Origin of the sequence: Arenibacter hampyeongensis, assembly GCF_002909255.1 — a bacterium.
GTDB lineage: Bacteria > Bacteroidota > Bacteroidia > Flavobacteriales > Flavobacteriaceae > Arenibacter > Arenibacter hampyeongensis.
In genome coordinates, this window is the sequence record NZ_PIOB01000001.1 from 173,015 (window position 1) to 230,685 (window position 57,671).

Sequence of the window (57,671 nt, forward strand, 5' to 3'; positions counted from 1 at the left end):
TACCCCGATCAAATTCTCATCAGCCAATTGGGTCAGGATATCCAGATCCCTTAATACCAGCGAATTCTTAGTAATTATGCCTACTGGATGACGATATCTCAGGAAAACTTCCAAACAAGCCCTAGTAATTTTAAATTGATGCTCTGCAGGTTGATAACAATCCGTATTTCCGGAAAGTACTATGGTAGCTGCTTTCCAATTTTTACTTTTCAATTTGGCCTCCAATAAGACCGGAGCATCCTTTTTTATCAGAATTTTTCGTTCAAAATCGAGCCCCGCGCTATAACCCCAGTATTCATGACTATTCCTCGCATAACAATAAATGCAACCGTGCTCACAACCTTGGTAAGGATTCAAGGAAAAGTTCATGCCCACATCCGGGCTATTGACCTTGTTGACTATAGATTTTGGAAAGATGGGAAGATACTGCGTCTTATTATGGTCCGCAGTTTCCCCTTCCAAACGACAGAACTCCAAAAAATCGTCCCTTACTTCATTGGAGAATTGAGCAAACCTATTGTTGGAATTCTGTTGGGCACCACGACCTTTGATATAATCATTTGGTTTCAAAATAAATGGATTTAATCCAAAATTATGGAATAAATCCAAATATAGTGTACCTAAATATGTTAATTAACTAAAAAGTCTAGAAGACCCTATTAATTATTTTGGAGGGAAACCAACATAAAAAGTTATGGATTATGGAGTGTTAATTTCAACACTCACCAATTGCTTTTTGGAACCTCTTTTGGCATAGTAGAGCATTCGGCTATTCTCCCTATCAATTAACGGCATGGAAACCATTAACGGAAGGCGTGCTTCATGGTCATCAATGACCTTTTCATAACTGATCTTCCCATCCTTGTCCAACCTAATCATAAAAACATTTCTGTTACGGCTAAGGCCCTGCCTAAAAATTAACCTTTCACCACTTAACAATTGTGGGTTTTCCGAAGCCGTGCTAATTACATAATAAGTATTGTCACCCTTTGCGCAGGAACTATAGGAAGCATAAGCCCCGTCACCCTGGGTGACCTCCGACTTATTAATATTCCTAGCCCAGATGATATCTCCTGCCTCATTTAATTTGGCACTGACAATGTCATTGTGGTGAAACCTTTCAATTTTCACCCTGGACCCAGTTGGATCTTGCTGTATACTGGAGGTAACAAAATATTCCTCAGCATTGAACAGAATGGAATTATCCTTGGTGACACTAACATCCTTAAATACTAAATTCTTAATCTCTATATCGTCTTCCCTACCAAACTTATCCGCCATAAATTGCTGTGAAAAGGGATTGTATTTTTTGGCATTAAGGGCCAAGGTGTTTCTATCAAGCTCAAAATAGGCCAAGCCATTATATCTATTATCCTTTCGATCTGCATAAAATCCGACACAGATTAGTTTATTATTAACAATGATCGGTTTTAAAGCTTCCGAAAATTTACCAGGATCGTCAAAAGTTTGGATCACGGCCCCGTTTTTGGCCACCTTAAGCAATTCATATTGGAATTTGCGATCTGTGGCAGCAAATCGTTTCTTTTTATAATAGGCCTTGCCTACCAGATATAATTGACTTAAATCCTTGGAGGTAACCATATTTTCAAAAGCATAGTTCTTTTCTTCTATCTGCTCCGAGAAATCGTATTCGATAAGTTTGCTTAAGCTACTATTGAAGAGGTATACAAAATGCTTTTCATCCTTGCCTTTTTTAAAGTGGGTGCTAATGGCAAAGGCCGATTTGTCCTCGTTAAAAAAAGTGGTGGTGGTAAAACCAGATGAAAAATTCCTCTTGTAGTAATTATGATCTAATGGCTCGGTTACTTGTTGGGAAGAAATGGATAGAATGGTCTCCTCCGTAAAATTAAAATTGCTAATTGGACTTCTATGTACTACGTAATCATATGATCCCCTACTAAGATTGTACTCCAACAACAGTATATTCAATTGTCCGTTCTTAACAAAGGCATTTACAAAATCGAGACCCTTTATCTTGTAATTATATTCCGAAACCAACTCTAAATCCTTATTGTAGTGCTCTATATAATATCCCCGTGGTTTTAATATAATTCCAGTATAATAGGAGCGTACCAGAACTGTACCTCCCATACCATCATCTGAAATTTCCAACAGGTTGGAATATTTATACCTATCATTATATTTTTCTCCAAAACTATATTTCACAGGCATTTCCTGCGCCTGAGACGAGCAGAAAAAGGACAGAAACAAGAATAATAATCCAAGATTTTTTCCGATATTCATAACAAGCTATTTAGGGTATCATTTAAGCACCCGGAAAATTGGCCTTTCTTTTTTCCATAAAGGCAGTGGTTCCTTCCTTAAAATCCGAAGTACCAAAGCAACTGCCAAAAGCCTCTATTTCCGTTTTGAACCCATTAATACTATTGTTAAAACCAGCATTTACCGCTTTTATTGCATAACCAATGGCCACAGGCGAATTATTCGATATCTTACCTGCAAATTTCATACATAAATCCATTAAGTGTTCCTGTTCAACAACATAGTTGACCAAACCGAACTCCAATGCTTTAGACGCATCTATCATTCCTGCCGTCAGAATCATTTCCATGGCCCTGCCCCTACCAATTAACTGCGGTAGGCGCTGTGTACCTCCATAACCTGGTATAACACCCAAGGAAACTTCAGGAAGCCCCATTCTTGCATTGTGACTGGCTACACGGAAATGGCAGGCCATGGCCAATTCCAAACCACCTCCCAAGGCGAATCCGTTAACCGCAGCTATAACCGGGGTGGATAGGTTTTCCACATAATCAAACAATTGCTTTTGACCTTTTGCTGCCAGTTTTCCACCCTCCTTCTCCGAAAAATTGGCGAACTCGGAAATATCGGCTCCGGCCACAAAGGCCTTTTCACCACTTCCCGTTAAAATTATAACCTTTATCCTTTTTTCCTTTGCCAATTCCTTAAAGGCATAGTGAAGTTCTTCTATAGTTGCCTTATTAAGGGCATTCAACTTAGTAGGCCTATTAATGGTGATGACAGCTACATTCGTCTCTGAATTAATTAGTAAATTTTCGTATTGCATTGCTTTAATATTAAGTTACACCTCGTTTTATTGGTTACTCAGTATCTACTTTAATGTACGATCCGGTCCATTATATTTTCCCTCGCATTGGCAATAGGAAAACGAACGGTAAATATGGTTCCTTTACTGGATTCTGATGTAAAATTGATAGTCCCTCTATAGTTTTCCACAATATTTTTGACCATCCCCAGCCCAAGGCCCATTCCACTGGTCTTGGTAGTGAATTTAGGTTCAAATACCTTGTCCTTCACTTCCAGAGGTATCCCGAGACCATTATCTTCCACGGTCAGTTTTACAAAATCCCCATCCTTGGAAACCGTTACCATAACATAGGGGGACTCTACATCCACAATTGCTTGGGTGGCGTTTTTAACAAGATTGGTAACCACTCTAATTAGTTGGGTCCGATCTAATTTTGCGATTATTTCCTCTTCATCGGACGCAAAGTGAATATAGTTTTCATCAAATATGTCCACCGCCATCTTTACTATCCTCACCACATTTAAAGTCTCGTTCTGCTGGGCCGGCATATTTGCAAAGTTGGAAAATGCTGATGCAATACTACTCATGGTATCAATCTGCTGAATCAATGTTTTTGAATATTCTGAAACCTTTAAGGTAATATCCGGATCTTTGGGGTCGAACCTCCGTTCAAAATTCTGTACGCTCAGTCGCATGGGAGTTAGTGGATTTTTAATTTCATGTGCCACCTGTTTTGCCATTTCGCGCCATGCTTGTTCCCGTTCCCCTTTAGCCAATTTTGCTGCACTAATCTCCAACTCATCGATCATTTCGTTATAGGAGGTAATCAATTTCCCAATTTCCTCACTAGGATTCTCCACAATGATCTTTTCGTTACGTTTGGTCAAATCTGTTTGATTTAATCTGTCCGAAATAGTCTGTAAAGATCTGGTGATATATTTGGAAATAAAATAGGCAAGGCCAATGGCCAAAAACAACAAAAGAAGATAAGCTCCCGTAAGCCTTAACAGTATTTCCTTTAGTTCCTTATCATTAAATGAATTGTCCTCAAAATAGGGCAGGTTTAATATCCCTACATTTTTAAATCTTTTGTCGCTTATATACGTATAGGAAGCCTGATAATTAAAGCCGGCGGCGGTTTTTTGCTCCACATACCTCTTGGTGGGCGTGGAAGCCAAACTGTTCAACACTTCTGCATCCAAACATGTAGAAATGGAATCAATTTCAAACTTGGGCCTAGAACTTTTGATCAATTGACCTTGCAAGTCATAAATATTAAAATTAATATTCTGTACCAAGGCAATCTCATATATTTCATCCCTGAAGATGTAGCCCAAATTTTCTGTAGTTACAGGATAGGTCGTTTTTTGGAGCACTAAATCTATACTTTGTTTTATCTGTTCCTCCTTACGCTCCATACGTTCAGCATGGTAATCCCTATTCTGTTCGCTGTACTGGTACACGGTAACAGATGCGATCAATACAAAGGCAATCACCACCCAAAAAATCATGGAGATAAAAATTCGGGAACGCAAGGAAAAGTTTGTAAGCAACTGAAATCTAATTTTAGATTTTAAAGGTAACAATTATCACGCCAAAATTAACAGCAACTAAGGGTCAAATGGTGTCTAAGCTTCAGGATTTTTATCGCGGATACGCTTATAAAGTCTAATCCCCAACATTAGCAGTACTCCTAGCACAATAATTCCAACAACACCAAATATCCAATTAAAAGTACCCTTTAATATAACTAAAAAGACCACCGCGAACAGAATCAGGGTGGCTCCCTCGTTCCAAATACGCATAAACCTGGAGGTATATTTTACCTCATCCCGCTGCAATTGTTTATAAATCTGATGATTCTTTAGGTGGTAGACAAATAGCAACACCACAAAAGTGAGTTTTATATGCATCCACGGTTGTTGCATCCAAACCGGATATAATACCAGTAACCAAATGGCAAAGATAGTGGCCAAAATAGCGGAGGGCCAGGTAATGATAAGCCATAAACGTTTGGTCATCAACTTTAATTGATGGGTAAGTATTTCCCTTTCGGGTGATGCTTTTTGATCGGCCTCAATATGGTAGATAAACAATCGAGGTATATAAAACAATCCCGCAAACCAGGTAACCACAAAAATGAGGTGCAAGGCTTTAATATAATTGTAATAGTCGGTCATTTAATAGCTATTGTTCCGTAAAGATAGTAGACGGTTTTCTGAAAAACTAATCTTTAAGGTCCAGACCAATTCATTTACCTTTCAAGGTTCTACATTTACTTGTCTGCGATCAATGTTGCCCTCACCTCTTTCCTTAAAAAATAACCAGTAACCAGCGTGGCCAGGACATCTGCAATGGGAAAAGAGATCCAAACCCCCAGCTCTCCCAAGTAATTGGGTAAAATTAAAATGAGCGGTATAAAAAAGAATCCCTGTCTGCTTAAGGTCAGCAATAGTGCTGGTACAGCTTTTCCGATGGCCTGAAAATAAGCTGCACCAATCAATTGAATGGCAATTATAGGTGTTGCCGCAAAGACCAAACGCATGGCCGAGGGGGTGTGTTCCAACACAAAGGCATTCATGGCCAATTCGTCTGCAGACATATCAGGCCTATTACTCAAGAACAAGGCAGCAATCTCCGCCGGGAAAATCATGAGCCCCACAAACACTATAAACGCCAGGCCAGCGGCATAAAGGATTGCGGTATTTATAGATTCTCGTACCCTTTGGTATTTTTTGGCCCCATAATTAAAGCCCGCAATAGGCAAAAATCCCTGAGTTACCCCAAATACAGGGAAAAAGGCAAACATAAGCATCCGAGCAATAATGGCATAGACTGCAATCATGGCCTCTCCTCCCAAACCAAAGAGGATGTTGTTCATCAATAAATAGATTAAGCTAATTACCGCCTGCCTAGACAAGGTAACGAAACCCAAAGCCCCTATTTCACTTAGAATAGAACGATCTAACCCAAAATGGGACCATTTTAATTTAAGCTCGGAATTTTTGGAAAGAAAAAAATAAAGGATATAGACAAAACAAAGAAAATAGCCAATGGTGGTGGCCCAAGCCGCCCCTTCCATACCCCAGTCAAAGACGTAAATGAAGATATAATCCATCAACAGATTTCCTACCGAGGGAATTATCATGGCGTTCATGGCAAATCTGGGTTTGCCTTCCGCTCTAATAACCGTATTTCCCATCATACAAAGGGCCAAAAACGGCACCCCGTACAAAACAATGGTATAATATATCTTTGCCGGTCCAAAAATATCCCCCTTACCTCCAAAGGCCGGGATAAGACTATTTACATAATACAGCCCCAATATCACCATAACTATGGTGACCAAAAGTGTTAGGGTGATTTGATTTCCAAAGGTTTTTAATGCCTTTTCCCTATTATTTTCGCCCAAGGCACGAGAAATAATACTGGAACCCCCTATACCTATGGCCATTCCTAGGGCCGCTATAAAAAAGGATACCGGAAGCACTACATTGATTGCCGCTATGGCAATGGAACCTATCCAATTCCCCACAAAAATAGAATCGACCAGAACGTTCAAGGACATGACCAAAATGCCGATGGAGGCCGGAACCGCCTGTTTTACCAGCAATTTACCTATAGGCTCGCTACCCAACTGTTCTGAGGACACTTTAGCCATTACACCGGAAGTGTTTCCTTAATCTCCCAATCCCCGATCCATTTTGCCATTAAGTTCACCCATGCCTCGTTATCGTTTAGGCAAGGTATATGTTTATAGTCCTCTCCTCCTGCTTCTTGGAACTGATGTTTTCCTTCCATGGCAATTTCCTCCAAAGTTTCAAGGCAATCCGCAACAAAGGCAGGGGTAATTACCGCCAAACGCTTAATTCCCTCCTTTCCAAAACGCTCAAACTCAAAGTCGGTATAAGGTTTTAACCATGGGTCGTTGGGCAATCTGGACTGAAAGGAAAGACTCACTTTTTCATTGGATAGACCAAGATTTTCCTTTACTTTTTCTGTCATCTCATAACACTGATGGCGATAGCAGGTATGATGCGCTACAGAATTGGTCTTACAACAGTTGTCATCTATCTTGCAATGGAATTTAGTGGGGTCGGACTTTCTAATATGTCTTTCGGGAATACCGTGGTAGGAAAATAAAATATGGTCATAATCAAATCCTTTCAATCCCTCAGCAATACTTTTTGAAAGTACGTCAATATAGTCGGTATTTTTATAAAAGGCCGGAAGGGTCGTAATTTCAATTTTGGGAAAAAATTCCTCCTGTACCTCCATGGTCTTTACCACCACTGTTTCATAGGAAGACATGGCATAATGCGGATATAATGGAACCAATAGTACCTCATCCACTCCTTTTTCATGAAGTTGATCAAGGGCTTTTTTAATGGTCATACTTCCATAACGCATGCCCAAGGCAACCGGAATTTCACTTTGTTCGTTTACCTTGTCCGCAAAGCGTTCGGAAATCACGACTAAAGGAGAACCCTCTTCCCACCATATCTTTTTGTAGGCCTCGGCAGATTTTTTGGGTCTTGTCTGTAAAATAATCCCTCGCACAATAATATTCCTTAACCACCTGGGAACATCAATAACCCTTTCATCCATTAAAAATTCGTCCAAATAAGGCTTAACATCCTTGGGCGTGGGACTATCCGGGGAACCTAGGTTTACCAACAAAACTCCTTTCATTATTCCTTTTATATTAATTTGCTTGAACAGCAAAAATAACACTTGCTTTGTAACTATAATTTAATTCCATTAAATAGTTTCCTTATACTGGAATAGACAAGACTAATTAAGGGTGAAAATAAAAAACGTTGTGTTTAAATACCAAATAGTATTTTATTTACAATACCCATTTTCCATTAGTCTTCCAGGCCTAGGGCTTGCCACACCTATATTAATGGTGCATAAGAAAATTCGGATAAGGGTTTAAAATATGATAAAGGCTTTCAAAATCTATATATTGCATAGATTTTAGTATGTTACGGTTATTATTGAATAATAATTTTATCAAAATGGGAAATATTTTAAAAAACGTAGACAACCAGACGCTAATATACGCAACAAGTACGTTTGTCCTTTTGGCCATACTATATATAGTCACCTACTTTACCCTTCGAAAATTGGGAAGCAATCCTAAATATTTGATCCCCAAGGATGCCATGAAAAAAGTGAGTCTGCCTCTTTTTATCTTATTCCTTTCATTATTGATCCGTTCAAAATCGCTCCATTCCCTATTCTATTTAAACGATTTTAGTTTTGTTATAAAAAAGACCAGTACCCTTCTTATCATATTTTCTATTTCATGGTTGATTTTGGTAGCCTTGAAATTTGCCAAAACATTAATTATCCAAAATTATGATGTAAGGACATCCGACAATCTTAAGGCCCGAAAAATATATACCCAATTCAACATTCTTGAGCGGATTTTTATAGTCGTGGTGGCGGTATTGGCTTTGGGGGCGGCACTAATGAGTTTCGACAGTATCCGGGAAATTGGTGTAAGTCTTTTTGCGTCTGCCGGGGTGGCGGGTATTATTATTGGTTTCTCCGCCCAGAAACTAATTGGAAGTATTCTTGCTGGCATTCAGATTGCCATTACCCAACCCATTAAGTTTGATGATGTAGTTGTGGTGGAAGGCGAATGGGGCAGGATAGAAGAAATTACATTGACCTATGTCGTAATCAATATTTGGGATAAAAGGCGACTGATCGTCCCCACCACCTATTTTATAGAAAATCCTTTTCAGAATTGGACCAAAACATCCGCGGATATAATGGGAACTGTTTTTATTCACACAGATTATCGCGTTCCCTTCGATAAACTAAGGGAGGAACTCACCAGAGTATTGTCTTCCACAGATCTATGGGATGGAAAAGTAAATGTGCTTCAGGTAACGGATGCCAAGGCCCAGAGTGTAGAGGTTAGAGCGCTAATGAGCGCCGTTGACTCCTCCACGGCCTGGGATTTAAGGGTTTTGGTACGGGAAAAACTGATTGGCTTTTTACAGGAACATTATCCCGAAAGCCTTCCACACACCCGTTTATACCTTACCGATAATGCACAACTCGATAATTATAAAAAGTAGTAGGCTTTCCCTTTTGATTGGCATGAAAAATGATGCACTAATACAAAAAAAACGTTAATTATGCTCCAAGCCTTTATTCCTATATATTTTTGGAGCATTTTTAACAAAAATTTGGATTGGGTATGCGCTTCTGCCTAGGTTTTCTTCTTCTATTCTTATCCTATGTCATTTCTGCCCAGGAAGAGAACAGTCTTCTATGGGAGATATCCGGCAATAACCTAAAGCAGTCGTCCTATTTGTACGGTACCATGCACGTAAGTCAAAAAATTGCATTCAGATTGGACGACGTTTTTTACGAAGCTTTGGACAAAAGTGAAATAGTGGCCTTGGAATCGGATCCGGACAGTTGGCTGGAAGACTATGGAAAAATGCGAAGCGGCGGAGCTGGCTATGGAACCGGCTTTATTACCAAGGGCTATTATATATACCCTTTTGCGATTAAAAACCCTACCAAGGAAATTGTATCCTCCTATCTCTCATTGGATGATCGATTAGTGAACAATATTCTCTACCGCACCAATGAAACATCCCAAAACTTTGAAGAGGAAACCTATTTGGATATGTTTATATATCAGGCTGGCAAAAAGTTCTCCAAACCTATAGTGGCCTTGGAAGATCTGGAAGAATCAAGCGCTTTGGTAGGTAGGGCCAACATGAATGCCATGAAACCCAAGCCAGATGAATGGCTTCAGAAAAAAATGCAGACGCAGGAGGTCATGTCACTTTTGCAGGACGCTTATAGGGCACGCAATATAAATCTTATAGATTCCCTTGACCAGGCTATGTATACAGAGCATTATTTGCAAAATATGCTCTATGTGCGTAATAACAATATGGTGCAGCGGATGGATTCCCTAATGCAAACAGCAAAGGTTTTTAGCGGTATTGGGGCAGCCCACCTCCCAGGAAAAAATGGGGTTATACAACTTCTAAGGAACAAGGGGTATGAGGTCAAAGCCCTTACTTCCCGATTTTCTTATAAAGGACGGGCTTTAAAAGATTCGTTGGAAACCAAAATCCTAAACAATGAATATCTTAAAAGAACCCCTGATGATGCCCTTTTTAGTATTCTCCTTCCCAACAAGCTCTACCCCATAGCAGAATATACCAATACTACCTACGTATCTCCAGATTTGGCCAATGGCAGCTATCTTATGGTGAACCGCATCCCGACTTTTTCCCAATTAAAAAAAGATTACTCCTACACCTTGGAAGATGTGGACAAATTGTTGTTTGAAAATATTCCGGGAAAAATTCTTGAAAAGACTAAGATCGATAACGGCCAGTACCCTGGTTTGGATATAAAAAATCAATTGAAAAATGGTGATTTTCAACGATACCATATCTATATTACCCCCTTGGAAATACTGATTTTTAAAATGAGTGGACACGGCGATTATGTGGAAAAACATTCGGATACCATTTTTAACAGCATTATTTTCAAATCCATAGAAAAAAAACGAACGGTACTTTTTTCGGAATTCGATGACTTTGAAATAGAAATGCCCTCCATTTACAATTTTACCAATCGAAAACGGAAAGGCAATCGATTTATAGAAGGAGTTGATCCGGAAACCTCTTCCTATTACTTTCTAAAAAAAGCGACATTAAATGATTTCAATTTTATTGAAGAGGATACCTTTGAACTGAAACAAATTCAAACCCGATTTTATGAAGATCTTAAGCTAAATCCCGAATATGGACCTTTGGACAACCAGAGTCTGACCTCCTCGGCCAACTTTAACCCTAACGGATCACAAAAGTTGTATTTAAGGACGCTTATCAGAAACAACAACTACTATCTCTTGGGCAGTATCGCCAATGATAGCACCAATGCCAAGAATTTTTTCGATTCCTTTAAGGTAAGGCAGCAAAATTATACCGAAGAGTTTAAAAAAATACAGGATACTGCTTTGTTTTTTTCTACAATCAGTCCCATTGAACCTCCAAAGTTTGCTGAAAACAGTAATAATTATTACGAACGTCACAAAAAACCAAAACCTTATAGCGCATACACCAAGAAGTCCGTTTATCAAACCAAAAATAATGAGGCAGTATTGGTAACCATAAATAAAGCCCATGATTTTCTAATGTTTCCCAATATCGATTCGGTATGGACGCTTAGAAGAAAATTGTACGCTCAAAATACGTTTAATATTATTCGGGAACAAAGGCCCCAATACAACAATAAATATCACGAAATGAACCTAACCTTGGTGGATACCGGCAGCACAAGGGGAATAATGATCAAAAACATAGTTAAGGGGGGTTTGCTTTATGAAGTAAAAGCACTGATAGATACCGTTTTACCTCCAAGTAAGTTTGTCGCCGATTTCTTTGCACATTTCAGTCCCAAAGATACCCTGATAGGTGAATCCATTTTAAGCGATAAAACAGCCAATTTTTTTAAGGCCGTTAGACAGAACGATAGTATAGTCCTAGATGGTTACCCATTTGTGCAATTTTATAAAAAACACGAGGATTCACTTAAATACTATATATCCGAGTTCAACTTTAAGGACAATCAAAAATATTTACAGGCACATTTAATCCAAAAATTGGCACAAATGCAGGATGTGGATGCCACAAGGTTCTTTGAGACCTACTATACCAAATCCTATAACAACTCCAAGGCTCAAACAAAGATATTACAAGCCATAAGCAAAAAGCAAAATGAAAGTTCCTTAGCATTGCTCCTACGACTTATGTCGACCGATTTGCCCTTGGTCTCAAGCAAACAAGAAATACAGAATATATTCCAGCCCTATCTGGATAGCCTGCCGCTTGCCAATAAATTGTTCCCAGAAATCTTGGATTATAGTGCCATAGAAGAATATAAATCCCCTATCTTCTCCATACTTGCAAAACTCAAGGCCCGTGGATTAATTAAGCCAAAAAGCTACAAGAAACATAAAAACCAAATATTAAATGATGCTAAGATCCAGCTAAAAAGACAGTTAAGCCTTTCTATGGATCAATTAACCGAGGAAACATCCTCCAATTCGGACAACAATTACGACATACTGGAAAATTATGCAATACTTCTTTATCCCTTTATTAAAGAAATAGAGGTGGCTGCATTCTTCCGACGCCTATCTATGGTAGAGGACCCAGAAATTCAAACATCCTATATTGCTTTAATGCTTAAAAATGAAGAAAATCCATTCACCGGGGAAAATAAAATACCAAACAGTTTAATTATATCCCTTGCTGAAAACCCTGAAACACGATTAACATTATTCCAGAAACTACAACAAATTGGCAAATTACTTTATTTTCCTTCCAAATTCCGAAATCAAAAAGCCATTGCGGAATCCATACTCTATAATAAACTGGAATTAAATCCGGAACAACACACAATTGAATATATCCAAGATCAAAAATTGTATTATCCAAGTAACAATTACCACGGATATTATTTTAAAGTAAAAGATAAAGACAAGTATGCCAATAATTTAAAAATGTATCTATTAGTATTCAAAAAAACGAATCATATTGAATCTAAACCCTATTATATAAACAAAGGCTTTAACATTGCAGACATTAGCACTGAAAAAGAAGTATTGGAGTTAACTACCGAAGAGTATAATTTAAAGGACAGACAACGTGCCATTGTGAACAACCCTTCTGCATATTCAGGATTTATGCATTAAATATTTAACCTATTGTTATGTAAATAATACTTTGCAAGGTTCATCAGCCCCTTAAGGATGTAAATTACAAAAAAGCTGGACCCGGCCAACTGAAACCATCATATACATACTTATAGGTATTAAAAAAGTGTAAATAACTTGTATATAACTATATAGATACATTTGAATTAACTAAGTATTCAATAAGACTTCCATGAAAAATTTACTCTATTTTCTAATATTTGTTTGTATTAATCTCCATGGATCTGCCCAAAATCTAATTTGTTCACCTCAAGATAGGGATGCCTTTAGCACTAAGATTAAGGCAATCTCCAATATTAAAACCCAAGATATTGGAACAAATATGGTTGCAGTGGGCAAAACCTTTATTGGAATACCCTATGTGGCCAAAACTCTGGAAATAGGAGAAACCGAATCCTTGGTCATTAATTTACAAGGGTTGGACTGTACCACCTTTGTCGAGAATGTTTTGGCTTTCAGTCTAATGTTAAAATATAACGAAAAGGACTTCGATTCCTTTATAGAGCACTTAGAAACCATTCGGTATAAGGATGGAAACCTCAATGGTTACGCCTCACGGCTGCATTATTTTTCAGAATGGATCGCCAATAATGAGCATAAGGGCCTATTAAAGGATATGACCTCCCAATTAGGAGGTGTGGAAAGCAGTAAGGCCATCAATTTTATGAGTACACATCGGGAACTGTACCCTTTTCTCAAAGATGCTGAGAACTATGAGAAAATACAGGCTTCAGAGGAATTTCTTAAATCGCAGTCCATCTGTATCCTACCTCAGGACCAGATCAAAGCGAATGAGCATTTAATCCAATCTGGCGATATAATAGCACTGACCACATCCATAAAAGGACTTGATATTACCCATACCGGAATTGCAAGTCGGGAAGCCACGGGTAGAATACACTTGTTACATGCTTCCACTGGATCCATGGAGGTAGAAGTCTCCAAAATACCCCTAGCCGATTACGTAAAGGGCATAAAAAGTAATACGGGGATTATGGTGGCACGCCCCTTATAAAGCTACCAATTATTTTCCTTGAACTGGAAAACGTTAAAGGGAACGGCTTTACCTTTAATCTTTAGAACTACAATCCCGTGACCGGAAACTTCCATCCGAATTGTTTCTTCAGTGGTGGGCTTATAGTCTTTATCTGCCCATATATCCCGAATGGTATATCCTTCAGAGGCCTTAATTCCAATATCCGAGAGATTAAAAGTTATGGCCGCCGGGCTATCGGACCTATTAAGCAATCCTACGGCTATTTCCCCACTCATAGTATCTATAAGTGGTTTCGCCCAAACTTCCAATTCCCCGTAATCTATCAAACGCCTTGCCTGATAAACATAGGGACTTTGATTGAGTGCTATCATTTCACGATTACCTACCAATTTCAAAGTTTCGTTGGACATAGTAGTTAGGTCATTGCCCAACAAAAGTGGGGAATGCATTAAGCACCACATGGAAAAATGGGTCCTATCCTCCTCCAGGGTCATTCCTCTTCCAACTTGAAGCATATCCATATCATTATAATGTCCGGCAGAACTGTAGGACCACAAATCGGCATTTAAATCAATAATCCTAAGTATAGATTCGAACCTATTGTTGATGTCTCCGGAAATTCTCCAAGAATCTGCCACCTGTGTCACCCATTTCCCAGGGAACTTCCATCTACAGACATTAAAAATTACGTTGGGGTTAATAGCCCTTATCCTTTTAGCTATCTCGGAATATCGTGTTTCCTCGTCCAATCCCAACCATTCTCCGCCACACCAATCCACTTTAATAAAGTCGTACTTCCATTCCTTAAGGTATAAGGTCAAGTCCTTCCGATCATGTCCATAAAGCCCCATTCCGGAGCCAATGGTATCTTTATCCCAGTAAGAAGCGCAGGTATTGACTCCCGCGTCGGAATAGATTCCTGCTTTTAGCCCTTTTGCATGAATATACTCTGCCAAAGACTTCATCCCGGAAGGAAAACGTTCCTTATGTACTAAGAGGTTACCATTTTCATCCCGTCCCCCATAAAAGCCATCGTCTACATTAATGAAGGAATAACCGGAATCCATTAAACCTGAAGTTACCATCGCATCTGCCTGGGATTTAATTATTACTTCATTAATATTCACCCGATAATTGTTCCAGCTGGCCCAGCCCATAATCGGTGGCTTGGGAAGTCTTGTGGCTTCCTTTATTTCAGGCTTATCCAGAGTTGTATTTGAAGAGTTTTGGTCAGTCTTTAAACTGCAGGACAATAACAATACGCTCAACAGAATGGGAACGCTACTTCTCAAATTTTTAATTCGCATTTTTCTCTAAGGTTTGTTTTAGTATTTTGCCCACTTTTCGGTAGCCTTTTGCGTTGGGATGCAAGCCATCCGAAAAAAGACTGGCATCAATTTTATTGTCCTTGTCCAAAAGCACCACTCCAATATCCGCATAATCCACATTGTTGGAAGTCGCCAATGCTGCTATTCCAGTATTTAAATTACGCATACGCTCCTCCTTGTCTACCCTTGGAAACAGCCCTAAAAGTAAAAGTCGCGCTTTAGGCTGCCGTTCTTTAATTGCATTAATTAACAATTCCAATCCTCTGAGAATTTCCTCATCCGTATTCAGATGTTCATTATTGGTGCCGATCATCAGGACTATTTGATCGGCTTCAAAGCCATCCAATTCATCGTGATATATTCTCCAGAGCACGTTTTCCACCCTATCCCAACCAAAGCCAAAATTTCTTATCTGAAAATCCTCCAAGTAGGTTTTCCAGGAATCAGCTCCATTGCTTAGGGTGGCTTTCGGAGTACCGCCCCAGTAATGCGTAATACTATTTCCAAAGAAACATATTTTTGGAGGAGTTTCCCGATTCATTTTCAATAACTCCTGATGGCGACCCTCCCAAGGATACATTTCGGGCTCCCTGGCCTGGGTTACAGGAATCGTTGTTGAAAGGGTACCTATAGGTTCCTTTATTATCTGGCGAATCGATCTTTCATAGGCCACGGCATATTCCATCATCCCCAAATCGGTGGGATGGGTGCCATCTACAAAACTCTCCATGGACAGATTCAGTTCTTCGTTGGTCAATAGAAAAATATCCTTTATTCCCTCGTCCTGCAATTGACCAAAAGCCTCCTTGGCAATTCTATTTAAATCGGTGTAGGTTTTAAAACGTTCACTGTCTACGGCACCATCAGAATATCCGTCGTGCTCCACCACCAAAATTGGGGTAGTGGGACGTCTTTTCTTTATTTGTTGAACAGCCGAAACAATAAGCTGCCGCACCTCGTCCAGCGAACGATCCTTTGTGGCCCCCAAATTGGGCAAACAGTCCAATACATATAATTTGGCATCAATTTCCGTAATATAATTGAGTACCTCTTCCTCCAGTCGCCCATTTCCCGAAAAGGCCAAATTAATAAGTGGCCTATCCAATTGTCTCCCCAAGATAGAGGTCCATGCCATTCCCGGGCGAGAAGCACAGGCCCCATGTGCAATGGAGGTGCCATAAACAACCACAGGTTTCTCCCGTCTTAAAGGCAGAGGTTCCAAAACAGCATCCACTGGCACTCCAATTTCCAACCACTCCACTTCATTGTACAACGGCAAATACAACTGATACTCCCTACCCTTAGTATGGTATTTCTCTTTTGGATCTATGTTGGAATAGCGATATTGTATGGTATCGGCAAAGGAATACTTTCCTCTATACCATCTCCAATCCCCATCACTGGTCTTGGAATATAGATCCACCCCACTAACCCCGGTTGCCGGCATATGGGGCATGGCATGATTTCCATTCACCTTATAACGTACCGTAATGGATTCGGCATCACTTCTAAACCTGAGAGAGAGGCCTGCTGAATGTTTGGACAGGTTCCAAACAGCAGCCCGAACTATTCCCTCGGCCTGCTTTGGCAATCTGTGATATCTAGAAGCCACTTGATCCGGCCAAGCTTGTCCTTCAACGGCCAGGGAATTGTCGTCCGCTGGATTCCACCATTTAATATTCTTATCCTCCTGGGCATAGGTAAACTGAATCAGAAAAATAATTGTCAAAAAACCAATAAGCGACTTTGTCCTCATATAACCTTATTTTAATTTCATCTTTTAATAGGCACCCAGATTTCCTCTTCCGAACTAGGGTCATTATTCTTGTATTTCTGGCCCAAAACCTCAAAATGTTCCCTATGATCCAGTTCATAGTCTGATTGTGGTAACCAAACCTCATGTATATATTGAGCCGTCTTTGGAAAGTCACTGGGCAAACCCTTATGAATAAAAACAGCGTATAAACCTCCAAACAATGTATATGACCTCATGCCTTTAGGCATGGATAAGAAATTTTTCACCTCCACCACGGCCCATTTTTCGAATATGGTAGTTTCTTTGAATTCATAAAAACTCATTCGACTATCGTAGACTTGCATACTTATAAAATCGGAGGTAATCGCATTACTTATTTCATTTCTTCTGGTCATAAATCCCTGCCAGAGTTCCTTTGTCCTATCCTCGGACAAGCTCATGACCAATCGGTTTCCTATCAATTTTTTTTCCGATACCTCCTCAATTCGTGGCTCTATGTTTATTTCCATTTTATATAATCACCTCATTTATTAATCCATTTGTGAACCTATAAAAGGTATTCTAGGAGCCAAAAAATATCCGGTTAGACTGGCAAAAAGGATGGGGATAAAATACCCAAATCCGGTCAAAGTAGCTAACAGAATAGTGGTACTCATAGGTGTTCGGGTGACGCAGGCATTTATGGCCGCCATACAACTTATTATAGCCAAAATTGGGTTGATGTACGGAAATAGAATAGAAAGTATCAGTCCTAAAGTAACTCCAACAAAAAACAAGGGTATAATAAAACCTCCCCGCCATCCGGAGGTAACCGTAATGGCAATGGCAAAGATTTTAAATACCAAGAGCGCTACAAGTGCATTTAGTGATAAATCCTGCGTAAGCAATTCGTTAATTTCATGATGGCCAAAATATCTCGTCAACGGAAAATAATAAGCTATAATACCCAATAGGAATCCCCCGATCAAAGTTTTTATATAAATAGGAATCGGTCGCTTTTCAAAAATCAATTTAAAGCCTTTGGTGCAGTATATAAATGACCAAGCCACGAGTGTGCCAACCACTGCAAAAATTACGGCATAGAGGAAATCGAACACCCCTGAGTATTCGTATTCGGATAAATTCCAAATGGGACCAATACCCAAATGAATGACCAAAGCGAAAACTACGTAACTAAAACTACTTGCTACCAGGGCGGGAATAATGGCCTTATAATATTCTACAGCATGTTTATGATGCAGAATTTCCAGAGAGAATAGACTGCCTCCCAACGGAGCGCCAAACAAGGCCGTAAAACCGGATGCCATGCCCGCTATACTCAAGGAACGCAATTCTTCCCCCTTTAGCCGAAATATTTTTCCAAGCCAACTCCCAGTTGACCCGGTTACCTGCACCAAAGGAGCTTCTGGACCCAGACTACCCCCAGAGGCGACACAGAGCAAGGACGATAATATCATTGATGGATTGTTCTTGGGGTCTAACTTCCCCTTGTTAAAGCGAATGTTGTTTACAATGAGGTGGATTTCACCCGGATCGCCAATAAAATGAATCACCAAACCGGCCAATAAACCGGCAATCGACATAAGGGGGATTACTTGCCAACCTTCAAAAAATGCTATTTTATGCGTCAAGAATTCCAGAACAATCCAATATAAGCCAGCAATCAATCCCCCTAATAAACCGAGGAAGGCCCATAATAAAAAGTTACGACTGAATACAAAAGGATTGAACCGAATTGGCTGGTCCAATATATTTAGGTAAGTAATAAGTTTTCTTCTACGTTTTAGCTTCACTATTCCGCCAACTTGTTAGATAGGGAGGCCAACGCCATCCAATAATTATAAGAATCTTTAAATATAGGGACAAGTTGTATAAAGACAAAGTATTTTTAAGAAGCCTACCTAATTAAGCATAGCTATTGATTGGGAAATACCGCAGATCCGATTACCAATGTTTTGCCTGAAAGTCTATCTCCCCTTATCTTTTTAAGCTTCCCTTATGTTCAAATCAAAATAAGCCCGCACAAGACAATGAAGCCATATCGGCATTTAAAGTCTGAGCCCTAATCTTGCTTAAAATACCCAAAGGCCAAGACACAATTTCGTGACTCCCAAAATATACACCTTCGGGGAAGTGTCCATGTCAGTCGGACATCAAACTTTCTAGGGCAATCACAAACTGATTAGTCGGTAAATGTATTAATTAAAAGGTTTTTAAGCGCCAAAAGTGTATTTCACCGATTATCAATGTATCTAATCTCAAATTCCAATAAAAAATAAAAATCGATAAAAAGCAAAAACCAACCTATCGGTTGGTTTTAAAGCATTTTCCTACAACTGGGCAAATACCATGGTAAACTGAAAAATAATGGTTTATCCCCTAGTTTACGGCAATCAAAGAGACCTCAAAAATAAGTACAGATCCACCAGGAATCCCTCTATAATCTCTACTGCCATATCCTAAATGGGCAGGTACTAAAAGTATTCCATTACCACCTTCCTTAAAATACGCAATACCTTCTGTCCACCCCGCTATAACTTGATTTAAACCAAAAGTAACTCCCTCTGCATCACTTTGATCGAAGACCGATCCATTTAAAAAATACCCTTTATAGGCCACTGTAACACTGGAGCTAGCCACGGCTTGGGTTCCAGTACCTTCCTCCTCTATTACGTAATAAAGTCCTGAATTACTCCGTACAGCAGTTAAGTTGTTCTCCTCGACATACGCCTGTATATCCGACTCGTTCTTGGCAACATAATCAATATCTTCCTCAGTTTTCTTATCATTATCACAAGAGATAAAAAGCACTAGGGCCAAGGCAAAAAGTGTATTCTTCATAGTTATCAATTTTTAAGGGGCAAATATAACAAATTACAATAACCGGCTAAGATGAATGTTAATAGGGACTTTATAAATTTTAGTTAATTATCACAAACAAAACACCCTTAAAACCTCAAATTGAAAGGTTCTAAGGGTGTTTAATTCCCTGTTATTACAACTTAACTTATACTACAAATCCAGGTCTGTAATTTCTGGTTACAAACTGGTTTGCCTCCTCAAGGTTGGTAATACGCATGTTCTCTCCGTCCCAAAGTAATTTTTTACGGGCAAAGAACTCCATCTTACCTTTGTCGTTTTCCCTTTGCAACAAATAGCTGCGAATGGCCAAGTTCCCCATAAGAACAGTTTCCGTCATAGGTCCGGCATAATCAAAGGAAGAAGTTAGACCAAGATGTTCCTTGCTGCCAAAGCCAGCTTTACAGGCTTCTACCCAAAGACGCTGATGTCCGTATTCCGGTTCATCATTGGGCTCTACTTCCGGACCAAAATCCGTTGAGCCATCGTTCATATACAATTTTGGCATCAATGGGGAGCTATCATTAATATTGGTAGAGATAATTCCCTTTTCCCCGATAATCAAAACCCCATTTTGGCTTCCCTTACCACCAATTTCGTGATCGGCAGGTATAATTTCTGGATGTGCAGGTCTAATCCCACCATCGCTCCAGCTCATTTCTATAGGTGACTGACTCTTTTCCGTAGCTCCAAAATGTAAGGTTATATAGGAGGAAGCCGGACAACCTTCAGGATGATAATCTGCATTCCACATATTGGTGTAAACCGCGCCTACACTGCATTCAGCATCTGTTGGATACTTTAGCCCCAAAGTTCTGAAAGGAATATCGATCAGGTGACATCCTACATCTCCCAAAGCCCCTGTACCGTATTCCCACCATCCTCTCCATCCAAATGGATGCAAATTTGGAGTGTAAGGCTTAAATTCCGATGGTCCCAACCATAGGTCCCAATTAAGGTCTTTTGGTTTGGCACTTGGATCTGGTTTAGGAAATGCTCCTCCCTGTGGCCAAACTGGCCTATTGGTCCACACCTGTACCTTGGAAATTTTACCAAGATCCCCGGAATCTACCCATTTTTGAACCATGCCCAACAACGGATTGGAACCTCCTTGATTCCCCATTTGCGTCACGATTTTTTTACTTCTTGCCATTTCGGTCAGCATTCTGGCCTCCCGTATATTGTGGGTCATGGGCTTTTGAACATATACATTTACCCCACGCTCCATGGCATAGGCCGCAGCCGGTCCGTGAACATGATCAGGTGTCGAAATTGTAACAGCGTCAATACCTTTTTCCTTATCCAACATCTCCCTGAAATCAGCATAAAGCTTTGCTTTAGGAAACAGTTCCACGGATTTCTTGGCGGACCCTGAGAAATCCACATCACACAGGGCTACCACCTTTTCCCTTCCTCCCACAGAGGCATTGCGAATATCACTGGCTCCTTTACCTCCAGCGCCAATGGCCGCTATATTCAATCGGTCACTCGGAGCTGTATAACCAACACCTCCAAGTACGTGCCTAGGCACAAAAAAGATAGAGGAAGCCATGGCTCCTTTTTTGATAAATGATCTGCGTGAATCGACAGACTTTTTAGGTTTTTCTTTTTTCATAATTATTGATTTTTACATTTTTACATTGTCAATTATATCCATCAAAAAATTCTCTTTAACCGGAGCCACTACAATAGCACTATTATAGCCCCAGATATAATCGCCTTAGGGACATAGCAATATATAACATAATAATAGACCTTATCTCCGAGATTTTCTCAAATACTACTACAATTTTAACCCTAATTAAACCACTGACCCTCTGAAAATGAAAAGTTTATAAAATGAAGGATAAAATTCCGCCAATTTGATGGCACCTTACATATGAAGCTGTTCAATTGACAACTGGACTGTAGTTGTGCCAGAGGTTTAAACGATACAACCAAATTGGCAGGTTTGCTCATAGTAATAAACAATCTGCCCACAGAATGGGGCATGGTTGCCCTAGCCATTGCAATGGCAATTGGGGGGCTATTGAACGTAAAAAAAGTAGGCGAAACCCTAAGTCAATTACCTCAGGGCAAGCCCATGAGGCATTGGATGGAAGCTACCGATAACATTTGGACGCAACCGTCGGAGCATTCAAATCTCACTTAGTGAGTAAAAAAAACGCCAATGAATCATGGGCAAGGATTTACGGCCACTCTAATTACAGATCTTTTGGAAACCACCGCAAGTATACCTGGACTGCCCATTTCCACGACCCATGTCTCCGTGGGCTTAATTTTAGGAATTGGCGGTGTAACTATAAAGACGGATATAAAAGTCGTCCTCAATATTGTTCTTTCCTGGATATTGACGTTACCTAAAGCAGCTCTAATAAGTGCAAGGGTCTATTCTTTGTTATACAATGTATTTTAACCCTTCTTTATCAAAGCCTCGGTTTTAAGAACATAAATACGACTTTCTTTTTCCTTAAAGCCTAAACTTTTGTATAGATTAATAGCCTCAATCCTCTTGTCGGCACTGAAAAGAAGGATTTCGGTAAGGCCCTTTTCCTTTCCCACGGTCACCAATTTTTCCATGAGCTTCCTGCCAATGCCTTGGCCCCTGTGCTCTATATCCACAACCACATCCTCAACCCAACCTTTAATACCAGATATAACAGTATAGGTACACATTAAGGCCATTCCCAAAACCTTTTTGCCTTCCTGACAATACACCAGGCATATGGGGTTTTCTGGATCAAGCACATGTTTAAGGTCTATTTGTTTTATATCGGCATTCAACTGGCGGAACAGTCCGGCCAATTGTTGTTCCATATCAGGGTTTACTTCTGACTCTTGTAGTAGGGCTATTTTCATGGGTTCTTATTTAATATTTAAAACTTAGGATTATGATAATTTGCAAATTTAATTAAACTTATTTTGTCATACTTAATAGCCCTCCTTCTTTTGATAAACCTTAACATAGTCTACCATAAAAACATCCGGGAAAATTGTTTTTAATATCTCTTCCTTTTTACCGGGATATTCCATACTCAAGATCATATATTCCTCTATATTGGAAATACCGGTAGTGACCTCATAATACTTAAGGCCATCCACATAAAAAATATATTTGTCCGGGAACCATTCCAAACCAAAGGTGTGAAAACCTAAACTAACCCCCCTGCGATAACTCTGCATTCCCTTGGTGGATTGCTGGTTGGGTCCGTAGGCCCAATGCACATTGTGAGACACTATATCGGTCCCCAATTTTTTAAAAAACTCCATCACATCTATTTCGGCCCCAAATTTGGCCGGATCCTCCCCTTGACTAATTCCTGGGGATTGCAACCAAAAGGCTGCCCAAACGCCCTCTGACTTCTGTAATTTGGCCCTACATTCATAATAGCCATATTTGGACATAAACTTCCCCTGGGTACCCACAGCGGAGCCCAACAGGGAATCCCCCTTTTTAAGGGCAAATAATTTAAGGTATCCCTTTTCCACTTTTACCGCTTCTTTGGAAACATAGGCAATTGCCCTAGGACCTATACCTCTAACCGCCCATTTCGTAGTATCCAAAACCTTTCCCTTAAACTGATCTTCCCATACCAATTTATATCCCTCTTTCTCCGGATTAAACCGCTTTTTGGACATAGGCCCTTGTGCAGGACGCTGCGCCATGGCAAAATTTACAATAAACAGGAAGCACAATAGAGGTGTTAATTTCATTTTCTCTGATTTATTACTTTTACTTTCTTGGAGGCAAAAACTATTCGTGGCCTTTATTTCAACTTCAAACGGCATAAATGATCGATGACGTATTACCATTATTGGAAGATGGCTGATATAGCCAAGTATACAAGAGTATTAGACCAATACCAAGATAACAAAACTGAAACTGCATCTTCTGGCAGATTCTATCAAAAACTGCCATAATCTTAACCCTAAGGCATATTATTTGGGTGTGTCCCTATCGAGCCGGGCTATCCGTTACAAGTCCTCGGCATTCTGTCTGTGGGCTTTTCACTACTATCCCTAACACAAGCATCCGAATTGTATTCGCAATTAAATTTTGAAGGCTAACCATAAATGGATAAAAAGGAATTATTATCTTCCTTTTTTAAAAGTCCAATTAATCTTACACCACCAAAATAACTGCCATATGAAATTACCGTTACTTCTTCTTGCATCCTTTTTTGTTCTGCTTCAAGCTTGCAAAGACAACCAAAAATCCAAGGAAAATGTAAAGGAAGATAAGTTGAGTGTTAAATCATTCACTGACTCCGTGCCCTTCCCTGCCGAATTGGTGCAATTTAAAACCCCTGCAGAAAATCCTGTTTTTACCGGGACCGGTCCGGATTCCTGGGATCAAAAAATTAGGGAAAGAGGGTATATCTTAAAAGAAGGGGATACCTACCATATGTGGTATACCGGCTTCCGCACGGAAATGGAGTCGCTCTCCCTTGGTTATGCCACCTCCCCGGACGGAATTACATGGACACCTTATCCTAACAATCCAGTTTTTAATAAAAGTTGGACGGAGGACATGATGGTAATTAAGGTGGATGGCACATATCATATGTTTGCCGAAGGGAAAAACGACGTGGCCCATAGACTATCTTCTACAGATCGCATACAGTGGACGGACCATGGCTCCCTAGATATGCGTAATGCCAATGGCACCCCTTTGAGCGCAGGACCGTATGGCACCCCAACGGTTTGGTGGGAAAACGACACCTGGTATCTGTTCTATGAGCGAAATGACTTAGGCATATGGCTCGCCACTTCAAAAGATTTAAAAGTATGGACCAATGAACAAGATGAACCTGTAATAAAAATGGGGCCCGAAGAATATGATCAATATGGCCTGGCCGTAAACCAGATTATCAAATACAAAGGATGGTACTATGCATATTACCATGGCACCCCTTTTGAAGACTGGAGCCTTTGGTCCACCAATGTGGCTGCATCAAAAGACTTGGTACATTGGAAAAAATACCCCCAAAATCCGATAATGGAAGAGAACAGATCCAGTGGTATCCTAGTCCCGGATGGAAACCTTTTTAGATTATATACCATGCACAATAAGGTGGAGGTTCATTTTCCAAATAGCACAGAAAACAAATAAAAACTACATCATTATTAGACCATTTTATTCCTTTAAAAGAGCGCTTCCTAACAATTCTTTGAAACCAAGAATTAAACCGCTTGGTTGGTTTTAATTATAAAACTGGCCGAAGTGAACTATATAGTTTCGTTATAAAACGACACAAGATCTATGAAACACCTATATTTTACCGTTAAAGTGAAGAATTAAAGGGGAAAACGACTACCCAGTCTAATTGGACTGTGTAAAATGATTAATTTTTTAGGGTGTTCATACCTATTTTTTTTTCGATTGGAAGTTATTTCAAGTACCCAAACCAGCTATTATCACCCAACCTTAATTATTTGCCAGCCGCTACCCTGTTCTGCTCTACTTGGCGCACCAACTTTAAACAAGTTTCATTAAAATCTAAACAAAAAAAGTCCTGCGAGGTTGTTACCGACACACTAAAATGAATTTTAGGTTGGTTAATTCGGTGTCGATTAAACCTTGCAGGACTACAGTAAAGGTTGGTGGTTATTAAAAATTACAAAGCATTGGTATTGAACTTTGTGCTGTATTTGCCTGAGAGTTATTTTCTCTTCAAACAATATTCGATCCCGCCGACCAAATGTTGACGGAAATTAAGATCGTCATAGGCTTCATCCGTATGTCCCAAGCCTGTATAGAAGGCTCGGCCCCCGTCATACTCATGGTACCATGCTATGGGGTGATTGTCCCCATTTTTTCCTCCTTCATAGGAGCTTTCGTCCAGCTTCATGAGCACATGAAGGTCAGGATTTATATTTTTGTAATTGTACCATTCATCAAAATGGGTCCAAATATTGGCCAAATGTTTGGTAGCAGGATGGTTATGGTCCACCACGTCTATTGTGGCAGTTTGTTGCTTAGGATGACTCAAAAAATAAGCTCCTACCAATTTACCGTACCATGGCCATTCATATTCTGTATCAGCCGCAGCATGCACCCCCATATAACTGCCGCCATTTTGTATGTATTTCTCAAAAGCAGTCTGCTCCGCATCACCCAATACATCCATGGTAGTACTTAAAAATACCACCAATTTGAACTTCTTAAGATTATCACTATGAAATTGAAGTGAATCCTCAGTATGTGTAACTGCAAAATTATTGGCCACTCCCAATTTTACGAAAGTAGCTACCCCTTTTTCTATAGACTTATGGCGAAATCCGTTGGTTTTAGTAAATACCAACACTCGATCTTTGGCCAATGTGTTGGCCGATATTATTTTTTCAGGGATTTGAACGGTTTGAGTATGTAGATTCGGATTCAAGGTCACCTCTTCCTGAATCTTGGTACTGCCACAACCAACCACAAAAACTAGTGCTATTAATGTAATAGTACATTTATATAAGCGCATAAAATTTATTGATTATCAATTTGAAGTTCTAAATATCTAAAATTTACGGCTACCAAACACAAAATTTACCATTAATTCCAAAATAAATTACAGTTTTCACAATAAGACCGCTACTTGTTAGAAATAAAATTAACAATAGCATGAATTATCTACAACACTATAACACTGATAAACCGAAGGGTAGAGTACCGTTTGCATAAACTCCGTACAATTAAATTAGACCGGGAGACCTAATAAACCTTATTTAAGTAACCTAACCGTTAGCCAAAGACATTAGGTACTTTTTAGGTGTGGTACTATACTTTTTCTTAAAGGCCGCTATAAAGTGACTGGAGGTACTATAACCTACTTTTAGGCCCACCTCGTTTACATTATGCTTCCCGGATTCCAACATTTTACGGGCATATTCCATTTTGTAATCGAATAAAAAACTATACACAGAGTCCCCATATATTTGTTTGAAGCCTTCTTTCAATTTTTTTAGACTTAGTCCAATTTCTTCGGATAACTCTTGTAAACTTGGGGGTTCCGCCATTCTAGCAATAATTATTTCCTTGGCATTCCTAATTCGCTTAACGTTGTCCTCATCCACCAAAAAAGGACATTGTTCCACATCGGCATCCTGACTTTTATTAAAATAAAGCGAAATTAATTCGTAAACCTTACCTTTTATATACAACTCCTTAATGGATCGATGCAGGTTATAATTCATAACCTGACTCAAAACTACCGCTATTGCCGGTGATACGGCTTCCTGTGAATAATACTTCTTATCTTTATTGTCGGAACTTAAGAAAGGAATATAGTCGGCCTCCCTGGAAAATAAAGAGTGGAACTTACGAATGGTCATGACAATAGAGACCATCCAAGAATTGGCGTTTAGGACAAGATTAAGTGGTAAGTCTACCTGGGTATTGTACAACAAGAGGGAGTTGTCTTCCATAACTTCCAAGGCATATCTACCCTCATTAAAAATAAACTTGGCCGCGCCCTTTAAACAGAAATGGAACTGTATAAAAGAACTGTCAATCTCTCTCGTAACCGTCTGATTGTAAATACTATCGTTCTGAATTTTCATTACATAGAATCCATCTTCAATAAATACTTCCTCAAAAGACCCTTGAGCGATATTTTCTTCCTCCATGTCGACTTTATATTAAAATTAACTATTTAGAAACATTCTAAATTAACCAAAGTGTAATTCCTCTTAACACCGCTAAAATATAGTATTTCAAGCGTTTTGATATATAAAATAGCGTTAAAAAACCACAAACGATACTTATTGTTCCTCTAGCGTTATTTTTATTTGGTAGTTGACCCTAAATTTGTGGCGCTCTCAAGAGTACTTATGAAAGATTACCATATTTCCAAACATAGTTCGTTATATACCATTGGCCTTAACTACAAAAAGGCCGATGCCGAAGTACGTGGTAAATTTAGCTTGGATGAGAACGCTATTAACCGACTTTTGGAACAAGCGAAACTCATTGGGATAGACGGACTATTGGTGACTTCTACATGTAATCGTACCGAATTACATGGGTTTGCCCAACATCCCTTTCAACTTATAAAATTATTATGCGACAATACCCAAGGCACCGTGGAGGAATTCCAAGAGGTAGCCTATGTGTATAAGAATAATGACGCTATCAACCATCTTTTTAGAATGGGTACGGGATTGGACAGTCAAATCCTGGGCGATTTTGAAATTATCAGTCAATTACGACAAAGTTTCAATCGATCCAAAAAACTAAATATTGCCAATCCGTTCTTGGAACGTTTGTGCAATTCCGTAATCCAAGCCAGTAAAAGAATAAAAAACGAAACCGATATTTCTTCTGGTGCCACATCAGTAGCCTTTGCCTCGGTACAATACATCATAAATAATATCCACGATATTTCAGAAAAGAATATTCTGTTGTTCGGGACAGGGAAAATAGGCAGAAATACCTGTGAGAATTTAATTAAGCATACTAAAAATTCGCACATCACCTTAATAAACCGTACCAAGGATAAGGCGGAGCGTATAGCTGGTAAATTTAATTTAATAGTGAAGAACTACGGGGACCTACAGACAGAAATTCGAAATACTGACGTCCTTATAGTGGCCACGGGTGCCCAATCTCCCACGATTTCTAAAGAATTGATCTACACTAAAAAACCTTTGTTGATCTTGGACCTGTCCATTCCCAAAAATGTATCGGACGATGTATCAGATCTGGAAAATGTAACTGTAATTCATCTGGATCACCTATCGCAAATGACCGATGATACACTTGAGAAAAGAAAAGAATCCGTACCCCGCGCCGAAGTGATTATTGAAGAAGTAAAGGAAGAATTTATTAAATGGTTGGAAACTAGGAAATTTGCTCCCGTCATCAAGGCTTTAAAGAAAAAATTAAAGACTATGAAGGATGAGGAATTGGACTTCCAAAGCAAAAAGCTAAGCGATTTCAACTCCGTTCAAGCCGATATTATCTCGGAACGCATCATTCAGAAAATTACCAAACAATTTGCCAATCACCTTAAAGATACCGAAATAGATTCCGATACCAGTTTAGAGCTTATACAACGAGTTTTTCAACTAGAATTGGAGTCTAAATGATTAAAACAATACGAATTGGTACCCGTGATAGTCAGTTGGCACTCTGGCAAGCCCACACCGTTCAGGACCAATTGAAGGCTTTAGGCTTTAACACCGAAATAATTTCAGTTAAATCTACCGGAGATCTGCTTTTGGATAAGCCGTTGTACGAACTTGGCATCACCGGAATATTTACCAAAACACTGGATATCGCCATGATCAATGGCACTGTCGATATCGCCGTGCACTCCATGAAAGACGTACCTACCCGTCTTCCCAAAGGAATTGTACAGAGTGCGGTACTACCAAGGGCAAATACCCAAGATATATTAGTATACAAGGATCTGGATTTTTTAAATTCCAACGGCACAATTGCCACCGGAAGCTTACGAAGACAGGCACAATGGTTGCATAAATACCCATCACACAAAGTTGTGGATATACGGGGAAACGTAAACACCCGGCTTCAAAAACTTCAGGACAATCCTTGGAACGGGGCCATATTTGCAAAGGCGGGTTTGGAGCGTATTGAGGTTCTGCCTCAAAACCATATAGATTTGGATTGGATGGTTCCTGCACCGGCCCAAGGAGCCATGGTTGTTGTTAGCATGGACAACGACACGTTTTCAACAGAGGCAGTTCGAAGGTTGAACGACACAGCTACGGATATATGTACCCATGTGGAGCGAGAATTTCTACAAGTATTGGAGGGAGGCTGCACTGCACCTATAGGGGCTTTGGCCAAAATAGAACAAAACAAACTCTATTTTGATGGTATACTACTTTCTTTGGATGGAAAACGGAAATTAATGGTCAAAAAATCTATTCCCGCCCAAGACTATATCAACTTTGGCAAGTTGTGTGCCCAAGAAATATTGGACAATGGAGGCAAAGAATTGATGGTGGAGATAAAAAAGCAATTGGCATGACCCCATCTTGGGAATTACAAACCATAGTAACATGAGCATGACCGTTCTTTCTACGAAAATCCTAACTGCCTCCCAAAAAGCAATACTGACCAATGCCAATATTACAGTGGAAGATTATGATGCCACTAATATTGAATTCATAACACCCAAAATAGACCCAGTTTTTAAAAATATCATATTTACTAGCCAAAATACGATAAAGGCTTTTCTGAATATAGTAAGTCCCAAAAACCTCAAAAAAAATTCCTATTCTGCTTTTTGCGTTGGGGAAAAAACAAAGTTGGTTTTAGAAAAAAATGGCATAAATGTCTTGGAAATGGCCAATTATGGAGCAGAATTGGCCGAAATTTTGGTAAATAAGCACTCAAATGAAACTTTCTTGTTTTTGTGCGGTGATAAACGTCGGAATGAAATTCCCTCCTATTTAACAAAGCACAAGGTGGCATTTAAGGAGCAGACCGTATATCAAAATACCCCAAACCATCTTACCTTTGACACCAATTTCGATGGTATTCTGTTTTTTAGTCCCAGCGGCATTGAAAGCTTTGTAGCCAGAAATAATTTAAAGAATAGTGTTGCATTTTGTATTGGAACCACCACCGCCTCAGAAGCCCAAAAACACACCAAAAATATAATCATTGCCCAAAAGCCAACGATAGAAAGTGTCTTGGAAAGGGTTATAGGCACATTAAAAATAAAAAGCAATTAAACCGGCACACCCAACAACTGTCGCTTGATGGTATACCATCAAGCGACAGTTTAAAAATGGGTAGGCAAGAAGAACACCTAAAAATTATGAGCATTAAAAACGATTTATTCTTAAGAGCATTAAAAGGAGAAACCGTAGAGCGCCCACCAGTTTGGATGATGCGCCAGGCAGGAAGATATCTACCGGAATTTATGGCAATCCGTGACAAGTACGACTTCTTTACCCGATGCCGTACGCCGGAATTGGCCAGTGAAATTACGGTACAACCCATACGCCGCTACGGAATGGATGCTGCAATTTTGTTCAGCGATATTTTGGTGATTCCCCAGGCGATGAACATAGAGGTTCAGATGAAACCTAATTTTGGCCCTTATTTGCCAAATCCGGTAACGGACCAAAAAGGAGTGGACGAAGTTATTGTCCCTGATGTGAACGTGGAATTGGATTATGTAATGCAGGCCATTAAAGCTACAAAGGAACTTTTGAACAATGATATTCCCTTAATCGGGTTTGCCGGCTCACCTTGGACCATATTATGCTATGTAGTACAAGGCCAGGGTAGCAAAACCTTTGACAAGGCCAAGGAATTCTGTTTTACCAATCCAGTTGCGGCACATCAGCTACTGCAAAAAATCACCGATACTACCATTGCCTATCTAAAGGCAAAGGTGAAGGCCGGTGTCGATGCCGTACAGGTGTTCGATTCCTGGGGCGGTATGCTGTCCCCAGTGGATTACCAAGAATTTTCATTCCAATATATGCAACAGATTATAGATGCCCTAAAGGACGAGGCTCCCGTAATCATTTTTGGTAAAGGATGCTGGTTCGCCTTGGGCGATATGGCCAAATCAGGAGCTGCTGCCCTAGGAGTGGACTGGACCTGTTCCGCGCGCAATGCACGTTACCTTTCAGGAGGCAATATAACCCTTCAGGGTAATTTTGACCCGGCAAGATTGCTTTCTCCACCAGCAGTAATCAAAAAAATGGTAACTCAAATGATCAATGAGTTCGGCAAGGATAAATATGTAGTAAATCTTGGTCACGGTATTTTGCCCAATGTTCCCTTGGACAACGCCAAGGCCTTTATAGACGCGGTAAAGGAGTACCGACAGAATTAGAAGGGCGTATCCCTTTTTTATTCCTTTCAGGAAAAAAGGGTCGCGCTTTCCGTTATATCTTTTATTTTTATTGAAGCATAATTTCGTGGCACCGTTTAAAACATTAAAGTTACGCCCCTAACCGCATTCTTTCAGATAAAAATAAAAGGATGTCACTACAATCGCTTACGCAAAACCAATAGTATGACCAAACATATACTGAGCGGTATTAAAGCCTATTTTGGCACCTTTAAAATCATTTCCCAATTGGGACTCTGGAGGTATTTTTTCATTCCCATATTGATCAGTTTAGTAATAGCCGTTATAATTTTCACCTCTGCTTATGGGCTATCCGACAATATTGGCGGATTTCTTTCACAATGGTGGATTTGGGACTGGGGAAAGCAAACAGTAAACTTGATCAGTGAAATCTTTGGTGGTCTTATAATTATTGTGTTTGGCTTTATTTTGTACAAACATATTGTCATGGCACTATCCGCGCCTTTTATGAGCCCAGTTTCAGAAAAAATAGAAACACACTTATTGGGAAACACGGCAAAAAAACATAGAGATACTACTTTCGGGGAACAATTATGGCGCGGAATCCGTATCAACCTAAGAAATCTGATTATGGAAATTTTGTTGACCATCCCTATTTTATTAATCGGTCTAATTCCAGTTATTGGATTGGTTTCAACTGTGCTTATATTTATAATACAGGCCTATTATGCTGGTTTTGGCAATATGGACTATACTTTGGAACGACATTTTAAATACGCAGAAAGTCTAAATTTTGTTCGAAAGAACAAAGGCATTGCCATAGGCAACGGAATTGTGTTTATGTTCTTTCTTTTTATTCCTGTAATTGGTGTAATCTTGGTGCTGCCACTATCGGTTACAGCGGCAACCATAAGGACGGTAGAACTATTGAACGTGGAAAAAGAAATTGGTTAACCGAGGACCTGCAAGGTTTCAAAAACCTTGTAGGTCTGAAAACTGAAAAAATGATTGTTCCAAGGCAAAGGAGCAAAACCTACAAGGTCTCAAAGACCTTGCAGGTTAGGTAACCAAAAGAAAGCAACACAGGACCTGCAAGGTTTCAAAAACCTTGTAGGTCTAAGGACAAGAAACCGAAAAAATAATTGCCCGTCGGCAAAGGAACAAAACCTACAAGGTCGGATAGACCTTGCAGGTGTAGCCATCAACAGGATTCGATCGCAAAACCAGGACTGGCAAAATCCCGAAACCCGGGACCTACAAGGTTTAAAAACCTTGTAGGTCTAAAACATGAAAAAAATGAAACTCGAAAAACTCGAAAAAGACCACTACTATCATATTTACAATCGGGGAATAAACGGTGACCTAATATTTAAATCCAACGAAAACAAAAGCTACTTTCTAAAGTTGATTAATAAGTATTTGTCCAACAAAATTACTATTCTAGCCTATTGTTTAATGGACAACCATTACCATTTGGCAATCCAGGTAATTGAAGAAGAAAAAAAGGTTACCCAATCATTTTCAAATCTTTTCAATGCCTATGCCAAAGCATTTAATAAGATGCACAATAGAACGGGTAGTCTCTTTGAAAAACATTTTAGAAGGATTAAAATTGGTGACACTAATTATTTGCGGAACCTGATAATCTATATCAATACCAACCCGGAAAGTCATGGAATCACGGAAGATTATAAAACATACAAATATTCATCTTATCAGACCACTATTTCCATTCAGAACAGCACCGATTCAGTGCCAATAGCAAAGGAAGAGGTAATAAATCTTCTTGATGATCTAGGGAATTTTGAATATTTGCATGAGCAAAAAAGAAGCTTAGGTCTTGACAATTTGAATTGGGATTCATGACATGCCAGTCAATAGGCTGTCAAGACCTGCAAGGTTTCAAAAACCTTGTAGGTCTAAGGACAAGAAACCGAAAAAATAATTGACCGTTGGCAAAGGAACAAAACCTACAAGGTCGGATAGACCTTGCAGGTTGAGAAGAGCTGCCTCAAAGACCTGCAAGGTTTAAAAACCTTGTAGGTCTAAGACTAAGAAGGGAAAAGAAAAAATAAACATGAAAGAAAAATTTTACACATACATTCAACAACTACAGGATAGGATTACTGCCAAATTGGAAACCGTAGACGGCGAAGCCAAGTTCAGGGAAGACCTATGGGAAAGACCAGAAGGTGGCGGTGGACGATCAAGGGTCATAGAAAATGGAGCTGTTTTTGAAAAAGGCGGTGTTAACATTTCTGCTGTTCACGGAGCCTTGCCACAAAGCATGCAAAATTATTTTGGCGTTAAGGATGCCGATTTTTTTGCCTGCGGACTCAGTCTTGTCATACACCCAATAAATCCTATGGTTCCCACCGTTCATGCCAATTGGCGCTATTTTGAAATGTACGACAAGCAAGGCAAATTGGTAGATCAATGGTTTGGTGGCGGACAAGATCTTACCCCTTACTATTTGTTTGATGAGGATGCCAAGCATTTCCATACAATTTGCAAAAAGGCCTGTGATAAGCACAATCCAGAATTCTATACTACCTATAAGGCTAAGTGCGACAATTATTTTTGGAATGCACATAGGAACGAAGCCCGGGGCATAGGCGGATTGTTTTATGATTACTGTAAGGCCAACGCAGGGATGTCCATGGAAGATTGGTACCATTTTGAAACCGAAGTGGGCAATAGTTTTTTAGAGGCCTATATCCCCATTGTAGAAAAACGAAAAGACTTGTCCTATACAAAAGAGCAGCGGGATTGGCAAGAAATTCGGAGAGGGCGTTATGTGGAATTTAACTTGGTGCATGACAAGGGTACACTCTTTGGCTTAAAGACCAATGGCCGTATTGAAAGCATACTCATGAGCCTACCTCCCCATGTGCAATGGGTATATGACCATCAACCAGAAAAGGGAAGTGAGGAAGAGCGTTTATTGAATGTTCTTGCCAAACCCAAAGACTGGGTATAGCAATCCTAATCCTAAGATTATGAGTAAAAAAGGCAAAGAAAAAAATACGGCCAACAAGGCAAAACATACCAAGCTCCTTAACAGAAAGAAAAACAAGCTTAAGAAAGAAAAGGAAACCCGGAAGGAGCGGCTTAAAGCTATTTTTGCACAGCATCGGGAAAATGACAATAAAGAGAATATGAATTAGTCTAATTAAGGCATTGGAACCATAATTACCAACGGAAAAAACCAAATTAACAAATGCTATGAATTGTCCCTGTGGATCCAATAATTCCTACGCCCAATGCTGTGAAACAGCTCATAAGGACCTGTCCAAGATTACCACTGCAGAACAAATGATGCGTTCCCGCTATTCGGCCTTTGTACTGGCAAATGGCAACTATTTAATGGATAGTCACCACTCCTCTACTAGGCCCATTAAAGAAAGGAAGTCGATTGAAGCTTGGACAAGATCCGTAAGCTGGATCAGATTGGAGATTTTGAACCGTGAAAAAGGAGGAATAAACGACCAAAGGGGTACCGTTACTTTTAACGCTTACTTTTTTGAAAATGGCAAAGTTGAAGTCATTCATGAAAAGTCGGACTTTGTAAAAGAAAACGGACTCTGGATGTATTTGGGGTTGGCGGAATAATAGTTAGGATTAACCTATTCGAATTATAGAATATAGGCCATGTTCCCTTATCTTTGAATTTTAAAATAAACTAGCAATGTACCCACTTAGAAGAAACAGAAGGCTCCGTACCAATGAGGCCATAAGGGCACTGGTCCGTGAAACCATTATCTCTCCAAATGATTTTTTAGTGCCAATTTTTGTGGTAGAAGGCCAAGGAATAAAGGAAGAAATTGCATCCATGCCCAATTACTACCGCTATAGCCTGGATTTATTGGAAAAAGAAGTCAAAGAACTTTGGGCTATGGGCTTAAAATCTGTGCTTCTCTTTGTTAAGGTGCCAGACCATTTAAAGGACAATAAAGGCAAAGAGGCAGTAAACCCCAAGGGTTTAATGCAAAGGGCAATTAAAACGGTTAAAAATGCCTGTCCAGAGATGTTGGTAATGACAGATGTAGCCTTGGATCCCTACTCCTCATACGGACATGACGGAATTGTGGTAGACGGAAAGATCGTTAATGACGACACGGTCGAGGTTTTGGCCAATATGAGTATAAGCCATGCCCAAGCTGGGGCCGATTTTGTTGCGCCCAGTGATATGATGGACGGTAGGATATTGAGCATTCGTGAAGCCTTGGAGGATGAAGGGTTTTTAGACACAGGAATTATGAGTTATAGCGCCAAATATGCCAGTGCATTTTATGGCCCCTTTAGGGATGCTTTGGATTCCGCTCCCGGTTTCGGCGATAAAAAAACCTATCAAATGGATTATGCCAATAGGTTTGAAGCCATTATGGAAACGGAAATGGATATCGATGAAGGTGCAGATATCGTAATGGTAAAACCAGGTCTTTGCTATTTGGATATTGTAAGGGAAATAAAAAACGAAGTTGATGTTCCCGTAGCTGTGTATCAGGTTTCAGGGGAATACGCCATGATAAAGGCGGCTGCCGAAAAAGGCTGGTTAGATCATGATGCAGTAATGATGGAACAGTTAACCGCCATAAAAAGAGCCGGCGCCAATATCATTGCCAGTTACTTTGCCAAGGATGTAGTCCGTGTATTGGGACAATGAACCATTCAGGCCATGACCTATCATTATTTTCAAAGGGATATTATGGAACCTCAAACTATCTTCTACCAAAAATGAAAAACTTACTTTTTATATTTATTGGTCTTTTTATGAATTCTGTACATTCCCAGGACATTACCATCCCCACCTTTTTAGAAAAATGGGACAACTCCAAAACCTATTTAGTGGCTTTGGCAGAGGCCATGCCCCATGAAAAATTTGATTTTAGGCCTACGGAAAGACAAATGGGGTTTCAAGATCAATTGCTGCATATAAAAAGCAATATGGAATGGCTTGGCAGCACTTATTTCGGAGGCCAAAAACAAGATAAAACCAAACCGAACACATCTAAATTAACAAAAGAAGAAACGATTAAATCGCTGATTGAAGGATTTGATGAGGTTAGTACTATTCTAAAAAATACCCCATCTTCTGCACTTTTGGAAAAAGTTGAATTCTTTGCAGGCAAAAAAACTAAATTGCAAATATTAAATTTGTTGCAGGACCATGTAACCCATCATAGGGGCCAATTAATAGTTTATCTAAATCTCAATAATATAGAACCCCCAAAATATGTGGGTTGGTAACTAGTCAGTAATGAAAAAAAGTACTTCCGCATCAATTATTATACTAATTAGTATATTTTTTAATATACAACTGGCAGCCTCTCAAGTTGGGAATTCTGAGGTACTTGGATACGCAAATCCGTCAGAGGTAGGAATGGATTCTTTACTTATTTACCCCAAAATAGACTCCATAATGACCTTTGCCATTAAGGGAGAAGCCTTCCCGGGAGCAACGGTTTTGGTAGCCAAGGACAACAAGATCATCTTTCACAAGGCCTACGGATTTCATACCTATGACAGTATACAACCCGTAGGTTTAACGGATATATATGATCTGGCATCAGTTACCAAAATAATGGGGCCTCTTCCCGCCTTAATGAAATTGCACGATGAGGGGAAATTTGATTTGGACACACCCTTTAGCAGCTTATGGCCAAAATGGAAAAATAGAAAAGATAAAAAAGACATTACGATAAGGGAAGTTTTTGCGCATCAAGCAGGGTTGGTCCCTTATATTATCTTCCTACAGGAAGTGATGAAAAAAAATGGCTCCTTAAAAACAAGATTTGTCAGAACATCAGCCAACCATCGATTCGGTACCAGGGCCTATGAAAATATTTATATCAAGGATAGGTTTAAAAACAAAATATATCGCCAGATCAATCGCTCCAAGGTATCTGATATAAAAAAGTACAAGTATTCCGGGCTTACTTTTTTACTCTATCCCGAAATAATTTCAAGATTGACCAATACGGATTACGAAACCTATTTGACCCAAAATTTTTATGCGCCTTTGGGGGCAACTACTTTGGGATTCAATCCCAAAACCAAAAACTATCCTAATAAAATTGTTCCTACTGAAATTGACACCTTGTTTAGACATGAACTGACCAAAGACTGGGTCCATGACGAAAACGCTGCACTTTTGGGTGGGGTCTCAGGAAACGCAGGTCTATTTGCATCGGCCACGGATTTGGCGAAAATGATGCAGATGTATATGAATTATGGTTCTTATGGAGGTAAGCGATATTTATCCGAAGCCACAGTGAAGGAATTTATCAAAGTTCAATATCCTGAAAATGATAACCGGAGGGGATTGGTTTTCGATAAACCCGATCTTAATAATCATGAACTTACTTTAGCGGATTCCTATCCTGCTCCCAGTGCCAGTCCTGACAGTTTTGGACATAGTGGGTTTACCGGCACATTTGTATGGGCCGATCCCCAAACCCAATTAGTTTACATATTTTTATCCAATCGGGTATACCCCAGCAGAGCCCATGCCAATATTTATAAATTTAATATTCGCTCCGCGGTGCAGCAGGTGTTTTACGACGCCATAATCGATTGAGTTAAGAATATCTTATTTTATTAGTACATTAGTATTTAATACATTTTTATGGGGTTACTTATATTTTATGCACTTATATCCATCCTAGTATCCTTTCTATGCTCTATTTTGGAGGCGGTATTGTTAAGTGTTCCACAAACTTTTATCAATCTTATGAAAAAGGAAGGCAAATCCTTTGCCCAGGAGCTGGAAACCTTAAAAAAAGATGTGGATAAGCCCCTCATTGCCATTCTCACCTTAAACACCATAGCGCACACTGTTGGTGCAATTTTAGTGGGAGTGCAGGCAAAAGTTGCTTATGGTGAATTATATGGAAATGCCACAAAATCCATTTTAGGTATAGAATTTACAGAGGCTGCCATGGTGGGGTTGGTTTCCACTATCATGACCATTCTTATCCTGGTGGCCTCTGAAATAATCCCAAAGACCATAGGTGCTACCTATTGGAAGCAATTGGCACACGCTGCAACAACTTCCCTAAAAATAATGGTGTGGGCCCTTCGCTGGACCGGAATTCTCTGGGTACTGCAGCTTTTTACAAGACTTGTCGGAAAAAAAGGTGTTCATGGAAGTGTATTTAGCCGGGAAGATTTTAGTGCCATGACCGATATTGCCCACGAGGAAGGGGTATTTCAAGAATCGGAATCCACCATAATTAGAAACCTCCTGAACTTTGACGAAATTAAGGTAAAGGACGTCATGACCCCTAGGGCGGTGGTAAAAATTGCCTCGGAATCTACCACCATCAAGGAATTTTATAATGCCAATCCCAATATGCCATTTTCCAGAATTCCCGTTTTCAGCAAAAAAATGGATAATATCACGGGGTTCGTTTTAAAGGACATGATTTTGGAGGAAATAATACAAAAAAATGGCAGCGCACCTCTCTCGAGCATTAAAAGGGAAATATTGGTAAGTCACCGACAAACTCCGATTCCTGAGTTATTTGAAACCTTTATTTCCAAAAGGGAGCACATTGCCCTAGTTGTGGATGAATACGGTTCCATTAGTGGGGTTGTAACTATGGAAGACATATTGGAGACCCTATTGGGCCTTGAAATAATGGACGAAAGCGATAATGTGGAAAACCTACAACACCTGGCACGTAAAAATTGGAACGAAAGAGCCAAACGTTTAGGTATAATTCAAGGAAAGAAAAATCAGGAATAATGGAGACCGTGTATATAAATACGCCTTTGGGTATTGCAAAAATTGAAGGTGATGAAAATGGTTTGATCTCCATCACCGTTTTTGATACTGAAGAAAAAGTGTCGGATATCATTCCGGAATTGCTCGAAGATGCTGTGTATCAATTACAGGAATATTTTGAAGGCTCCCGAACCGAATTTAGTTTAGCACTTAACCCTGAAGGAACAGATTTTCAAATTAAGGTCTGGCAAGCGCTACAACAAATTCCATATGGGAAAACAGTTTCTTACCTTGAATTGTCCAAGGCCTTGGGCGATGTAAAAGCGATTAGGGCCGTAGCTGCTGCAAATGGTCGTAATCCATTATGGATTGTTGTGCCATGCCATAGAGTCATTGGCAGTGATGGATCCCTTACGGGATATGCCGGCGGATTGCATCGTAAAAAATGGCTTTTGGAACACGAGAGCCCCTTAAAACAACAATCACTTTTTTAATTTTTACAGACCCTCTAGTTTGTACTAAGACCATTTTATTGAGTTTTTGGGGACAATGAGGTCCTACATCGATAAAGTTATGTTCTTTATGGAAGCTTCCCTAAACTGGATTTAGGATTCATGGCCGAACACCAACCAAGTGGTCGGTTCCGGTATTGTTAACTCTCCTAAAGACCCGGTCAAAAAATACATCTATTTCATTCGTAGAATATTAGAAATATGAGTTCTAAATTTGTTTGTATATTTATATCTCTAGGTTCTATTATGGAAATTATGTTTTAAAAAACATTGGATGTTACACAAAATTAACTTGGAGCACATACTCTTCTTGGACATAGAAACAGTCCCTGAAGAGGAGAATTTTAATGAGTTGGACGAGACCAAAAAAGAACTTTGGGAATATAAGTCCCGTTACCAAAGAAAAGGCGAATTTTCGGCTGAAGAATACTACGACCGGGCCGGAATTTGGGCAGAATTTGGAAAGATCGTTACAATTTCCGTGGGGTATTTTAATTTTAAAGGAGACAACCGGTACTTTAGGGTAACCTCATTTTATGGGGAGGAGCCCAAGATTCTCAAAGATTTCAAAAATTTATTGGATACCCATTTCAATCGCCCGCACCATCTTTTGTGCGGCCACAATGGAAAAGAATTCGATTTTCCCTATATCGCCAGACGTATGATCATACACAAAATAGATTTGCCCAATAAGCTGGACCTTTTTGGCAAAAAACCATGGGAAATAGCACATTTGGACACTATGGAGCTTTGGAAATTTGGGGACTATAAGCATTATACCTCACTTAAGTTAATGGCCAATATATTAGGGATTCCTTCGCCAAAAGAGGACATAGACGGCAGTATGGTAAAAGCTGTTTATTATGAGGAGAAGGACTTGAATCGCATAGTTAAATATTGCGAATTGGATGTAATAACAACGGCCCAAGTGTTCTTGAGGTTGCGCAATGAGGAACTACTGAATGACGATGAAGTTAAAAGAATTTAAAAAAGTCGAAATTGATCCATTATAGATTAGGACTTATAGAACTTAATGGATTTTGACCCTTCCAGATCGGCCAATGTCAACACATATAAACCAGCGGTTAAATCTGCGATATAAATTTGCTTTTGTTCCGCTTTCCCTGATCTTACCACTGTACCGTTAAGGGAAACTATTTTATACATGGCATCCTCGGAGACATCCCCATTTATGGTCATCGAAGTCTGTACCGGATTGGGGAAAATAGAAAACTGCACTTCTAAGGTCAAGGTTTCATATTCCATATAATCAACAAGTTCGGTTTCTGTTCCTTTGAAGGTAAAGTACAACTCATTGCTATATTCGGAACTAATATTCTCGGAACAATACGTTTTCACCCTAAGAGAATAGTCCATTCCATCAACCAAATTTTGTAGCTTAATAAACGAATCAAAGGTGGTTTCTACATTCCATTGGTCCGCACCTTTCTTTTTGTATTCTACTTGGAACAGTGCATCCGTGTTCGCTGACCAGTTAAATGTTGCCCCAGTTTCATCGGAATTGGTCAATTCAATATCATCTGGTGTACTAAGAACACAATCCGTAAGGGCAATCCCAGTAACAATAATGGAAAAATTCTGAGGGCCTTGGTCCAAGTTGTTTTTATGGGTTATAGTAAGGGTGTATTCACCCTTGGCATTCTGAATGTCTATTTTTTCAAATGGATCCACTTTATTGTCGCCGTTAACAGCTGGTGCATCTGCCTTGGCCGCATTAAGTTTCCAAGGCAAAAAAGTCTTGCCGTCCTTAGTGATTTTAATGTCCAAATCATTCACCAGGGCAGCTGACATATCGTTTAAAGTACCGGAATTAACCGCTCCTGTAGCAGGATCAGTCCAAGAAATAGAAGCCGATAACGGCTCTATTCCATTAGCAAGTAATTGATAGGACTTGGTTTCACCTTGCGAAAGAGTCTCTTCTGAAATCATGGCTGAAAATCCTATGTTGGCTATTACCTCTACAGCAGATTTTGAGTTAATTACACCCCAACCCATTTTGTAATCGGGACCTGGAGCATCCACATCGTCAGCACTGTGCAATACCAATCCTTTTAAAGTAGCTGCCCTCATAAAACTACCTTCCATTTGTTCGTGATATTCTTGGATCAAAAGCATAGAACCGGTTACGCCAGGTGCAGCTACCGAAGTTCCATTAGCGGTCTCATAGCTTGTGTCATTATCATTACCGGTAGTGTAGATATTGGTGCCATATGCAGCAATGTCCGGCTTAATACGACCATCATCAACAGGTCCAAAACTGGAATAGGAAGTTACTGAGGCTCTTAACAATTTCCCCTGATCATTGGTTTCAATATCGGCTGCGGCAACTGTAACACCGTTTTTAGAAGTTGCAAAACCCAACATCAAATCAAAACCATTGGATACCGAACCAAAAATAGGAGCTTCATTATCTTTACTCCTTTGAGAATTACCGGCAGCAGTCACCATTAAATAATAAGGAGCATTGTACATAATCTTATCCCAATCCCTAGAAACTTGGATATAAGATCCAAAATACCAATCCGGCACACGGCTGGACATAATTCCATAAGAGTGGTTGGATAATAGCAAACCGTTGGCTGCCATTTCCGCAACTTCAATTTTATCTCTTCTCCAGTCATTGGAAACAGCCTTAGCCTTATACGCTACCCCTTTTGATTTCTTATCCAATCCCGAGGCTACCATAATACCGGTAACCCTGGTAGCGTGTGAATCTACTATTTCACTCTGATCCAAAATCTGCACCCTATTGTCAAATTCTTTATGATTTGTTAATACAGCTCCGGCGTCCCATACTCCGACCAACATGTTCTCTCCATTAATACCTAAATCCAATAAACCATTATCATGTAAGGCGTTTGCCCTTGTAGCGTTATTTATTTCTGTACTGAAGGTACTGTAATAGAGGGGAGCTCCATCATCTCCAATGGAGGTAAGTTCACTAAAATTTCCGTCTTCCAATCTTTCAGTTAATTTCCAACCATTGGCTTTGGCCGCCTGTAGCAAGGTATTGTTCTCTTTGGTGAAATTGCTTTTTAGGTCATTTGTAAACACCCCTAATTTTGAGCTACGGTACTTATCCTTTATAATATGGATTTGTTTCTCTGTTTGTGCAAACGAAATATTTGCAACAAAGCCAAGAGCAACTAAAAGAAGCCACTTGCGAATCTTAAACGATGTTGGAGGTACGTAAGACATTTTATTTAGTTAGGTAAGATTTGGACTACAAATATACCGTAACGAAAAAATATAATCGATTAACACACCTTTTTATTCGATGAAACACACTGTTTTGTTGTGAACAGCTAAAAAAACGACATGAACGCTTCCCTTTTAAATGAAAACAAATTAGGAATTGTACTTAAATTGTACGTAAACGGGGAAATGATCACTAAATCCGCCCATATATCTTCTGCCAACATAGGTCCTATGAGGATTGCCCTTGTACTTGCCTTTGAACTCGGTCAAGAAGGATTCATCAAAAATATTGGCCTCACAAAAACTATGGGTACCTTTTTCATAATTGAAAAAATTATGGGAAACGATAATTTGATCAAAAAGACTCCATGACCTTCTGTAATTGGCACTCCCCCTATCTGGAGACTTCAATGTTTCCATGGGATTATGTAGCTTATTGCTACTCATCAAGGTTTGAATACTGGCGGAGGAGGGACCGTCATTAAAATCGCCCATTATAATATAATTGGGATTTTCAACACCTACTTCGATCTGCACCATATAGTCATTAATGGTTTTGGCCGCGGCAATACGCTTATAATCCGTTTCCACCTCGCCATTCCTTCTGGATGGCCAATGATTTACAAAAACATGCACCTCTTCCCCATTGAGAATACCATAAACATATAAAATATCCCTTGTTGTATCTCTTTGCCCGGTTTGGCTATAAACAATCAAAGGAATGGCTTCCGAGCTTATAACTTCAAAATTATCCTTATTGTAAAGTAAGGCATTATCTATCCCCCTTTCATCTGGAGAATCATAATGAACATAATGATAGTTGTACCCGTTTAATGGATCTGTTGCCAATAAATCCTGGACTACCTTTTCATTCTCAACCTCGGCCACCCCAACCAAGACCGGCGGAAGTCCGGTGGATTCACGCCCAATTTCCCCAATAGTTTTTGCTAGTTTGGATAGTTTATTTTGATAGCGCCTTGGGGTCCACTTTCTAGATCCGTTGGGAGTAAAGTCATCGTCCAAAGTATCTGGATCACCTACGGTGTCGAATAGATTCTCTAAGTTATAGAAAGCTATAGTGTGCAGGCTATTTACCGATTTCTTCTTAAAAAATGAAAAATTCATTCAAAATTTTTAACCGTTTGCTAAAATACAAAAATCCCTTGGCAAGTATTGATTAGATTTGTACTTTAAATAAGCATATGCTAGAGAAGAAGAACATAGAATACGAAAAAGTGGTACTCATTGGAGTAATGAATAAGGACCAGAATGAGGAAAAGGTAACTGAATATTTGGATGAACTTGAATTCCTTACCTACACTGCCGGTGGAGAGGTTTGCAAACGCTTTGTACAACGAATAGACTTGCCCAACCCGAAAACCTATATTGGAAGTGGTAAAATATTGGAAGTGGAAGCCTATGTTAAGAGCAATGACATTGGGTCTGTTATTTTTGATGACGAACTTACCCCAGGACAACAGCGTAACATTGAAAGGCTATTGAAATGTAAGATTCTAGACCGTACCAGCCTAATCCTGGATATTTTTGCCCAAAGGGCACAGACGAGCTATGCGCGCACCCAAGTAGAATTGGCCCAATATGAATATTTACTCCCTAGACTTACTGGTTTATGGACTCACTTGGAGCGACAAAAAGGGGGTATTGGCATGCGTGGACCTGGTGAAACTGAAATAGAGACCGATAGGCGTATTGTTCGTGACCGAATTACCCTCTTGAAGAAAAAGTTGCTGAAGGTAGATAAACAGATGGAGACCCAAAGGGGAAATCGCGGGGCACTGGTCCGTGTTGCCTTGGTAGGGTATACCAACGTTGGCAAATCTACCCTGATGAACGTTATAAGCAAGAGTGATGTCTTTGCAGAAAACAAGCTGTTCGCAACCTTGGACACTACCGTTAGGAAAGTAGTTATAGGTAACCTCCCTTTTCTCTTAAGTGATACGGTTGGATTTATAAGAAAACTGCCAACACAATTGGTAGAAAGTTTTAAAAGTACATTGGATGAAGTGCGTGAAGCGGATCTTTTATTACATATTGTTGATATTTCCCATCCAAATTTCGAAGAGCACATTGATTCAGTAAACCAAATTCTGACGGAAATAAAAAGTTCGGACAAAAAAACCATTATGGTCTTTAATAAAATAGATCAATTTGAACATAAAACCATAGATGATGACGATTTGATTACGGAAAGAACCAACAAACACTTCACCATAGAAGAATGGAAAAATACCTGGATGCGGCGTGTAGGTGATAGGGCCTTATTTATTTCGGCATTAAATAAAGAGAATTTGGAGGAATTTAGAAAACGTGTTTATGATGAGGTTAGGGACATTCACATTACACGATTTCCATATAACAACTTCCTTTATCCAGAACATTTGGATGAATATTAATATAGGCCACCTCGCTAATTCCATCTAAATATTATTTTTATAAATTATTTATTGTCATGGCAGCAAGTAGATAAAGGTATTGAATATCAATACCTTTTGAATATTTTCCTTAAACTGGATGGACAAGCAAAACTTACCCATATCCTAAAGTACTGGTCATTACATAAAAGAGTTTTGTTGGAGTCATAATTTTGGCTAACTTTAAGACAAGGAGATACTTCCCCGACCATTAACAACTACATATTGGAAGAGAACTATCATAAATGGTATTCACCTAATCTGGGCAAAGAAATGGAAATGATGGTTTATGGCCATTGGGGCTATCCTTTGTTAATTTTTCCAACTACCAGGGGAAGGTATTACGAAAGCAAGGATTTTCACTTAATAGAATCCATTTCTTGGTTCATTGAACAAGGTAAGGTAAAGGTTTATTGCTTGGACAGTATTGATGAATTCAGTTGGTATAATAGATCTATACACCCCGCAGACCGCGTTAAAAACCATATCTGGTACGATAAGATGATATTAGAGGAAGTAGTTGCCAAAGTACAGCATGAATCCCCTATAGGCAAGGTGGCCGTTTCCGGATGTAGTTTCGGAGGTTACCAAGCTGGTAATTTTGCCTTTAGGCATCCAGAAAAGGTAAGTCATCTCTTTACTATGAGCGCAGCCTTTGATATAAGGGACCAAATGGACGGATACTATGACGATAATGTGTATTTTAATAATCCCGTTGATTATTTGCCAGGCACGTCCAATCCTGAGCTTTATAACATGAAAATCATTTTAGGCACCAGTGAACATGATATTTGTTTGGGAGCAAACCTTAAAATGTCGGAAATTTTAAAAAATAAAGGTATCGACCATTGGTTGGACAATAGACCCAATGCCAGTCATGATTGGCCCATATGGAGAGAAATGCTTCCCCACTATTTATCGCTAATGTAAAATTTAACACCATAAAAACTATGAAAAAAATTGGAATACTCTTCGGTCAGGAAAATACCTTTCCTCAAGCCTTTATAGATAGAATAAACGAAAAAAATATAAAAGGCATCATGGCCGAGGCCGTGATGATAGATATGGTAATGCAGGCAGACCCTACGGAATATGCCGTTATCATTGATCGTATTTCTCAGGACGTTCCCTTCTATAGGGCATATTTAAAAAATGCGGCCATATCCGGCACAGCAGTACTTAACAATCCTTTTTGGTGGAGTGCGGATGAAAAATTTTTCAATAATTCCTTAGCCATAAAAACTGGAGTCCCGGTACCAAAAACAGTGCTTCTACCTTCGAAGGATAGGCCGGACGATACGAACGAGAATTCTTTCAGGAATCTAAAATACCCCTTGGACTGGGAAAGTATTTTTGAACATATTGGTTTTCCCGCCTATATGAAACCTTTTGCAGGTGGTGGCTGGAAAAATGTGTATAAACTGAACAATTCCGATGAATTTTTTAAGAGTCACAGCGAAACTGGGCAACTCATTATGATGTTGCAGGAAGAAATCGTGTTTAGCGAATATTTCCGTTGCTATTGCCTTGGTGGCAATGAGGTACGTATTATGCAATATGAGCCGCGCAATCCACATCACTTAAGATATGTACATGACGGTCCTCCATTGAGTAAAAAACTTTTGGATACGGTTAAGGACTATACGATAAAATTGAATGCCGCTCTAGGCTATGATTTCAACACAGTGGAGTTTGCGGTTAGGGACGGAATTCCTTACGCCATAGATTTTTGCAATCCCGCGCCGGATGCAGATGTTAATTCCGTTGGCCAGGAAAATTTTGATTGGGTGGTAGAGACTGCAGCAAATATGGCCATTAAAAGGGCTCAAGCGCATAAACCAGGTCAAGTGAATTTAACCTGGGGAACATTTGTTAAGAATGCCGCCGCCCCCAATTCTCCCAAACCAGCAGTTAAAAAGTCCCCTGCGGTGTTAAAAGCGAAAAACACTCCCGCAAAAGTAGCAACACCTGCAGCAAAACCCCCAGCTGCAAAAAAAGCTCCGGTAAAGGCAGCAGCGACTAAAGCGAAAACGGCAAGTCCTACGGCCAAAAAACCGATCAAAAAAGCCACAACTAAAAAAACAACGGCAACAAAATCAAAAACCACAACGCCGACAACCAAAAAACCGGTTAAAAAGGCCACAACAACCAAAAGCAAATCAAAATAATTTTGAAATTGTCCAAACTCTAATACGAGGACACCAATGGATTTTACATTAGGAGTAGAAGAAGAATATCAGGTAATAGATCCCAAGACCCGTGAGTTGACCTCGCATGAGCAAAAAATTGTTGAAATTGCCGATGAAATATTGGAAGGCCAAGTAAAGGCGGAAATGCATCAGGCGGTAGTTGAGGTGGGTACGGTCATTTGCAAGGATATTAAAGAAGTTAGATCGCAAGTAACACATTTGCGTAAAACCATATCCGAGGTGGCTGCCAGTCTAGACCTTCGAATAGCTGCAGCTGGCACTCACCCTTTCTCGGAATGGGAGAAACAATTGATTACTGTGCACCCCCGATATGATGAAATTGTACAGGAATTACAGGATGCCGCCAGGTCCAATCTTATCTTTGGCCTGCATGTTCATGTAGGCATAGAGGATAGGGAAATGGCAATACACATTTATAATTCTGTTCGCTACTTTTTGCCCCATATTTACGCACTTTCAACCAACTCCCCATTTTGGGAGGGTAGAAACACAGGCTTTAAATCTTTCCGTACCAAAGTCTTTGATAAATTTCCACGTACAGGTATCCCAGATTTCTTTACCGGTGCTGGGGAATATGAGAGATATGTTAATCTCTTGGTACAGACGAAGTGTATTGACAACGCCAAAAAAATATGGTGGGATGTAAGGGTGCACCCTTTTTTCCCGACAATCGAATTTAGGATTTGTGATGTGCCTTTAACAGTGGATGAAACCGTAACCATAACGGCATTAATACAGGCCTTGGTAGCCAAACTTTATATTTTAAGAAGGAGCAACCTAAACTTCATTATTTACAAAAGGGCATTGATCAACGAAAACAAATGGCGGGCCTCAAGATATGGAATTGAAGGCAAGATGATCGACTTTGGAAAATCTATTGAAGTTCCTACAAAAGAATTAATTTTGGAGCTGCTAGAGTTTGTAGATGATGTGGTAGATGACTTGGGAAGTAGGGATGAAATCAATAAGGTCCATAAAATTTTAAAAGAAGGGACTGGGGCGGACAGACAACTGGCCGTTTTTGAAAAAACCAAAAACCTTAATGATGTGGTCGATTTTATTTTGAAGGAGACGGTTTCAGGGATTTAAATGAACAAGAGAAATGTTGGATAGAAAGAAAAAGATTGCAGTTTTAGATTTATACAATGGTATTCCCAATCAAGGGTTGAGATGCATTCGGGAAATATTGGAGAAATTTAGCCAAGAGGCCGATTACCAATTTTTTGATGTTAGGACCAAAAATGAAGTTCCCGATACCAGCTATGATATCTATATATCCTCAGGTGGTCCAGGAAATCCTCTGGAAGGGAATGGAATATGGGATAAAAAGTATTATTCCCTTATTGACGAACTATGGGATCATAATAAAAATGGGCACTATCCAAAAAAATACGTGTTCTTTATTTGTCATTCATATCAAATGGTCTGTCATCATTTTGGTCTTGGAGAAATTACAAAACGCAAATCTCCCTCTTTCGGCATCCTGCCCATCCATAAGACCAAAAATGGAATAGCAGATGAATTGTTCTCCAAATTGCCCGATCCTTTCTTTGCCGTGGATTCGAGGGATTGGCAACTTATCCAACCCCGATTGAAAGTTTTTGAGGAAAAAGGAGCTAAAATATTGGCTTTGGAAAAAATAAGGACACATGTGGAATACGAAAGGGCCATTATGGCCGTACGTTTTTCCAAGGAATTTGTCGGAGTACAATTTCATCCCGAGGCTGAACCTGTTAGTATGGAAGTGCACTTTGCCAAACCTGAAAACGAAGAGAAAGTAATTGCCACTTATGGGAAAAGAAAATATAACAATATGATGACCCATATTAGGGATACCGATAAATTGGAATCTACCTACAATTCCATAATACCTGGATTCATTGAAAATGCCATTAAAAAAATTGGATTATCCAAGCAACTCTCTTAATATAGGATTTCATGGTAGAACATCTTCGTCAGCAATACAATGCAGCATTCACAGATGGGAAATACAAGGCATTTTTAGAAAGTATTTCCACCGCCTATAACCATAAACCGCCGTTTCGTATTGCCGAAACCCCTATCTTCATTCCCAAATACCTTAAAAAAAGATTGTTGGAGGCCTGCGATCAGGTCAACAATGTAATCTGTCAGCCAAATTTTAAGGAACTGACCAAAAATGCCCTTCAAGATGCATCGCAATTGGTTCCGGGGGAAGATGGGCACACTACTTTTCTACAAATGGACTTTGGCATATGTTTGGATGAAAATGGGAAACTAATGCCACAAATGGTAGAAGTACAAGGATTTCCTACCCTTTATTTTTTTCAAGAGCTAATGGCCAAAGGCTATCGCGATCACTTCAATATACCTTCCAACTATCATCATTTAAACAATATAACTTCTACAGAATATGTAGAGAAATTAAGGGAAATTATTGTTGGCGACTGTCCTCCAGAAAATGTGATTCTTTTGGAAATAGAACCCCATAAACAGGCCACACAAATAGACTTTTTGGCTACTGCCCATCATTTGGGAATAAAAGTAGTTTGCATAAGTGAGTTGATCACGGAAGGGAAAAATGTATTTTACACCAATGACAAAGGCCAAAAAATCCAGGTACATAGGATATATAATCGGGTTATTTTTGATGAACTTTTTAAAAGGGACGATCTTCAGAGGGAATTCGATTTTACAAAGGAATACAATGTGGAATGGATAGGGCACCCCAATTGGTTTTTTAGGATAAGTAAGTTTACCATGCCATTGATCAACAGCCCTTATGTTCCTCCCTGCCATTTCTTGCACCAATTGGAACAGTATCCAGAGGACTTGGAAAATTATGTACTTAAACCTTTGTTCTCTTTTGCAGGGTCGGGTGTACTGATCAATGTCACCAAAAAAGATCTTGATACCGTACAAAATAGGGAGAACTATATCTTACAGAAAAAAGTTGCCTATGCGCCTGCAATAAAGACTCCAACGGAACCGGCAAAATGTGAAATCAGGATGTTGATGATATGGGAAAAGGGAGAAAAAAGGGCCAGAGTAGTCAATAATCTTGTGCGTATAAGCAAAGGGGAAATGGTTGGGGTACGCTTTAATAAGGATAAGGACTGGGTAGGTGCCAGCGTAGGGTTTTTTGAGGACTAGAATTACATTCTTATTTTTTTACCTCTTTTCCATTTTTTACACAAAAAATCAGGTACTTGCGTGAAAGTCGATTTGGATACGTCTGGTATGCGTGTTAAGTAATTCCAATACTCTTTCCTGACACTCAGATTTTACGATATGCCCTATATGGTAGTCCTTTTGTAGTTGCCAACAAATTTCATGGTCTGTAAAACAGGATGTATCAGGATATTGGAATCTACAAAGAGACACTACAATACCAGCATATTCATTTTTCACCTGGGGCAGTTTATATTTCTTTCCCTTGGCCATAGCATCTTCAATTAATGCCCATTCTTTCCACAAATTAATACCGGTAGCAAAGTATACCATTTCTGCCAAATGGGCCCCACCGACTCGTGAGGCGGTTTCCAGAAAATAAAATTTCCTAGTTTCCCGAGATTTAATATACTCGCTATGGGAGGCACTAAAACGCATCCCGAAAGCCTTTAGGACTTCCTCATTGATAGCCATTAGGCCAATGGCATCAGGAGATTCCATTTTGAGGGTAATAGATCTAAAAATACCATGTCCATGTGCCACATCCATTGGCGTGCTTAAATACTGGGAAGCCTGCGTAAAGACAACTTTACCGTCCACGGATAAAGAATCCACGTGGTAAACGTCCCCAGGTGCAAATTTCTCCAATAAGTACTCGTGACGCCGATCGCCCAAGGATTCCAATACAGGCCATAACTCTTCGCTGGAAAATATCTTTCGTATTCCTGTTGCAGAAGCCTCGGATCTGGGCTTAATTAACCAAGGGGCCGGCACCCTCTTGGTATATTCATCTATTTCACTATTGTTAAACAATGACGTGAATGCCGGAACGGGAATATTGGATTCCGCCGCCTTCACTCTCATCGCCAATTTATCCCTAAAATACCTGCCAGTGGTTTGTCCCATACCAGATATTCTAAAATGTTCCCTTACCAAGGTGGCCTTCTCCACATCAAAATCATCCAATGCCACAATCCTATCTATTTTTTGATTTCGCATTAGAAAAGCAAGGCCAGAAATTAAATCGTCCATATCCCATACCCCTTCCCTCTTTTCCTGCATATAGAAAATTTCATCGATAGATTCGCGAGGCCAGTTCTTGTGCTCCAATCCCTTGGAAGTAATAAGTAGCACCTTGTTTCCCAAAGCTTTACACGATTTCAAAAAGTCTTCTCCCTTAAAAAAACTGGTAATACATAAAAAGGTGGTTTGATCGGCTTTTCCTGTCATGTTCGTGAGGTATAACTTATTAGCTGTAAAATACCTATTAATCCCTAATAAGTAGCAAAAACAATGAAAAAAAATGCCTATGTGTTTTGGGTTATCCTTGTTCTTATATTGGCACCGTAATTACATCGTCATCGCCCTTTTGGAGTTCTATGGAGCATTTATCTTGAAAAGTGCCTAAAGTTAAACCAGACAAAAAGAACCTAAAATAATTAGACCATCCATAAATTTACCTTAAGCAACTTGAAAGTGATGGTCCTATAAGCTATTTGATCAAAGATTATTTCACCAAACCTGCAATAAAATCGGTCAGTAGTCTTACCCCAAAGGCGGTAGCCGTTTTTTGGGTATAGAATTCCGCATCTCCAAAGGCCACCCCAGCTATGTCCAAATGGGCCCATTTTGGATGTTTATCCGTAAAAAATTCCAAGAATTTAGCGGCACTTATAGCTCCAGCGATAGGCTTACCACTGTAATTCTTTACATCGGCAATATCAGATTTAATATCTCCCTCATAGGAATCCCACAAAGGTAATCTCCACAGACGTTCTCCGCTTTGATCTCCTGCGCTTATCAATTTATGGGCCAGATCATCATTATTGGTGAACAATCCACCTGCTTCATAACCCAAGGTTTGTACGCAACTTCCCGTTAAAGTAGCGGCATCTATTATTATATCCGGGTGATAATTTTTATTAAGATAGGAAATTCCATCTGCCAAAATTAAGCGCCCTTCTGCATCCGTATCTATAATCTCAATAGTTTTCCCAGCGTAAGACCCAATTACATCACCTGGTTTAAGAGCTTTGGCATCTACACAGTTTTCGGTGGTTGGGATTACAGCAATTAGATGTACTGGCAATTTAAGCTTGGCGGTCAACTCAATGGCCCCTAATACTGCCGCTGCTCCCCCCATATCGCTTTTCATATAATGCATATTGGAAGAACCTTTGATCGATAACCCACCGGTGTCGAAAGTAACACCTTTGCCCACCAAACCCACAGTAGGAGTTTCCGTAGCACTTTTAACCGGCCTATATTCCATTACAATGAACCTAGCAGGTTCCTCACTCCCCTGACTTACCGCCATCAGTGCTTTCAGACCCAGTTTTTCAATTGATTTTTGATCATGGACTTCCACATGGTAACCAAATTCCTTCCCAGAATTTAAAGCAGTTTCAGCCAATTTTTTAGGGGTAAGTTTATTGCTCGGGGCATTGACCAACCCTAAAATCTTAAGTTGGGTCTCCGAAGTAGCCTTGCCCTTGGCAGCTGCCTTAATAACAACTTTATCAAAACCTTTGGGTGCAAAAAAACCGAATTGCAATTGCTCCGTTATCCATTTCTTAGTTGATATATCCGATGTTTGATACAGGCCCTTTTTGTAGGTGCCCAATATCAAGCCACTTAAAATACCTTCGGCCAATACAGGAATAAGTTCGGGATTAAAATTTCCACTCCTTAAATCAATACTCAAATTGGTTGGTAATTTGGCCGCCTCCATTTGCATAAAGCGCTTAAGGGCATCAATAATACCTTTAATAGTGGGGTTTGTTCCCAAGCCCAAACAGTAAACCTTCATTAAATTTTTCTGATCAATTGGATAAAACAGGGATAATTCCTTTTTCTCAGCCTTTATTTGCTCGGTCAAAAGTTCTACTGGAAGATTTAAATCTCCAGCCATTTTAATAATGTTCGCCTCTAAATTGTCGCCTTGTTCAAAAGGTATAATCAGTACTTCCGAAAAAAGATTCCTTTCTTCTGTAATTGTAATCATAAAAGTGCTTTTTAATTAGTTCCTAAAATAAAGGAATTCCAAAGCCGTGGGAAATTCTTGACTCCAAAACCATTCCTCATGTTTGCCATCGGGATCAATATGGAGTTCAATATTTACCTTGGTGCCTTCTTTATTCTTTTCTTCCAGAATTTGCTTTAATTTTTCCACATTCCGGACCATATGAACACTTTCATCGCCACCGGCATAAAGATAGATATCGGTTGGGTAGGGTTGATGGAAATTTATGGCATCAAAATAAATTTTGGGGGTAATCCACAGTGAAGGTGAAAAAATCATCAATTTCCCAAAAACTGAAGGATACCTTAACCCTGCATAAATACTTATTAGTCCGCCCATGGAACTCCCTCCTACTCCGGTAAACTCCCTTTCTTTTAAGGTCCTAAAATTTTTGTCGATATGAGGTTTTAGTGTTTCCACCAAAAACTTGAGATATTTCTTTCCGTCCCCTTTACCCCATTTGGTTTCTTTGAAGGGAGAAAATTCCAATACTCTTTCCTCCTCTGCATGGTCTATGGCCACAACAATAATATCTCCCATTCCATTTTTGGACAGCTCGGAAAGCTTTTCATCTATGGCCCAGTTGCCATAAGGTCCGCCGCCATCAAATAGATTTTGGCCATCGTGTAAATATAAAACCGGATAGCTTATAGAACTGGACTCATAGCCATGAGGAAGGAGTACCGATATCCTTCTTTTCCTTTTCAACTGGGGTATTTCATAATCATCCGCTATAATCCGAATCTCAGGGTAATGGGAAATAGGATTTTCCAGTTGACTTCCATCCCCATCAATATTATTCTCCAACATACTCTTTTCCATAATTTTTAACCGAACAAATGCGGACAAAGATAGTTGGTTTTAAAACAACAGAATAATCTAAGTAAACCTAATGTATTGTGTACCTGAGTATTTTGATTACATTTTGCTATTTATACAGGTCAAATTGTCCTATTAAAGGATTTTTAAATCTTAAAAAAGTTCCCAATGGGAATAAACTTATTGCCGTTTATCGAAGAAACGATACCGTTGGTTTTTTTCACAACATTCTCGAGTGCGTTCACAACAAAAATTGAGCAGAACTGCCTATTCCTTATATCTTTACATTGTATTTAAGTGATAGTGTTTAACCCCAAATTGAACGCAAAACTTAATTCGAAGTGCTTTTTCCCCAAATCAGCACTTAACCTTAAAATAAAAGTTTTAGATAAAAGACCAAATTTTACAGAAAGACCTACTTAACTAAAAGAACACCCCTCGAATGAGGGGTTTTTTTTTCTCTTTTTGTTGGAAATACTGCTGGATTGGGTTGCAGTAAAAATAGAAATCACCTCTGTACCTCTTTTACTGCAATCCTAATTTGAAAAGGTATAGTTAACAGCCTCAAAAGATTCCGAGACAGTTTGATTGCCGTCCGACGATGCAATTTTGATCAATAATTGATCCACAACCACGGAATTAGTGCCAGATGTAATGGAAACCATAACCGTTCTAGTCCCCTTTCCAGTGAGTAAAGGTGAAGAGGTATAACTATATTTAGGGGAAATACCTCCATTGGTATAAGGCTGAATCCATATTCTGCCACCATTGGGGTCTGCGATTTCGTAATCATAAATAAGGATAACCTCTTCATCGAATTTTAAGGAAGCAGGGGTATTGGGCGATTTACTTTTAATGATAACTTTACTAATGGCAGTCACTGTGACTCCATCATCACTTTTACTGCAGCCCATGGCAGTTGCCAGAAAAATTAATGGTATTGCAAACACCAATATCCCCACAACTATATCTCCAATTTTGTTTTTTTTAATCTTACACTTTGCTTTCATAATTTCTATGTTTTTATATTAACGTCCTTTATTTGGGGAAACATGTTATAAATCCAGTTAAAAATTGGGCGTTTTATAAAAGCAATGGTGTTCACAATATGCTTTGATTTTGGACACCATCGCTTATACCTTAACAAGACCAAGCAACTATTTTTCTAATTGGCTCCATTGGGTTTGTTTAACCTTCCTTTGGTTGTGTTGCTCATCTTTCCATCCTCTGATTCCAATTGTACTTCATAATCTTGCCATGTAATATTGTCAAAAACAATACATTCCATAAATTCGATGTTACTCCCATTGTCCTGAAAGGTAGTGTCGGTGTAATTGGAGACCATTCCATTGGACAATGTTGTTTTTAATCTCAATTTTTTAATCTTGAGAGGCTGCGATAAGGTATAGGGCACCTTAAGGGTTATAATGGTCCCTCCTTGACAATTATTGACCCCATCAACAGAAATACTCAATTTTCCGGCAGTAATCGGACCGTCCAATGCAGTGTCATCACTTTTACTACAGCCTGTTACAGCTATTAGGAGGGTTACAACTATTGCAACACTATAAAGCTTTTGAATTGCCCGTCCAATTGTTCCATTTAAAGGCTTAAATCTTGTTCTCATAACTTTTCATTTGAATTATCATCCTATATATTGGGGAACATTTTATGAAGCTAAGTTTATTGCTATTGGAAATAAACCAACATATGGACCATTTCCTCAGGATCTGGAACGTGCCCACCTCCAAAAGTCTTTCCATTGATATGATATAGCACAGGTATCACCAGACCTACTTCATCTGTGAGGATACAGGAACCATGTTCCAAAGTAACATTCAGATCTCCCTCTTCGTTAGCCACTGCAATATTTCCTTCACCAGATTCTGGTCCAATAGGTGGATTATTGAAATTCACAAAATCGTTCATAAAATCTATTTGTTCGCCTACCTTCCTAGTTGTATTGAGATAGGCCAACCAAAAAGTATAGGTACCTTTGGGAATCATTCCCTTAAGAGCTACTTCGACCTTGGAGGAATTGCCATTACAGTGAACAATCATATTCCCATTTGCGGCTTGAAATTCCGATAAAGTTATTTGATGTTCATCCAGAGCCTTTATTGGAGTTAATAGACCAATTGGGTCATCAAAAATATTGGCAGCAAAAAGGAGTTCATTGGGGTCTATTGGGGTATTACCATCCTGGTCTACTATCTCCTCCAATAACTGAACACTTCCAAAATTTAAGTGAGCTACCACAGGCTTGGGCTCAATCACAAAATGAACAGTTGCATCCCGATGTGGCCTAAGATTAACCGAAATTGGCATGGCCGTCACCAATTCTGAGGACAATGGCGGCACAATACTAGCACTGTAAACCCCTAAACTCTTTGTCTCAACAGAAAATTTACCCTCCACATTGGAGAGCATTTCTATTTTATCCGATCCCTTGGTAAAGGTTACTAAAGTATTGGGATATGGATTACCCAGTTTATCCTTTACTGTTCCGTTTATTTTGCCAGTATGATACATTGCGGTATCCGCATCTGATTTTATGCAGCTTAATGCCGTTAAAATTAGAATTGCCACCAACATGACCTGTATAACCCAAACGGTTCTAATTAATTTTACAATTCTTCGAAGTCCAATTTCCCTAAAGTTTCTTGTTGTTTCCATAATATGAGTTTTAAAATCTTATAAACTTGAGGGGGGAAATCCAGGTACAACCCAAAGCTATTCCAACGATGCTTGGAAAACTAACAACCTGGTTCCATATCCTAACACCTTAGTTCCAGAATAGAATTTGAGGTTGATGTTATAGATGGAAATAAAAATATGATAAATGGAAATTTTTCAGGAATGGATGGTAAAAAATGGGGATTTTCGTGCTGAAAATAGGAGATTCCCAAGGTGCTAAAAAGAAAAACAATACTTGTAACAATTACAACTTATACCATCCGGCAACTTAATTTAATAAGCCGACGGTGGAACACCGTACAATTCTTTAAAACACTTAGCAAAATAA

General features: G+C 39.4%; 53 protein-coding genes (2 of these 53 running past the window's edge). 27 read left to right on the plus strand and 26 right to left on the minus strand.

Going from position 1 to position 57,671, the window contains the following annotated elements; genetic code table 11:
* The 7 genes from CWD91_RS00735 to hemH all read right to left on the minus strand — a co-directional run.
* Window positions 1–570 carry the 5' portion of a PA0069 family radical SAM protein gene (locus CWD91_RS00735; RefSeq protein ID WP_103439837.1) on the minus strand. Its footprint begins 504 nt before the window's first position, so 570 of the gene's 1,074 nt are visible here — the first part of the coding sequence; its start codon is at window positions 568–570; the stop codon falls past the left edge of the window.
* A gap of 129 nt (window positions 571–699) precedes the next feature.
* Window positions 700–2,265 carry a hypothetical protein gene (locus CWD91_RS00740; protein ID WP_103439045.1) on the minus strand — a complete coding sequence of 522 codons (1,566 nt, stop codon included), beginning with the start codon at window positions 2,263–2,265 and terminating at the stop codon, window positions 700–702.
* A gap of 22 nt (window positions 2,266–2,287) precedes the next feature.
* Window positions 2,288–3,070, minus strand: coding sequence for an enoyl-CoA hydratase/isomerase family protein (locus tag CWD91_RS00745; RefSeq protein ID WP_103439046.1), 783 nt, complete (start codon window positions 3,068–3,070; stop codon window positions 2,288–2,290).
* Between the two features lie 50 nt (window positions 3,071–3,120).
* Window positions 3,121–4,563: a sensor histidine kinase gene (locus tag CWD91_RS00750; protein ID WP_103439047.1), complete on the minus strand. Its 1,443-nt coding sequence runs from the start codon at window positions 4,561–4,563 to the stop codon at window positions 3,121–3,123.
* A 117-nt stretch (window positions 4,564–4,680) separates the two neighbouring features.
* Window positions 4,681–5,232 carry a CopD family protein gene (locus CWD91_RS00755; protein ID WP_103439048.1) on the minus strand — a complete coding sequence of 184 codons (552 nt, stop codon included), beginning with the start codon at window positions 5,230–5,232 and terminating at the stop codon, window positions 4,681–4,683.
* A gap of 95 nt (window positions 5,233–5,327) precedes the next feature.
* On the minus strand, window positions 5,328–6,713 hold the full coding sequence (locus tag CWD91_RS00760; RefSeq protein ID WP_103439049.1) for an MATE family efflux transporter: 1,386 nt from the start codon (window positions 6,711–6,713) through the stop codon (window positions 5,328–5,330).
* On the minus strand, window positions 6,713–7,744 hold the full coding sequence (hemH, locus tag CWD91_RS00765) for a ferrochelatase (RefSeq protein ID WP_103439050.1): 1,032 nt from the start codon (window positions 7,742–7,744) through the stop codon (window positions 6,713–6,715). The genes CWD91_RS00760 and hemH overlap by 1 nt, the downstream gene beginning before the upstream one ends.
* A gap of 329 nt (window positions 7,745–8,073) precedes the next feature.
* Between hemH and CWD91_RS00770 the strand changes: the two genes are divergently transcribed.
* From CWD91_RS00770 to CWD91_RS00780, 3 genes are all read left to right on the plus strand, one after another.
* Entirely contained in the window at window positions 8,074–9,147 is a 1,074-nt protein-coding gene (locus CWD91_RS00770) for a mechanosensitive ion channel family protein (protein WP_103439838.1), read from the plus strand.
* A gap of 122 nt (window positions 9,148–9,269) precedes the next feature.
* Window positions 9,270–12,800, plus strand: a complete 3,531-nt coding sequence (locus tag CWD91_RS00775; RefSeq protein WP_103439051.1) for a TraB/GumN family protein — start codon at window positions 9,270–9,272, stop codon at window positions 12,798–12,800.
* A 193-nt stretch (window positions 12,801–12,993) separates the two neighbouring features.
* Window positions 12,994–13,836: an N-acetylmuramoyl-L-alanine amidase-like domain-containing protein gene (locus CWD91_RS00780; protein WP_103439052.1), complete on the plus strand. Its 843-nt coding sequence runs from the start codon at window positions 12,994–12,996 to the stop codon at window positions 13,834–13,836.
* 2 nt (window positions 13,837–13,838) lie between these two features.
* Here CWD91_RS00780 and CWD91_RS00785 read toward each other — a convergent pair whose 3' ends face one another.
* From CWD91_RS00785 to CWD91_RS00810, 6 genes are all read right to left on the minus strand, one after another.
* Window positions 13,839–15,125, minus strand: coding sequence for a glycoside hydrolase family 27 protein (locus CWD91_RS00785; RefSeq protein WP_103439053.1), 1,287 nt, complete (start codon window positions 15,123–15,125; stop codon window positions 13,839–13,841).
* Window positions 15,115–16,902 (minus strand): SGNH/GDSL hydrolase family protein, encoded by a 1,788-nt coding sequence (locus CWD91_RS00790; RefSeq protein ID WP_103439054.1) that lies wholly within the window; start codon window positions 16,900–16,902, stop codon window positions 15,115–15,117. Before CWD91_RS00790 ends, CWD91_RS00785 begins: the two co-directional genes overlap by 11 nt.
* A 17-nt stretch (window positions 16,903–16,919) precedes the next feature.
* Window positions 16,920–17,411 (minus strand): GyrI-like domain-containing protein, encoded by a 492-nt coding sequence (locus tag CWD91_RS00795; RefSeq protein ID WP_239985598.1) that lies wholly within the window; start codon window positions 17,409–17,411, stop codon window positions 16,920–16,922.
* A 21-nt stretch (window positions 17,412–17,432) separates the two neighbouring features.
* Window positions 17,433–18,695, minus strand: a complete 1,263-nt coding sequence (locus CWD91_RS00800) for a chloride channel protein (protein WP_103439055.1) — start codon at window positions 18,693–18,695, stop codon at window positions 17,433–17,435.
* Between the two features lie 586 nt (window positions 18,696–19,281).
* Window positions 19,282–19,743, minus strand: a complete 462-nt coding sequence (locus CWD91_RS00805) for an FKBP-type peptidyl-prolyl cis-trans isomerase (RefSeq protein ID WP_103439056.1) — start codon at window positions 19,741–19,743, stop codon at window positions 19,282–19,284.
* 166 nt (window positions 19,744–19,909) lie between these two features.
* Window positions 19,910–21,376 (minus strand): Gfo/Idh/MocA family protein, encoded by a 1,467-nt coding sequence (locus tag CWD91_RS00810; RefSeq protein WP_103439057.1) that lies wholly within the window; start codon window positions 21,374–21,376, stop codon window positions 19,910–19,912.
* Between the two features lie 336 nt (window positions 21,377–21,712).
* Between CWD91_RS00810 and CWD91_RS22855 the strand changes: the two genes are divergently transcribed.
* The gene (locus CWD91_RS22855) at window positions 21,713–21,913 is read left to right on the plus strand and encodes a hypothetical protein (RefSeq protein ID WP_205164583.1); all 201 of its coding nucleotides are present in this window, start codon (window positions 21,713–21,715) and stop codon (window positions 21,911–21,913) included.
* A gap of 18 nt (window positions 21,914–21,931) precedes the next feature.
* Window positions 21,932–22,177: an inorganic phosphate transporter gene (locus CWD91_RS22860; protein WP_205164584.1), complete on the plus strand. Its 246-nt coding sequence runs from the start codon at window positions 21,932–21,934 to the stop codon at window positions 22,175–22,177.
* On the opposite strand, the gene CWD91_RS00820 is transcribed toward CWD91_RS22860, so the two are convergent.
* The gene (locus CWD91_RS00820; RefSeq protein ID WP_103439058.1) at window positions 22,174–22,620 is read right to left on the minus strand and encodes a GNAT family N-acetyltransferase; all 447 of its coding nucleotides are present in this window, start codon (window positions 22,618–22,620) and stop codon (window positions 22,174–22,176) included. The genes CWD91_RS22860 and CWD91_RS00820 overlap by 4 nt on opposite strands.
* 72 nt (window positions 22,621–22,692) lie before the next feature.
* A complete protein-coding gene (locus tag CWD91_RS00825) occupies window positions 22,693–23,475 on the minus strand; it encodes a glycoside hydrolase family 16 protein (RefSeq protein WP_157943689.1) in 783 nt (260 codons plus the stop codon).
* Between the two features lie 433 nt (window positions 23,476–23,908).
* Here CWD91_RS00825 and CWD91_RS00830 point away from each other — a divergent pair, with 433 nt between their 5' ends.
* Entirely contained in the window at window positions 23,909–24,874 is a 966-nt protein-coding gene (locus CWD91_RS00830) for a glycoside hydrolase family protein (protein WP_103439060.1), read from the plus strand.
* A 550-nt stretch (window positions 24,875–25,424) separates the two neighbouring features.
* Here the strand turns inward: CWD91_RS00830 and CWD91_RS00835 are convergent.
* Window positions 25,425–26,234, minus strand: a complete 810-nt coding sequence (locus CWD91_RS00835) for a ThuA domain-containing protein (protein WP_103439061.1) — start codon at window positions 26,232–26,234, stop codon at window positions 25,425–25,427.
* Window positions 26,235–26,487: 253 nt separating this feature from the next.
* The gene (locus CWD91_RS00840) at window positions 26,488–27,378 is read right to left on the minus strand and encodes a helix-turn-helix domain-containing protein (RefSeq protein WP_103439062.1); all 891 of its coding nucleotides are present in this window, start codon (window positions 27,376–27,378) and stop codon (window positions 26,488–26,490) included.
* Window positions 27,379–27,582: 204 nt separating this feature from the next.
* Here CWD91_RS00840 and hemA point away from each other — a divergent pair, with 204 nt between their 5' ends.
* The 15 genes from hemA to CWD91_RS00915 all read left to right on the plus strand — a co-directional run bounded on the left by hemA (window position 27,583) and on the right by CWD91_RS00915 (window position 40,782).
* Entirely contained in the window at window positions 27,583–28,839 is a 1,257-nt protein-coding gene (gene hemA / locus CWD91_RS00845) for a glutamyl-tRNA reductase (protein WP_103439063.1), read from the plus strand.
* On the plus strand, window positions 28,836–29,747 hold the full coding sequence (hemC, locus tag CWD91_RS00850) for a hydroxymethylbilane synthase (protein WP_103439064.1): 912 nt from the start codon (window positions 28,836–28,838) through the stop codon (window positions 29,745–29,747). Before hemA ends, hemC begins: the two co-directional genes overlap by 4 nt.
* Window positions 29,748–29,778: 31 nt before the next feature.
* On the plus strand, window positions 29,779–30,456 hold the full coding sequence (locus tag CWD91_RS00855) for a uroporphyrinogen-III synthase (RefSeq protein WP_239985600.1): 678 nt from the start codon (window positions 29,779–29,781) through the stop codon (window positions 30,454–30,456).
* 86 nt (window positions 30,457–30,542) lie between these two features.
* The gene (gene hemE / locus CWD91_RS00860; protein ID WP_103439840.1) at window positions 30,543–31,574 is read left to right on the plus strand and encodes a uroporphyrinogen decarboxylase; all 1,032 of its coding nucleotides are present in this window, start codon (window positions 30,543–30,545) and stop codon (window positions 31,572–31,574) included.
* Between the two features lie 183 nt (window positions 31,575–31,757).
* Complete coding sequence (locus CWD91_RS00865; protein WP_103439066.1) at window positions 31,758–32,507, plus strand: EI24 domain-containing protein; 750 nt, start codon at window positions 31,758–31,760, stop codon at window positions 32,505–32,507.
* 342 nt (window positions 32,508–32,849) lie between these two features.
* The gene (locus tag CWD91_RS00875) at window positions 32,850–33,419 is read left to right on the plus strand and encodes a transposase (RefSeq protein ID WP_239985602.1); all 570 of its coding nucleotides are present in this window, start codon (window positions 32,850–32,852) and stop codon (window positions 33,417–33,419) included.
* 211 nt (window positions 33,420–33,630) lie between these two features.
* Window positions 33,631–34,533, plus strand: coding sequence for an oxygen-dependent coproporphyrinogen oxidase (gene hemF / locus CWD91_RS00880; protein WP_103439068.1), 903 nt, complete (start codon window positions 33,631–33,633; stop codon window positions 34,531–34,533).
* Window positions 34,534–34,552: 19 nt separating this feature from the next.
* On the plus strand, window positions 34,553–34,720 hold the full coding sequence (locus CWD91_RS22755) for a hypothetical protein (protein ID WP_192877617.1): 168 nt from the start codon (window positions 34,553–34,555) through the stop codon (window positions 34,718–34,720).
* Window positions 34,721–34,778: 58 nt separating this feature from the next.
* Window positions 34,779–35,165: a YchJ family protein gene (locus tag CWD91_RS00885; RefSeq protein ID WP_103439069.1), complete on the plus strand. Its 387-nt coding sequence runs from the start codon at window positions 34,779–34,781 to the stop codon at window positions 35,163–35,165.
* A gap of 76 nt (window positions 35,166–35,241) precedes the next feature.
* Entirely contained in the window at window positions 35,242–36,219 is a 978-nt protein-coding gene (gene hemB, locus CWD91_RS00890; RefSeq protein ID WP_103439070.1) for a porphobilinogen synthase, read from the plus strand.
* A gap of 71 nt (window positions 36,220–36,290) precedes the next feature.
* Window positions 36,291–36,803 (plus strand): DinB family protein, encoded by a 513-nt coding sequence (locus CWD91_RS00895; RefSeq protein WP_103439841.1) that lies wholly within the window; start codon window positions 36,291–36,293, stop codon window positions 36,801–36,803.
* 10 nt (window positions 36,804–36,813) lie between these two features.
* Window positions 36,814–38,133, plus strand: a complete 1,320-nt coding sequence (locus tag CWD91_RS00900; RefSeq protein WP_103439071.1) for a serine hydrolase domain-containing protein — start codon at window positions 36,814–36,816, stop codon at window positions 38,131–38,133.
* A 48-nt stretch (window positions 38,134–38,181) separates the two neighbouring features.
* The gene (locus CWD91_RS00905) at window positions 38,182–39,303 is read left to right on the plus strand and encodes a CNNM domain-containing protein (protein WP_103439072.1); all 1,122 of its coding nucleotides are present in this window, start codon (window positions 38,182–38,184) and stop codon (window positions 39,301–39,303) included.
* Window positions 39,303–39,776 carry a methylated-DNA--[protein]-cysteine S-methyltransferase gene (locus CWD91_RS00910; protein ID WP_103439073.1) on the plus strand — a complete coding sequence of 158 codons (474 nt, stop codon included), beginning with the start codon at window positions 39,303–39,305 and terminating at the stop codon, window positions 39,774–39,776. The genes CWD91_RS00905 and CWD91_RS00910 overlap by 1 nt, the downstream gene beginning before the upstream one ends.
* 292 nt (window positions 39,777–40,068) lie before the next feature.
* On the plus strand, window positions 40,069–40,782 hold the full coding sequence (locus CWD91_RS00915) for a 3'-5' exonuclease (RefSeq protein ID WP_103439074.1): 714 nt from the start codon (window positions 40,069–40,071) through the stop codon (window positions 40,780–40,782).
* Between the two features lie 26 nt (window positions 40,783–40,808).
* Here the strand turns inward: CWD91_RS00915 and CWD91_RS00920 are convergent, their stop codons facing one another.
* Both CWD91_RS00920 and CWD91_RS00925 read right to left on the minus strand, forming a co-directional pair.
* The gene (locus CWD91_RS00920; RefSeq protein WP_103439075.1) at window positions 40,809–43,013 is read right to left on the minus strand and encodes a S8 family serine peptidase; all 2,205 of its coding nucleotides are present in this window, start codon (window positions 43,011–43,013) and stop codon (window positions 40,809–40,811) included.
* Window positions 43,014–43,163: 150 nt separating this feature from the next.
* The gene (locus CWD91_RS00925; protein ID WP_103439076.1) at window positions 43,164–44,138 is read right to left on the minus strand and encodes an endonuclease/exonuclease/phosphatase family protein; all 975 of its coding nucleotides are present in this window, start codon (window positions 44,136–44,138) and stop codon (window positions 43,164–43,166) included.
* Between the two features lie 77 nt (window positions 44,139–44,215).
* Here CWD91_RS00925 and hflX point away from each other — a divergent pair, with 77 nt between their 5' ends.
* From hflX to CWD91_RS00955, 6 genes are all read left to right on the plus strand, one after another.
* Window positions 44,216–45,427, plus strand: coding sequence for a GTPase HflX (gene hflX, locus CWD91_RS00930; RefSeq protein WP_103439077.1), 1,212 nt, complete (start codon window positions 44,216–44,218; stop codon window positions 45,425–45,427).
* Window positions 45,428–45,670: 243 nt separating this feature from the next.
* Complete coding sequence (locus tag CWD91_RS00935; protein WP_103439078.1) at window positions 45,671–46,375, plus strand: esterase family protein; 705 nt, start codon at window positions 45,671–45,673, stop codon at window positions 46,373–46,375.
* Window positions 46,376–46,395: 20 nt separating this feature from the next.
* Window positions 46,396–47,613 carry an ATP-grasp domain-containing protein gene (locus CWD91_RS00940; protein WP_239985603.1) on the plus strand — a complete coding sequence of 406 codons (1,218 nt, stop codon included), beginning with the start codon at window positions 46,396–46,398 and terminating at the stop codon, window positions 47,611–47,613.
* Window positions 47,614–47,649: 36 nt separating this feature from the next.
* Entirely contained in the window at window positions 47,650–48,744 is a 1,095-nt protein-coding gene (locus tag CWD91_RS00945) for a carboxylate-amine ligase (protein WP_103439079.1), read from the plus strand.
* Window positions 48,745–48,757: 13 nt separating this feature from the next.
* The gene (locus tag CWD91_RS00950; RefSeq protein ID WP_103439080.1) at window positions 48,758–49,582 is read left to right on the plus strand and encodes a type 1 glutamine amidotransferase; all 825 of its coding nucleotides are present in this window, start codon (window positions 48,758–48,760) and stop codon (window positions 49,580–49,582) included.
* 11 nt (window positions 49,583–49,593) lie between these two features.
* Window positions 49,594–50,787: a hypothetical protein gene (locus tag CWD91_RS00955; protein WP_103439081.1), complete on the plus strand. Its 1,194-nt coding sequence runs from the start codon at window positions 49,594–49,596 to the stop codon at window positions 50,785–50,787.
* 48 nt (window positions 50,788–50,835) lie between these two features.
* Here the strand turns inward: CWD91_RS00955 and CWD91_RS00960 are convergent, their stop codons facing one another.
* The 7 genes from CWD91_RS00960 to CWD91_RS00990 all read right to left on the minus strand — a co-directional run.
* Complete coding sequence (locus CWD91_RS00960) at window positions 50,836–52,035, minus strand: ATP-grasp domain-containing protein (RefSeq protein WP_103439082.1); 1,200 nt, start codon at window positions 52,033–52,035, stop codon at window positions 50,836–50,838.
* A gap of 277 nt (window positions 52,036–52,312) precedes the next feature.
* Entirely contained in the window at window positions 52,313–53,809 is a 1,497-nt protein-coding gene (locus CWD91_RS00965; protein ID WP_103439083.1) for a leucyl aminopeptidase family protein, read from the minus strand.
* Between the two features lie 15 nt (window positions 53,810–53,824).
* Window positions 53,825–54,649 carry an alpha/beta hydrolase gene (locus tag CWD91_RS00970; RefSeq protein WP_103439084.1) on the minus strand — a complete coding sequence of 275 codons (825 nt, stop codon included), beginning with the start codon at window positions 54,647–54,649 and terminating at the stop codon, window positions 53,825–53,827.
* A gap of 533 nt (window positions 54,650–55,182) precedes the next feature.
* Window positions 55,183–55,656, minus strand: a complete 474-nt coding sequence (locus CWD91_RS00975; RefSeq protein ID WP_103439085.1) for a hypothetical protein — start codon at window positions 55,654–55,656, stop codon at window positions 55,183–55,185.
* 155 nt (window positions 55,657–55,811) lie between these two features.
* Entirely contained in the window at window positions 55,812–56,273 is a 462-nt protein-coding gene (locus CWD91_RS00980) for a hypothetical protein (RefSeq protein ID WP_103439086.1), read from the minus strand.
* Between the two features lie 62 nt (window positions 56,274–56,335).
* Complete coding sequence (locus tag CWD91_RS00985; RefSeq protein ID WP_103439087.1) at window positions 56,336–57,322, minus strand: hypothetical protein; 987 nt, start codon at window positions 57,320–57,322, stop codon at window positions 56,336–56,338.
* 294 nt (window positions 57,323–57,616) lie between these two features.
* Window positions 57,617–57,671, minus strand: the 3' portion of a protein-coding gene (locus CWD91_RS00990) for a hybrid sensor histidine kinase/response regulator transcription factor (RefSeq protein WP_103439088.1). The gene runs 3,908 nt beyond the window's last position; 55 of the gene's 3,963 nt are visible here — the last part of the coding sequence; its start codon lies off the right edge, out of view — the gene reads right to left on this strand; it ends in the stop codon at window positions 57,617–57,619.

What these genes read in the sequence shown, in the direction of transcription:
- hemC (WP_103439064.1), top strand. Translation starts at nt 28,836, where the DNA reads ATGATTAAAACAATACGAATTGGTACCCGTGATAGTCAGTTGGCACTC.
- CWD91_RS00775 (WP_103439051.1), top strand. Translation starts at nt 9,270, where the DNA reads ATGCGCTTCTGCCTAGGTTTTCTTCTTCTATTCTTATCCTATGTCATT.
- CWD91_RS00875 (WP_239985602.1), top strand. Translation starts at nt 32,850, where the DNA reads ATGAAACTCGAAAAACTCGAAAAAGACCACTACTATCATATTTACAAT.
- CWD91_RS00855 (WP_239985600.1), top strand. Translation starts at nt 29,779, where the DNA reads ATGAGCATGACCGTTCTTTCTACGAAAATCCTAACTGCCTCCCAAAAA.
- CWD91_RS00825 (WP_157943689.1), bottom strand. Translation starts at nt 23,475, where the DNA reads ATGAAATTAACACCTCTATTGTGCTTCCTGTTTATTGTAAATTTTGCC.
- CWD91_RS00770 (WP_103439838.1), top strand. Translation starts at nt 8,074, where the DNA reads ATGGGAAATATTTTAAAAAACGTAGACAACCAGACGCTAATATACGCA.
- CWD91_RS00925 (WP_103439076.1), bottom strand. Translation starts at nt 44,138, where the DNA reads ATGAATTTTTCATTTTTTAAGAAGAAATCGGTAAATAGCCTGCACACT.
- CWD91_RS00945 (WP_103439079.1), top strand. Translation starts at nt 47,650, where the DNA reads ATGGATTTTACATTAGGAGTAGAAGAAGAATATCAGGTAATAGATCCC.
- CWD91_RS00820 (WP_103439058.1), bottom strand. Translation starts at nt 22,620, where the DNA reads ATGAAAATAGCCCTACTACAAGAGTCAGAAGTAAACCCTGATATGGAA.
- hemH (WP_103439050.1), bottom strand. Translation starts at nt 7,744, where the DNA reads ATGAAAGGAGTTTTGTTGGTAAACCTAGGTTCCCCGGATAGTCCCACG.
- CWD91_RS00910 (WP_103439073.1), top strand. Translation starts at nt 39,303, where the DNA reads ATGGAGACCGTGTATATAAATACGCCTTTGGGTATTGCAAAAATTGAA.
- CWD91_RS00920 (WP_103439075.1), bottom strand. Translation starts at nt 43,013, where the DNA reads ATGTCTTACGTACCTCCAACATCGTTTAAGATTCGCAAGTGGCTTCTT.
- CWD91_RS00830 (WP_103439060.1), top strand. Translation starts at nt 23,909, where the DNA reads ATGAAATTACCGTTACTTCTTCTTGCATCCTTTTTTGTTCTGCTTCAA.
- CWD91_RS00895 (WP_103439841.1), top strand. Translation starts at nt 36,291, where the DNA reads ATGAAAAACTTACTTTTTATATTTATTGGTCTTTTTATGAATTCTGTA.
- CWD91_RS00755 (WP_103439048.1), bottom strand. Translation starts at nt 5,232, where the DNA reads ATGACCGACTATTACAATTATATTAAAGCCTTGCACCTCATTTTTGTG.
- CWD91_RS00960 (WP_103439082.1), bottom strand. Translation starts at nt 52,035, where the DNA reads ATGACAGGAAAAGCCGATCAAACCACCTTTTTATGTATTACCAGTTTT.
- CWD91_RS00970 (WP_103439084.1), bottom strand. Translation starts at nt 54,649, where the DNA reads ATGGAAAAGAGTATGTTGGAGAATAATATTGATGGGGATGGAAGTCAA.
- CWD91_RS00840 (WP_103439062.1), bottom strand. Translation starts at nt 27,378, where the DNA reads ATGGAGGAAGAAAATATCGCTCAAGGGTCTTTTGAGGAAGTATTTATT.
- CWD91_RS00975 (WP_103439085.1), bottom strand. Translation starts at nt 55,656, where the DNA reads ATGAAAGCAAAGTGTAAGATTAAAAAAAACAAAATTGGAGATATAGTT.
- CWD91_RS00805 (WP_103439056.1), bottom strand. Translation starts at nt 19,743, where the DNA reads ATGAAGAATACACTTTTTGCCTTGGCCCTAGTGCTTTTTATCTCTTGT.
- CWD91_RS00985 (WP_103439087.1), bottom strand. Translation starts at nt 57,322, where the DNA reads ATGGAAACAACAAGAAACTTTAGGGAAATTGGACTTCGAAGAATTGTA.
- CWD91_RS00915 (WP_103439074.1), top strand. Translation starts at nt 40,069, where the DNA reads ATGTTACACAAAATTAACTTGGAGCACATACTCTTCTTGGACATAGAA.
- CWD91_RS00905 (WP_103439072.1), top strand. Translation starts at nt 38,182, where the DNA reads ATGGGGTTACTTATATTTTATGCACTTATATCCATCCTAGTATCCTTT.
- hemE (WP_103439840.1), top strand. Translation starts at nt 30,543, where the DNA reads ATGAGCATTAAAAACGATTTATTCTTAAGAGCATTAAAAGGAGAAACC.
- hflX (WP_103439077.1), top strand. Translation starts at nt 44,216, where the DNA reads ATGCTAGAGAAGAAGAACATAGAATACGAAAAAGTGGTACTCATTGGA.
- CWD91_RS00750 (WP_103439047.1), bottom strand. Translation starts at nt 4,563, where the DNA reads ATGATTTTTTGGGTGGTGATTGCCTTTGTATTGATCGCATCTGTTACC.
- hemB (WP_103439070.1), top strand. Translation starts at nt 35,242, where the DNA reads ATGTACCCACTTAGAAGAAACAGAAGGCTCCGTACCAATGAGGCCATA.
- hemA (WP_103439063.1), top strand. Translation starts at nt 27,583, where the DNA reads ATGAAAGATTACCATATTTCCAAACATAGTTCGTTATATACCATTGGC.
- CWD91_RS00955 (WP_103439081.1), top strand. Translation starts at nt 49,594, where the DNA reads ATGGTAGAACATCTTCGTCAGCAATACAATGCAGCATTCACAGATGGG.
- CWD91_RS22860 (WP_205164584.1), top strand. Translation starts at nt 21,932, where the DNA reads ATGAATCATGGGCAAGGATTTACGGCCACTCTAATTACAGATCTTTTG.
- CWD91_RS00745 (WP_103439046.1), bottom strand. Translation starts at nt 3,070, where the DNA reads ATGCAATACGAAAATTTACTAATTAATTCAGAGACGAATGTAGCTGTC.
- CWD91_RS00785 (WP_103439053.1), bottom strand. Translation starts at nt 15,125, where the DNA reads ATGCGAATTAAAAATTTGAGAAGTAGCGTTCCCATTCTGTTGAGCGTA.
- CWD91_RS00900 (WP_103439071.1), top strand. Translation starts at nt 36,814, where the DNA reads ATGAAAAAAAGTACTTCCGCATCAATTATTATACTAATTAGTATATTT.
- CWD91_RS00760 (WP_103439049.1), bottom strand. Translation starts at nt 6,713, where the DNA reads ATGGCTAAAGTGTCCTCAGAACAGTTGGGTAGCGAGCCTATAGGTAAA.
- CWD91_RS00795 (WP_239985598.1), bottom strand. Translation starts at nt 17,411, where the DNA reads ATGGAAATAAACATAGAGCCACGAATTGAGGAGGTATCGGAAAAAAAA.
- CWD91_RS00810 (WP_103439057.1), bottom strand. Translation starts at nt 21,376, where the DNA reads ATGAAAAAAGAAAAACCTAAAAAGTCTGTCGATTCACGCAGATCATTT.
- CWD91_RS00965 (WP_103439083.1), bottom strand. Translation starts at nt 53,809, where the DNA reads ATGATTACAATTACAGAAGAAAGGAATCTTTTTTCGGAAGTACTGATT.
- CWD91_RS00885 (WP_103439069.1), top strand. Translation starts at nt 34,779, where the DNA reads ATGAATTGTCCCTGTGGATCCAATAATTCCTACGCCCAATGCTGTGAA.
- CWD91_RS00980 (WP_103439086.1), bottom strand. Translation starts at nt 56,273, where the DNA reads ATGAGAACAAGATTTAAGCCTTTAAATGGAACAATTGGACGGGCAATT.
- CWD91_RS00940 (WP_239985603.1), top strand. Translation starts at nt 46,396, where the DNA reads ATGAAAAAAATTGGAATACTCTTCGGTCAGGAAAATACCTTTCCTCAA.
- CWD91_RS00835 (WP_103439061.1), bottom strand. Translation starts at nt 26,234, where the DNA reads ATGCGCTTATATAAATGTACTATTACATTAATAGCACTAGTTTTTGTG.
- CWD91_RS00740 (WP_103439045.1), bottom strand. Translation starts at nt 2,265, where the DNA reads ATGAATATCGGAAAAAATCTTGGATTATTATTCTTGTTTCTGTCCTTT.
- CWD91_RS00780 (WP_103439052.1), top strand. Translation starts at nt 12,994, where the DNA reads ATGAAAAATTTACTCTATTTTCTAATATTTGTTTGTATTAATCTCCAT.
- CWD91_RS22755 (WP_192877617.1), top strand. Translation starts at nt 34,553, where the DNA reads ATGAGTAAAAAAGGCAAAGAAAAAAATACGGCCAACAAGGCAAAACAT.
- CWD91_RS00950 (WP_103439080.1), top strand. Translation starts at nt 48,758, where the DNA reads ATGTTGGATAGAAAGAAAAAGATTGCAGTTTTAGATTTATACAATGGT.
- CWD91_RS00790 (WP_103439054.1), bottom strand. Translation starts at nt 16,902, where the DNA reads ATGAGGACAAAGTCGCTTATTGGTTTTTTGACAATTATTTTTCTGATT.
- hemF (WP_103439068.1), top strand. Translation starts at nt 33,631, where the DNA reads ATGAAAGAAAAATTTTACACATACATTCAACAACTACAGGATAGGATT.
- CWD91_RS00865 (WP_103439066.1), top strand. Translation starts at nt 31,758, where the DNA reads ATGACCAAACATATACTGAGCGGTATTAAAGCCTATTTTGGCACCTTT.